We start from the raw sequence: 56,980 nt of genomic DNA, 5'->3' as shown, positions 1-56,980 counted from the left end.
ATGGATTGGTTGATGAAAACCAGCACAACCGCGTGATCGCTGCTTGCCGACACCGATGATGCTGCTGCGACGGTTGCCACCGCCGAGATGTGCTTCTCTTTCGAACCGGGAATCACCACGTCATTGGTGAGCTGCGTATAGGAATCACGGAATGCGCCGGTCAGCTGATCTCGCGCAGCGGCAATGTCGTTCTCAACGGTGTCGGGACGGTACGACAGCATCTTGACAGTGGTTTCGGTTGCCGCCTTCACGGATTCCATCTGCGCGGATTGGGCCTCGCGGATGGACTCGTCGTACCACTTCAGATACCCGGCCGCGGCCGCCAGCAACATCGCCGAGCCTGACAGGAGCGCGAATGCGGTTCTCAACGGCCGCGATGGAATTCCTGGTGTCGACGGACAATTCGCCGGTTGGTCAGCTGCGGGTTCTGCCTGATCGGTCGCCGAGTCCGTGGGCTGCTGCTCTTGGCGGCCGCACCCATTCTCCTCAACAGCCCCATCGAGTTCTGTGTCCAGCTCAGTGGCGTTCTCATCGTCGACGTCAGTCGCAGTTCCCATGGTTGACCGTTCTTTGGAACGTTTCGTGCCCATCACGCGACGAACCCCACGTTGGAGACCTTCACGTTGCCGGCGTCCTCGCGCAGGTCTATTCGCATTCGCCACAGACGGAGTGGTTGGTCTGGGGCTTCATGGTCTGAAGCCTTTACCGACACTGCGACCAACACTGTCGCTGAATCTCCGTCGATGGATTCGATCCCGGCTTCAGTGACGTTGCCCTCGGTCTTGGACTGCGCTTTCCGAACGAAATCGGCGAGTTGCGGTGAGCGCTGTTCGAAATCCTGGCGAAAAGCACCGGTTGCCGAGTCCACCACGCGCTGAATGTCCGCATCGACATCTGCGAAGTCGATCGTGGTCAGGTTCAGTGCACTTTGGCGGCCGACCTCCAAAAAGAGGCTGCGCCGCGCTTCTATCTGCTGAGTTTGATGAAGGCGGTAGGCGACCCATCCGCCGAGCCCGGCAGTTGTCAATGCCGCGATGAGGCCGGCCGCGATGATTGTCCGAAACGCAGGCACTCCTGGCCGTCGGGACGCGGGTTGCAGATCTTTCTTGCCGTCAGCCGGGTCGCCCTCGGCTCGGGCTGTTAGTTGCCGCTCGGCGGCAGCAGCATCGATTGCCACGACTTCTCCTTCGGGGTGCTTCTCGCCAGATCGGTTTGGGTATAGACGTTTCCGTCTGGGCCCAGGTATGTTCCGGTCGCCGGGTCGTACTGCGCCGCAGCAACTGCGGGAGCTGGTGGCGGGGCGAGACTGGGTGTGCGGGCTGATGGTGGGAGCACCGGGCGCGACTCACCCGGCGCCAGCTGGGGCACGTCTTGTCCCGACAATGTCGCGTTCGGGTCACCCTTCCAGTTGTCGCCTTCGTTGAGGGGAACGTAACTCTGCTTGCTTTCACACATTTTCACCGTCGGTGCACGTTTTCCCGGAACGGTCAGACATGGGAGATTCCGCGCTCCGCGCACGTTGCGGTAACGGGAGTCCTGCGGTATTCGGCAGTAGATATCGCCGGCCGGGCGGTCCGGGGCATCTTCGAAGGTTTGGGGCCTCCGCTGCTGTGCCGGAAGGTATCCGGTGGCGCACGGCGGAGGCATGTTCATGTTGAGGTTGAATGCCATGTTGAGGCCGCGCACATCCTGCTTTGTGTTCAGATTGGCTATGCCGAAGCCCTGTAATATGTTGACGCCCTGCGGGATCAAGACCAGCAACTGCTCGATGGCCGGCTGATATGCCATGGCCACCTCGTCGACACTGACCAAGTTCGCCAGCAGAATCGGCAATGTCGGCTTGACTCGCTCGAGGAGTTGTCGCGCCTCGTCTGCGGCGGGCCCACCATTGTCGAGTACGCGGGCGAGTGCGCCGTCCTGACCGTGTACCTGCTCGGTGATGTTGGACAGGTGCGCTGCCCACGCCTGGACCGCATCCGAGGTGTCACTTTGACTGTCCAGTACCGGCGTGGCGCCATCAATGAGGTTGGTGAGCTGGTCGAGATCCCTTCTGGCGTCGATGGCCAGCGCCGAGCCACCCCTCACAATGCGCGATATCTCGGGCCCGAGCCCACCGAATGCGGTGTAGCTCTCATCGATGACGGTCTTGAGGTCATCCTTGGGGATCGCCTGCACTCCCCTGTTGATGGCGTCGAGAAGGCCGCCGATGTCGGGGGGAACCGATGTTCGGCTGAGCGGAATGACTTGACCGTCTTTCAGGGCCGGAGATCCCGCGTTGCGTGGCAGTAACGCCAGGTATTGCTCCCCGATCGCAGTCTGGCTGTGTACCTCGGCGTCGAGATCTGACGGAACCGGCCGATCAGTTTCCAATGAAAGGTGGGCTTCGACACCGCTTCTGGTCAATCTGACGGCGTCAACCTGGCCCACTTTGGTGCCGCGGTAGGTGACGTTCGCACCTTCGTATAGCAACCCGGACTCGGGCAGTTCGACTGTGACGTCGTATCGTCCGATACCGAGCCATCGGCCGGGGACATCCATGAACCCGATGCCCAGACTCGCGATGGCGATGATTGCCACGGCGGCAAAAGCAATGAGCTGTATCTTCACTGTCCTGCTCAGCACGTTACGGTCCTTGGTCCCAGCGGTACGGTACGGTCAACGGGTTCCCAGCGGAGTAGGGACTTGGGAGTTGTCCGATGGTGCGGCCCCACTGCATCTCCAGTTCGGTTAAGTTGCCTTCCCATCGAGTGCCGGTGAAGATGCCCTGATCGAGGCGGCTGAGTGTGAGGTCGAATACGGCGGTGAGGTTGGCGTAGTCGCCTCGAACCCAGTTCTGCAGAGTTTCGTTTGGCCACGGGTAGGTGGCCAACAGGCTCAGCGAGCGAGTGAGGGCAGGGCCGGCATTTGCCAGGGACTCCAACACTGGTCCAAGTTGGTTGAGTTCGGCTATGACACTGCCTTTGGTTTGATTGATGGTCTCGGCGGTGAGCGCGCTGAATTCGCCAAGGCGGTCAACGGATTCCGTCAGTTGAGCGCGGTCGTCTTTTAACGTTGCGAGTGCCTCAGGGATGGTCTTCAGCGCCTCGTCTACGACTGGCTTTTGCGCGGCGAACTGACCGGCGAGGTTGTTGAGGCTCTCGGTGGCGGCGATGATATCGCCGGTCTGATCGTTGATGTCGGTGAAGAAGCGCTCCAACTGTTCGATCAGGCTGCGAATTTGTTGCTCACGTCCGGAGAATGCTGTAGTCAACGCGCGGCTGATGTCCTGGGCCTGTCCGATGCCTCCCCCGTTCAGTAGCAGCGCAACCGAGGCCAAAGTCTGTTCGGTTGAGGGATAGGCGCCCGACGATGCGATTGGGATGAGTGAGCCGGCGTGCAGGTGCCCGGCGGGCGGCTCGTTCGTCGGCGGTGCCAGTTCGACGTGCATCGAGCCCAACAGCGTTGTCTGGCCCAGCGTCGCCGTGGCGTTGGCGGGCAGCTCGACGTCACCGGAAAGCCGCATCGTGACCAGAGCGTGCCAATCCTGGGGCTCGATTCTGGTGATGGTGCCCACCATGGCGTCGCCGATCCGGACACGGGAGTTCTCCTTGAGGCTGCCCACATCGCGCATCTGCGCTTGAATCGTGAACGATCCGGGCCCGCCGCCCGCCGTGCCGGGAAGGGGCAGTGAGTTCACGCCTCGCCAGGTGCACCCTGCCAGCGTGGCGACTACCAGCGCAGCAAGGACGAGGACTGCGGTTGCCCGCGCAGGCAGATGGCTCACGATCCGACTCCGGCCGGGATCATCAGCCCCGGCAGTCCCGCCGCCGGGTCGATGGGGGTGGCTGCTTCGGCAGGACGGAGTTCGTCCGTGGGCTCCGATGGCAGTGGTGGGGCGGCCGGGGGCGGTCCTGCTGTTGTTTCTTGTCCGTGCAATGGGCCTTCGTAGGCGTCGCGGATTCGGCCGGCTTCGGTCAGGGGGCGTAGCCAGTCTTCGCTGAATGTCACTTCGTTGGGCCGGGCCTGCGCTCCGACGAAGAAGTTCTCGCCGAGCGGTGGAACATTCCATTGTCGGTTCTTGACGATCGGGGCGAGGTACTGCACACACAGCTTCGCTGACTGCTCGTTGTTCAGACGTGACGCCGCCTGCACTGCGCCGCAGAGGAACGTGATGGGGTCAGAGAAGTTGTTCAACGGGAGGTCTCCGGTCAACGAGGCGGTGGCCGGCTCGTAGATGTTGATGAAGTTGTTGAACGCGGTAGGCGCGACGTGGAGGGTCTGTTTGACGTCGTCGAGGCTTTCGACGACGGCCTGGGTGACCGAGGTGAGCTTGTCCGATGTGGTGCCGAGCGCGTCACGGTTGTCGGCCAGGAAAGACTTCACATCGGTGAGTGCCACGTCGAGACTCGCTATGGCGCCGCCGAGTTCGTTGGGATCGTTGGATAGCTGTTCGGTGACCGCTGCCAGATTTCCGTTCAGCTGCCGGAGCAACTCGGCACTGGATTGCAGTGCCGACACCAGGACGGACAGGTTCTTCACGGTGCCGAAGATATCTGTGCGGTGGTCGGACAGGATGGAGATCGCCTGGGCCAGTTGGGTTATCGCTTCTCGGATGTTCGGACCCTGGCCGCGGATGTTGTCGGCGGTGGTCCGGACGAATGCTCCCAACGTGCTCACGCCGCCTGGCTCGGTGGGCTGCAGTAGCTCAGTGAGCTTCTTCAGTTGCGCACGCAGGTCATCGAACTCGACCGGAACTGCGGTGCGCTCGAGCGGGATCACCGCACCATCCGCCAACACGGGACCACCGGTGTAGGCCGGTGTGAGTTGAATTGCGCGCGCTGTGACCAGCGTCGGGGAAATAATCGCCGCCTTTGCATCGGCGGGCACTTTGTACGTATCGTCGAAGGAGAAGCTGACCTTCACTTGTGATGCCTGGGGCTCGATCTTGTCGATCTTGCCGATGCGAACTCCCAGAATCATGATGTCATCGCCTTCGAAGATGCCGTTGCTGTTCTCGAAGTAGGCGACCACCCTGGTGGTGAGGACACCGGTTCTGGAACCCGCGACCAGTCCGACTCCCGCGGCCAGACACAGCACCTGGACCGTTGCCAACAACGCTTTGCTCGTGCGCGAGAACGTCATCGGCTGGGCTCCGGTTGGGCTGGTGCGGGCGGAAGGTCCGGCGATAGGGGTTTCGGAGTCGGAGGCTCATTCGGTGGGGTCTCGTACACGGGCGAGGGAGTCGGCTCGGGAACGTATCGCTCAGCCGGGGCTGGTGGACCGGGTGGTGGCCCGCCGGGTGGTGGCGCGGGTTGGGGCTCGCGATACGGGTAGCGAGGATCCTGTGGGTTGCCCGTGATCGCGTCCGGCAGCGTCAGGTGCGGTTCGCCACCCTGTCCGGTACGGGGGAAGGGAACGGGTAGGGGCGGTGTCGCCGGCTGCCCGACCGGTGGATCGATCCGTTCGGATGGCAACAGGACATGCGGATCGAGGCCGAGGTCGGAGAATGCCGCGTCGATGAACGGTTGCAGGAACTGGCCTGGGATCAGATTCGAAAGGTAGGCATGAAAGAACGGGCCCGAGGAGACCGACTCCCCCAGCGACATCGCATAGCTATTGAGCAGCTTGATCGACTTCTGGACCTCTTGTTTGTGATTGTCGACGATTGCCAGAACGCCGTTGAGCCGTTCCAGCGCGGGTCGAAGCTGTGCTTTGTTTTCTGCGACGAGTCCCGAAACCTGACTGCCCAGTGAGGTCAGATTGTTCGAGATCCGGTCCAGTGCAACGCTTTGCGTGCGAAGTTCCGCCAACATTGCGTTGGTGTCGGCAACCAAGCTGACAACTTGATCGCTACGTTCCGCGAGAACGCCTGTGACCTTGTTAGCGTTGGTAAGCAGATTCCTGAGCTGCTCGTCGCGGTTGTTGAGAGTCTTGGAAAGGCGTGCAACGCCTTGAACAGCGATTCGGAGACTGTCAGGGGTGTCCTGGAAGGTTTGGGCCAGGGTATCCAGCGAGCCAGACAGTTGTGGAGTGTCTAGTCCACTGATCGTGGCGGTCAGGTCACCCAGTGCATCCGGCAATTGATACGGTGAGATAGTCCGATCTATCGGAATTGTCTGTGTCAGTCGACCGGTTCCCTTCGGCGTCACCTGTACGACTTTGGTTCCAAGCAGCGTCTCGTTCTTGATGGCTGCCTCGCTGCGCTCTCCGAGCCGTATGCTGTCGGAGACCCTGAACTGCACCAGCACTTTGTCGCCCTCAAGTCTGACGCCCACGACCTGACCTGCTTTGACCCCCGAAACCTGGACCAGTGCGTCGTCTTTCAATCCCGCTGCATCAGAGAAGTAGGCGCTGTAGGTGTTGTCCGTAGAAACGAACGGGAGCTGGTCGTAGTTCAGCGCAGCCGCGAGGACAGCAGCAGTCACAGCGATACCGATACCGCCGACGGTGATGGGATTGCGTTCGGAGAAGCTCTTCACTTCGGCGTACACCTCCCATTGCTTTGGCCCGCGAGCTTGACGTAAACGGGTTGGCCGCCCTTGCCGTTGAGCTTGAGAAACAGGTCGCAGAGATAGAAGCTGAAGAAGTCACCGTGAAGACCCTGCCGCGCCAACAGCTGGTACTTGTCCGGCAGCGTTTTCAAGAGGTTGTTCATGTAGTCGTGGTCTGCGACCACGATGCTGGCCGTTCTGTCGATCTGGCGCACGGTGTTCTGCAATGGCCCTCGCGCTTGCGTCAGGAGGTCGGCAATCGACGCGGCAGCCGAGTCGAGATGCGCTATGCCGTTGGCGATGTCAGTCCTGCGCTGCGCGAGACCTTTCGTCAGCTCCGCCAGAGATTCGACTCCCTTGTCGAATTGCCTGCTCTGATCACCTAGGGAGCCCAACACGGTGCTGAGGTTGGTGATGACTTCACCGATCAGTCGATCGCGGTCTGCGAGCGTGCTGGTGGCCGCCGCGGTCTGAGCAAGGAACGACCCGATCAACTCGCCTTGGCCCTGCAGGACTTGAATCAGTTGGCCGGTCAACGCATTGACCTGGTTGGGATCGAGAGCGCGAAACAACGGGCGCAGACCGCCAATGACCGCTTCCACGTCGAGCGCCGGTTGGGTACGTGTCACGGGAATGGGTTCGCCGGGACGAAGTGGTTTGAGATCGCCGGGTCCCCGCTCCAGCGCCAAATACCGATCACCCACGAGGTTTTCGTAGCGAATAACGGCCCGTGTCCCCTCCGTGATGGTCACAGGCGTGTCGGCGGTGAATTTGACTTCGACCGTCGCGTCGTCCCTGACGGCGACGTGGGTGACCTTGCCGACCTCGACGCCTGCGATACGGACGAAGTTCCCACTCTCGAGTCCGCTACCGTTGATGAAATCTGCTGTGTAGCTGGGCTCTTTCTCGAATCGAAGCTCGCCGAACACCGCGACGAGCCCGAATAGCAGAGCCAGACAAATACTCCAGACCAAGGCCAATCGCCAAAGTGTGCCTGACAAATGGGCTTTCATCACTTTTGCTCCTTCATCGCAGGTCGTTGGTCCGCTCAGGGTGGCGGCGCCCCTGGAGGGGTCTCAGGGAGCGGGGGTGGTGATAGGCCCGCCTGTGCGTTCAGAGGGTTGGGTGGCGGAACGGGCGGGAGTGGTAGCGGACCCGGTGGCGGAATCGCCAAACCCGGGGAGGGCGGTCCTGCGCACCGCACCGCCGGCGGTTCGGGAACGGCTCGGGTAACCGGGAAGAAGTTGTTCCAACAAGGGTGCCCCAGCCCCGGGTTGGGACGAATATCCATGCCGGTTCCCCATCCGGTATTCACGACCAGGGCACGTACCGGAAAGTTCTTGGTCACATCTGGCAGGGAACCGCAGCCGGGTTTCCCACCAGGACCACCTTTCGCGGCCACGATGGGCAGATTGTCCGGATAAACGTACGGGTCGTTGCCCAGAAGCAGTCCGGTGTCCAGGATTACGGAGTATCCGTTGCCGCCCACCGCGTCGTAGGCCATGTTGTCGAGATACCACTTGGAGCCCACCAGAAGGCAGGTGTACTCCGGGTTGTACTTCAGCAACAGATTTGTTGTTGGCTCCAGCATGTTGATCGCCTTGACGAGGTTGTCCTTGCTCGGGCCGATTACATCGTTCCCGGTTTGCGCGAGTCCGGTCACGTTCAGCAGCAGGTTGTCCAACGCTGTTGCATGGTCGGTGATGGTTGTACCGGTGGCGCTGAACGACTTCAGCGTGGTGAGTAGATTCCCAGCGGCATTGCCGTAGGTGTCGCTGAACGCGGCCAATGACCGCCAATCCTGACGAATGGTGTCGGTGCGCGAATTCAGTGCCAGCAAGACCTCGTTGGCAGAGGTTATGGCTTCGCCCATGGTTTCACCCTGACCTCGCAGGCCCTCGGCCAGCGCCGTGAGAACGGCATTCAGTTTGGCCGGGTCAACTTGTCGCACAAGGTCGACGAGATTCTCGAATACGGTGTTGACCTCGGTGGAGACATTGCGCGAGCGCAGCACCTCACCGGCAGACAGTCGCCTGGGACTGGCATCGGCTGGGTAGATCAAATCGACGTACTTGTTGCCGAACGCAGTAGTGGCTTTTATCTGTGCATCGACATTGGCCGGAATGTACTCGACTTGATCGGGGTCGATCTGGAGTTCGAGGCTGACGTGGTCCGTATCTGTCTTGACCGCGCCAACCAGGCCCACCTCGATACCGCGCATTCGTACCTTGCCACCGGGCTCCATCATCAGGCCAGTTCGCTCTGATGTCAGGGTGACTGGGATATAGCTGCGGAATGATCTGTTGAACGACAAGGAGCACACGACGACGAAAACTACGACCGCCAGCACTAGAATCGCCGTCCACCAGGCGGGCTGAATCCGGGGTTTCTGCTGTCCCATGGTCTCAGTCCGAAAGGTGAAAGTTGCCCGTGTGGCCGTATATGGCCAGCGAGATGAACAAGATGACGAACATGACAACGATCAGGGACGTGCGTACGGCGCGACCGACCGCCTCACCGACGCCCACCGGTCCGCCCGAGGCGTTGTAGCCGTAGTAGGTGTGTACGAGCATTACAACGGTGCCGGTGCAGACCACTATCAAGAAGGAATAGACGAGGTCGATCGGATCAAGGAACGTCTCGAAGTAGTGGTTGTAGACGCCTTCAGATTGGCCATACATTTCGGTGGTCACCTTTGCACCCATGAACAGTGTCAGCGCGGCCAGACAGTACAGCGGGACGATCACGATCACTCCGGCGATCACTCGTGTGGAGGCGAGATATGCGATCGACCGCACGCCCATTACCTCCAGCGCATCGATCTCTTCGTTGATCCGCATCGCGCCTATTTGCGCGGTGGCGCCGGCACCGATGGTCGCCGTCAGACCCACGCTGGAAATGAAGGGCGCGCCCAGCCGAGGATTGGCGAAAGCCGAGACGAATCCAGTCAACGCTTCCACTCCGATACCCGACAGCGAGTGGTAGCCCTGGACGGCCACGAGAGAACCGGTGAATGTCGTCAGGAAGCTGATGATGACGACGGTTCCGCCGACGAGGATCAGTGCGCCTGTGCCGAAGCTCATTTGGGCGATGATTCGTAACAGCTCAAGGCGGTAACGCATGAGTGCGTCGCCGGTGGATCTCAACGTAGTGACGAAAAACTGCGCCTGAAGCCCAACTGCGTTCCAGGCATCGCGAACCCTCTTGGTGCGGTGAATAATTCGATCATGATGCGTGGCCACACGCGCGCTGTGGCTCATTGTGGAACCACCTTGAACGCCACGGCAGTGACGATCACGTTGAAGACGAAGAGCGCCATAAACGTGTACACGACGGTTTCATTTACCGCATTACCCACGCCGGCGGGACCGCCTCCGACGTTGATACCCAGGTAACAAGCAATCAGGCTGCCGGCGAGACCGAACAGGGCGGCCTTGACCACTCCGATGACAACGTCGGACAGACCGACGATCAGGGTAAGGCTGCTAGCCCATGCACCGGGGGTGACGTTCTGGACGTATACGGAGAAGAAGTAAGCGACCGTGAGACCGGTCGTCGATACGACCGCTGAGAGAAATGTCGCTGCCACCGTGGCCGCGAGCACCCTGGGCACCACCAGCGATTGGATCGGGTCCACTCCCATTACGCGTAACGCGTCCAGCTCTTCTCGGATTGTGCGGGCGCCCAGGTCTGCACACATGGCGGTGGCCGCGGCCCCGCCTACGACAAGTGCAGTGATGAGCGGACCGAGTTGTGCCACCACGGCGATCGCGGCGCTTGTGCCCGACAAGTCGGCAGCCCCGATGGACTGCAGCAACAGGTTGAGCATGAAGTTTGTCTCGGCAATGAACGGGACAGCGAGCATGATCGCCGGGACGGTCGAGACCCGCATCACGAACCAGGATTGGATGAAGAACTCACGCCAGGCGAATGGCGAACGCGGAATGGCCATCAAGGTGTCAAGCGTCATCGCGAAGAACCCGCCCACGCCCTTCACCGGCTTGAGTGCACCCGCCGTGATGGGCTGCCGAACGACAGCGTCGGTCGCGGTCACGGCCGACTTCTGTTCGCTGAGTCGACTACGAGCAAAACGCTCAGGGAAGTCGTCACGCCGGGGCCGATGCACTCACGCGCGCAACCAATTCCGAAATCCAGGTTGGTCGCGGCTCGCCGATCCTTCCGGCTGGCACAGCGCCTGAACTTTCACGTGTCAGACATTCGTCGAACATTGCAACCTCTCGTTCGAATCCACCGCAGCCCAAATGGACATACATGTCGCAGAAGTGGCTAATCGGAGGGCTTCAGCCGGAGCCTTCCGACTTGAACAAGAGTGATGTTAACCACACTCCGGTTACGTTTGCAACAGTGTTCTACTTTTAGCCCGTCGTGGCAAAGCAGCCCCGCCGCGGGGACCGCGACAGGGGTTGGAAGTTCCCGACAGGTACACCCGACTGCGCAGCGAAGCCGAGGTGCGAGACCTGGCTGCAGCGCCGCAATTTGGCTCCGGCGCCAGCGTGAGCCGCACGCGGAGACGCACTTCGAGTGGTAGCCGAAGGGGATGACATCGCGCCACCGCCGGCCTTGACCGGCTGTCGCACCTGCTCGAAACATGCTCAACACAAGCTGATTTCGGATCATGCCCGAGGGGAGTCAGCGAGGACTTCAGTCATCACAAGAGCCGTGCCACCGCTCTGGGCACGGTCGCACCCACGAGCTCTTGGCGTAGATCTGCACCCAACTGCACTCGATGTCCGAGTGGTCTGATGCTGAATTCGTTGGCTGCTCGCGAAAGCTACGGACGTTCGCTCGCCATCACATCGACATCTACTCGTTTAATCTCATTGCGTCTGAACGAGATAGACGACAGTCGGTCCGGATTGCTCGCACCGCCTGACGGACTGACGGCACATCTGGACGAGGGCTGCTCACCAACCCGCGGCCTGACCGCCATCGACGAAATGGTCCCCACCGGAGATATACGATGCCGCGTCGGAGGCGAGAAAGGCGACCATATTCGACACTTCCCGCGGCCGCCCGCATCGCTTCATCACCACGGAGTCTTCGACCGCCTTCAGCGCCGCCGCTGTGGCTGATCCACGGGCCAGCATGGGGGTTGCTATCGGACCCGGCAAAACGCAGTTCACCCGAACTCCTCGGCCGCTATATTCGACTGCTGCCGCCCGAGTGAGCCCGCGCACGGCGAACTTTGCGGCGGTGTATGCGGCGTTCGGGACATGGCGAACGTGGGCAAACCCCGCCACCGAAGCGATATTGATGATCGAACCTCCGCCCGCATCAACCATTCCAGGTAGCACCGCCCTCATCCCGAAGAACACACCATGTTGATCCACAGAGACAGTCTTCAAGTAGTCGTCAACGTCGAGGTCCGCCGTCGATACAACGGGTCCCGGCACTCCAGCATTGTTGACGAGCACGTTCGCCGGCCCCCATCTGTCTGCAACGCCGCCGACCACCTGAGCCCATTGGTCTGGGCTCGTAACGTCCAGATTGAAGAATGCCGCACTGCCGCCAAGCTCGTCTGCCAGGGCAACTCCCAATTGCTGATCTACATCAGCAATTGCGACGTGGGCGCCGAGTTCGACAAAAGTTCGTGCATGCTCGGCGCCCATCCCTTGTGCTCCACCAGTGACGATGGCGACTTTTCCGGTTAATGTCAGCACCGCGTGACCTCCCGCCGCTTCCGCGATTTGCTCGCTCGACATTCACACGTACTGTCGCAACGCGATGAAACTCCTCATGGTCTCATCGTCTTCCAGTTGAATACCGAGCGCTCTGGTGAGCATCGCCATAGTGGTGTAGGAGGCGACCAGCGCGACAACTTCCATCAGTTGGGTCGCAGAGTATCGGTCCGCCAAGGCAATCCACGTTTCGTCGCTGACGACGAAGTCGTTGACGAGTTCTTCTGCGGCACCAGCAAGCACCTGGTGAAACGGTGACAGGCCCACACCCGTGCTGGCAGCCGCGATGTCATCGTCCGAGAGCCCGGCAGCGTGCGAGATCAACACATGGTGCGTGGCCTCATACACCTCGCCGGTGAGCGCGCATGTCCGCAAGATCAGCACCTGTCGATCATGTGACGGAAGTTCGGAATTGGCTACCACTTTGGTGATCAGCGGCAGGATGACATCAAATAGCTCCGGGCTGCGCATCATGACGCGGTTGAAGTGCAGCGCATCCCAGCCTCCCATCTTCGATCTCTGCTCGTCGGTAAGGGCTTCTACGCCGACGGGCGCTATGCGGGACAGCGACGGAGCGGGACTCGGCGGCATCGTTCTCCTTCGGATCATTTGACGGACACAGGGCAACGCATTTAGGCGCAGAAACCGCCGTCTACGGCGATCGTCTCCCCGGTAAGAAATCCCGGCGCCTCGTCGCACAGCCAGACCGCGACAGCCGCGATCTCGCTTGGCTGGGCTACCCGGCCGACTGGGCTGGCCGAGACGAGCTGCTCGATGATCTCGGCTGACATTGACCGCCGGAACATAGGTGTGTCAACGGTGCCAGGACATACGGCGTTGATCCGCAAGCCTTGTCGGCCGTATTCGGCCGCAGCCACTCGGGTCAGCCCGATGACGCCGTGTTTCGCCGCCGTATACGCGGACACTGTGGGAGCGGCACGCAGTCCCGCGACCGACGCGCAGTTCACGATCGAGCCACCGCCAGATTCGATGATCGCGGGGATCTCGTAGCGCATCGAGGACCACGTGCCCGTCAAATCTACAGCGATCACCCGGTTCCAGTTCTCCAGACTGCCCTCCGCCGTGTTTTTGCCGTGATCGCCGTCTATACCGGCCGCGTTGAACGCGGCATTGAGGCGCCCGTAACGTTGCAGGATGAGCGAGACGGTCTCCTTCACGGCCGCGTCGTCGGTGACATCGCAATGGAAGAAGGCGCATTCGCCGGACTCACGAAGCTCGGCCTCGGCCTCAGGACCAGCTTCCTTGTCCACGTCCACGAGCGCCGTCGTGTAGCCGCGTCGGAGGAATTCGCGTGCCGCAGCGAGCCCGATACCAGAGCTCGCACCAGTCACCAGTGCGACACCACGTTGCGCCTTGATTGTCATCGCTCCTCATCTGTTGTAATTGCCGCAGCTGTGTCCGCTATCGCAGAACAAGCTCACGATGCATCACACTGCGTTCTGAATCCGCCTCGGTTGTAATGGCTTCCATCCGGTCGATGACGAATTCGCCGTCTCGGATCACGGCCTTGAGCGACTCGGTGGGGCGCGAAAGTAGCGAGAGATCGGCCAGAGGATCCCCTTCGACGATGATCAGATCTGCCGCCGCGCCGGGATCGATGACACCGACCTGTTCCGGTTCATCGGCCAGGAACTCGCCGGCGTTGCGGGTGCCCCAACTGAGCACATCGGCGGGTGAAAGCCCCTCGATAGCACCGTAGTAGGCGAATTCCCGACCATAGTTTCCGACCTGGTGGTCCAATGGATCGTCATCGATCAGATCGCGGAATATGCCGCTGTAGTCGTCGCCTATCAATATCCGGACCCCTGCCGCTTGCGCGACCGGCAATATCGCTCGCGTATGGTCGTATTGCTCTCGCGTCACACCGAATTCGGCGGCGTAACCGAGTTCGAGCAGACTCCACGGATAGATGAGGCTCGGGACCCAGAACGTTCCGGCCTCCGCCATCGCCCCGATGACTTCGTCATCGATTTCATCACCGTGGTCGATCAGATCTAGACCGAGCTCGATGCATTCCATCATCATCGCCTTGTCAGAGACGTGGGCACGCACCTTCGCGCCCCGCTCATGTGCGGTGTTGATGATCGCCGCGATCTCGTCACGAGACATGTTGCGTGTCGTGCGGTGGAGCTGGCCATGGCCGGCGCTGGCGAAGATTTTGATCGTCTGGACACCGCGGTTGATCTCTTCACGGACCAAAGCGCGCATGGCATCCGGACCGTCAGCGCAGACATCAGTTCCTGGCGTCTCGTAGCGCTTCCACCAACGTCCGCTGTTGTTCATATCGCCGGTGGTACCGAGATGGTGTCCGCAGGCACGAATCCGGGGGCCCGGGATGATGCCGTCGGCGATCGCCATCTTGAGTTGCGCATCGATATCGTGCGCACACGACGCGCCCGAGTAACCGGTGAACCCGCTTTCCAGCAACACGCGGCAGGTCCGCACTCCGATCGCCATCATGACCCCGGGCGGAAGCTCCTTGCCCGGTCGCTCGGTGGCGGCGATCGCGATGCTGAACTTGTAGAAGTCCGGATGTAGGTGAGACGTGATCAGACCCGGCATCAGCGTCATTCCTGCGACATCAACGGCACCAACAGGCACAGTTCCCGAATCCGGATTGATGGCGACGATCTGAGTCCCCTCAACGGTCACCGTGTGAGTGCCGGGAAGCATCGTGCGGCCATCAAAAACCTTGGCGTTGGCCAGAACCAGCATTGGTCATCCCTTCGTTGGTATTGCGACGGGCTAGCCGCCCGCCCGACCCCGCCGGCTCAGACGCCAGTCGGGCGGAAACTGTTCATCGTTGTCACGAACCGCATTCGTCAAGCCGCGATCACGCGTCTTCTCGTCGAGCTCAAACGAGGTGGGATCGGGCTGCAACTGGTCGAGGGTCGACTCCAACAGCCCCGAGAGGATGCTGCCCATGTACTCGCCCTGGTGTTGCTTGAAGATCTCGAAGAACGTCTTCTGAACGAAGACAGTGTCTGTGGGCCTCGTCCGCGAGCACGCTAACGCGTACTTGTCCGTCATTGCTTCCAACTCGTCGAATGGCACCACCGCATTGACGAAGTCGCAGTCGTACATTTCCTTGGCGGTGAAAGGACGACCAGTGAACACCATCTCCATAAACTTGCGTACGCCCATTGTCGTGCACCACTGCCATTGTCTGGCAGCGAATCCGGCGTAGCGCCATGCGGCATGGCCGAACAGCGAGTCCTCGGACGCAACCACGATGTCGGCATCCGCCGCCTGATAGAAGTGCCAGCCGTAGCAGTACCCGCGAACCTCGAGAATGCTGATCTTCTTGAAGTCCTGAAGACAACGCATACCTGCCGAAGGATCGGTATAGAACTGCACATGCGTTGCACGATGACGGTAGGAACCCTGCGGCGGATACACCACGTCAGCGTCGTCGGGAACGCGGACAGTGTGGTTCATCGTGACGTCACCCCGGTCGGCCATGATGTCCAACAACTCTGGAAGGTCTGCTCCGCTGCCCAGATCTGGTCCGTTGGCCCGGATGACCAGTACCTTCACATCGTCGTCGACGCTGGCGCGATGGACCAGGTCGGCGAAGCGTTGTTGGGCGTCGGTCGTCATCGCATTGAGTTCATCGGCGCGGTCGAGAGTGATCGTCGCGATCTTGGTCTTCGGATCCTTTTCGTAGAGCACGATCTCCTCGGCCTTGGGCCGAGTCTCGTTCGCTGCCATGTCTACTCGCTCTCCTGAAAGTTCGAATGGGGCCGAGACGTCGAAGGTTCACTTCCCGTCGACGATGTCGCGTACTCGCAGGGCGGCAACCCCCCGATTCGCGACGCGATCAGCTCGCCGAGGTCAAACAGCCTCACCTTTCCCGTTGGTGTCCTTGGCACCGCATCCTGCGGGACGAACACGATGTGGCGAGGCACCTTGAACGCCGAGAGGGTTTCGCGAAGAGCCGCTTTGACATCGTCCTCGGTTGGAACGGTTCCCTGTCTTGGAACTACTGCGGCGGCGACGATCTCACCGAGTTCCGGGTCCGGCAGTCCAGCGACAAACGCCTGCTCGATGTCAGGCAGCTGGTTCAACGCGGCTTCCACCTCCAGGCGAGACACGTTGGCCGAGTTCGTCTTGATCATGTCGCCCGTGCGGCCGACGAAGTAGAGGTAGCCGTCGGCATCGATCCGCACGAGATCCTTCGTCGGATAGAAGCCGTCTGGTGTGAACACCCGGCGGCGGTCAGCCTTGTAGAACCCAGCCATCAACGCACCCCCTCGCAGCTGGAGCTCTCCCACCTCGCCTGCCGCGACTTCTGCTCCCGTTTCAAGGTCCACCACACGTCGTTCAATGCCGTTTACCGCGCGTCCAGCCGCGCCCGCTTTCGCCGCGGGCAGAGGATGCTTGACCGGCTCGGCGCTGTGTGGGCCGAAGGTTTCGGACATTCCGAGCATGTCTGCTTGCAGGTGTGGCGGAATGAACTCTCCATCGGCGCCCCGTAGCGGCGCCCCGGTTACCCGAACGCCGTCGAGGTTGATGCCGCGCGTGCGCGCCGCGGCACGCAATTTCACTGACAGGTGCCACACCACGACATTCGTCACCTGGCAACGCACGATGGTGTCGAGCACCTCGTCCATATCGGGCGTGGTCGGATACACCAGCGTTCCACCTGTGCTGAGGACCTGCAGGGCGGTCATGATGCCGCCCATCCAGAATGCCGGCAGCAAGCACATGGTGCGGTGCTCGCTCGTGAGATCGAAGTAGGTGGCCAGCACCGGTGGCTGGCGTGCCACCGCCCATTGGCTGTGCACGACGGCTTTCGGAGTGGCTGTGCTACCGGAGGTGTAGACGACGAATGCGTCGTCGTCGGGAACAACTTGTTGTTCAACTGCCGCCAGCAACGCCGCGTCCGGCGCGTCGGTCGCATCAGCCCGGGCAAGGAGATCATCGACTGACCGGGCCCACGACAACCCGTCGACATCGTCGAACCAGATTGACCGCAAATGCGGTGCGCTGAGCACCCGAAGCAACCCTGCCCGTCCATCGCTTAGCCCTGGCAGCGCTGCGATGAGTTTTTCGGCGTAGTCATTCCGTAGGAAGCGCCGCGACCCGATCAGGATCTGTGCGTCACTCGTACGAACAATGTGTGACAGCTCGCTGGGCGTCGTCAGGGTACTGATCGGAGTCACGAGCGCGCCAATTCGCAACGCGGCGTAGAAAACTGTCAGCCACAAGGAACCGTCGGGAGCCATCAGGCAGATCCGGCTTCCTTTGCCCGCCCCGATCGCCAACAGCGCGGTCGCCATCCGTGCACTACGTGCATCGAGCTGACGGTAAGTCAGCGCCTCTCCAGGCACGACCAGCGCTTCGTGGTCGGCCCGGGCGGCGACAACCTGCGCGAGCAGGGACGGGAACGTCGATGGGGATTCGATCTCGGCCATTTCAGAACGTGACGACGGGGTCACTGCCATCCCAACTTTGGGCCGCGGCGTGCATAGCCGCGAACCCGTCGGCCCGCCCCGCGCTTGGCTCGAGCAGTTCCACCATGAAGCCGAGCGTCGGTGACGTGTCGACCCAGCAAGTGCGGATGCCGTCGAGCTTGCCCTCGAATGCAAGCTGGGCGCCCGCCTCAATATAGGCGTCGCGTTCGGCTTCGTAGTCCCGGCAATACAACGCCATGTGGTGCAAGCCGAATTTGTCGCGAGGGAATACGTCTCGGAAAACACCTGGGTCGTCGTTGTCTTGGCAGACGAGTTCGATCTGCACGTCGCCTGCGTAGGCGATGGCCGCCTGAACTTTCGGGAAGGGTGTTGGACTTCCGCGGTAACTCCCGTCGACGAAATCCACGCCGTCGAACCAGAAGAACGGCCCGACACCGGCGTTGCCGGCCCAGGAATCGATCGCCGCCTGGAGGTCTGGGACCAACCAACACATCTGCATGAAGTTCCGGTTGGGGAACGGCTTCGGAAAGGAGTTAGACGCCATCACTTCGGTCTCCTCGTGCTCTGCCTCAGCCGATGACCGGGAAGCGTTCGTCATCGAGAGGCTGCCATTGGCTCATGCGACTCGAATCGAAATTCGGGGTTATCGATCCGTTCCAGCACACGTCAGCAGGCTGCGTGACCAGGAGGTAGGCCCAACGGGGCCGATCCATCGTGTTCGCACCTGCACCGTGGATGGTGAGGTGAGTGTGGACCGAGATGTCGCCCAGCTCGTAGGTGAGCTGTTGACTCATCTTCAGATCGCGCAGCTCTGGAAAAGCGCCCAGAGCATCGCCGTCGCCATAGGTGGTGTAGTCGCCCAGCACCCCGGCTCGGTGCGATGTGTTGACAAATGACATCGTTCCGGCCTCAGGTCCGTAGGCCTCCAACGGAAACCAGAAAGTCATCCCTCCCGAGCGGTCGACTGAGAACGTGATGAAATCCTGGTGGAATGCGGTCGGGCCGTTCCCACCATGACGAGCAGCCTTGGTGCTGGGAAGTTTGGGCGCAAAGAAGTCCGTGTAGTACCGGGTACCCACGGCCGAACCGTCGGATGCGCGCCTGCGCAGCAACACACTGGCGTTCTTGCCCACTTCGTCGATCAACGGTCGCATGACCGGGTCAGTCAGGCCGGCGCTTTGCTCAACGTTAAAATAGGCCAGACCGCCTTGCTCTTCTTCGTCGGTCTCGGAAGCTGCTGTAGCGCCCAGTGGATTGCTGTCCGCATCGTCGCCCATTTTGTCCCGCGCGATCGCAAGCATCTTCCGCACCACGTCAGGGTCCACGAAGCGCTTCAGCTGAACCCAGCCGAATTCATGCAGATGGTCGACTTCCTCGGTCGTCACCGTCCGGCATGGTGGCGCAATCGCCGTTGGCTCTCCCACGATTCCAGTGTCTCCTTGTCGCTGATGGTGATTGGTCAGATGAAGCGGCCGGGGCCGGTACGGAACGCGTATAGACCCAGGACCGCATCCTCGGGAACCGTGTAGGGAGTTGCCACCTCGTCGACCGTCGGGCCGATCTTGTCCGCCACCGCAGCCAACTTCGCACGGTCCAGCCCATACACGTCGATTGCGTTGCCGCCGATGTACTTTCGGGTGGACGCGGTATCGATATCGTTGAACGTGAACCGGATGGCCTCCCTGGTGTCCGGCCAGGTGCCTTCAGCGTGCGGATAGTCGTCGCCCCACATGACCTTGTCGGTGAGTCCCTTCTCGACCCCCAGCTTCGCCTCCCAGTTGGACATGAAGCTCGCACCGATAAAACAGTTGCGTTTGAAGTACTCCGATGGCGGCATTGACAACGCCGCGCGCACCCATTCGCCGGTCCGCGAGTGGTAGAGCCCATCCATGTCGTCCATGACGCCTGGGGCCCAGTCCATCCACTGTTCAGTAAGGACCATCTTCAGCTTGGGATGCCGCTCGAAGACCCCACCGAGGATCATCACCCAAACACCGCGGCGGGTCCGGAACAGCGTCTCCATCATGTACATGGCTTGCGCGCCCTCGCCCTCATACGGGTAGTGCTCACCGCCGCCCCCGTGGGTGTTGAGCGACATCCCAGTTTCCTCGCAGATCGACCAAAGTGGCTCCCACACAGGGTCGTTCAGCATCGGGATATCATTTCGGGGAGCGGGCAGGTTGATGCCTCGCAACCCGGCCTCCGCTGCCCACTTGACTTCGCGCACACAGGCCGCCGGGTCGGAGATCGGAATGTGGGCGATTCCGGCGCTGCGCTCCGGTGCCGACGAGACAAAATCGGCCAGCCATCGGTTGTAGATTCGCACCCCGAGATCCTCGAGGCGATCGTATTTGGAGTCGCCCCAGCTAATGAGGCCGGTGGTCGAGAACGGAATCGACTCACCGTTTAGACCGCCGTGGTAGATCACAGACGCGGCGACACCTTGTTCGTCCATATCGGCCAGCCGAGCTGCCGGGTCTTGAAGCCCGGGAACGAAGCTGTGCTCATAGCTCCTGTTCAGAAATCCCAGATCCATTTGGTCCGGGTTCCGGATGCCTGCGGTTTTCGCGAACTCCTCGGCCTGGGACTGATCCAGCGACCAGTTCTCGTCGTATCCCTTGTCGCCCGCTTTGGACGACCGCAACGAGAACATCCCGTGCTGTTCCATCTCAGCGACGAATTCATCGAACGCATCAAGGTGTTTCGGTTCACAGTACTGACGCAGCTGGTTCTTGAGCGACGGTCCGACATGGCTGTCGGTCGAGACCACGATGTAGGGCTCCTCCGCCACAGCGTTCGCACCGGGTTCGGACTGTTGCAGCACCATGCTTACCCCTCGCAAGTTTCGAGATCGTCTGATGTGGACGTTGTGATGCTAAGCACAAAGAGCCATAAAGTGCAACACTGTTATAAATATGAATCGCCGTGGCAAATATCGCTCACCGTGGCATAGCTGGGTACAGTGACATCCATGGCCTCACGCGCCCTACAGCGAACCCGCGCGCACGTGCTCGATGCTGCCCGGGATTTCGTCGATCAACACGGAGTCGAGCAGCTGTCCATGCGTCGCCTCGCCGACGAAGCCGGCGTCAGCGTTCGAACTCTCTACAACCACTTCGGCGACAAAGAAGGCCTGCTGGCTGCCCTCGTCCAACGGTCTCTGGATTCCATGGATGTTGCCGTACACCAACTCTCGGCAACAGACCCGATCGAACGGATTTGGGAGGCGATCACCCTGTCCATCGACAAAGTGGTCGCTGACATCCCCAAGGCTGTCGTCCGCGCCGTCCTGATGGACGACCGACTTCTCGATCAGGTCAACCTCCGTTGGAGCGGCTGGGATCTCATCGTCACCGAAATCAAAGCCGCCACCCGGCGCGGCGCCCTACGCGACGACATCGACCCCGACGTCCTTGCCGATCATGCCGCCATGGTCATGTTCCACCTCCAACGCCGATGGACTGCGGGTGACATCACCGCCGAGCAGTTACGCGCCAGCGCGTTGCACGCCTTCGACATCTGTCTACTGGCCATCGCCCGACCACGCGCACGCACCCACATCCTCAATCACGCCAACGCGATGATTTCTGCCGATCAGACCGTTGCAGAAGCCTGATCCTGCCGAGTCTGATGTTCAATCGCGGTGACGGCTGGCTCCAGGCGATCACGGACGCCGATGTCTGACGACCTTCCCCCGCACGGCCGGGCAATCAGCGCCGACGAGGCCGACCGCCTTTGGGCGCCCTGGACACCTGCCGAAGTGGCCGAGCGACTCACCGACGTCGACGCCCCCTGGTGCGTGGCCGCAGGGTGGGCCATCGACCTGTATCTGGGAGGCCCGCCTCGGTCACACGCCGACATCGAGATCGCGGTCCCCCGCCGCGACTTCGGGCACATCGCCGACGCGCTAGCCGGATTCGAGTGGGACGTGGCCGGCGACGGCCGGCTGTGGTCTTTCAGCGACGTCGGCGATGTGCCCGACCTGCACCAGACTTGGTGCCGCGACCCGGCCACCGGCCGGTATCACCTCGATGTATTCCGCGAACCCCACGACAGCGATCGGTGGGTCTTCCGGCGCGACCCATCGATCACACTGCCCTACGACGAACTCATCCAGGTTCGCGACGGGATACCGTACGTGATCCCCGAGGTGACACTGCTCTTCAAGGCGCATCGCACGGCGACCAAGGACGAGGACGATTTCTCTCGCGTAGCACCGCGACTCGCACACGACGCACGGACGCGCCTCTCAGATTGGCTCACCCGCCTCTACCCGGCCCACCCCTGGCTGAACCGGCTACACGCCTGAGCGCCTAGGAGTCTGCTGAATTAGTGGGGTTTTCGGGGGCGGGGCGTCTCAAGCGCTCCTTGGCGCGTGTGTGAAGTCAGACCCGGAGGTCGACAGTTACGAGATCGCCCCGCCGTGTTGAGCGTGGCATCCGGTGATCGGGCGGGCAAGACCGTGATATCCGGGCTCAGGCGATGGCCCAGGTGGTGCCGGTGTGAGTGAGGCCCAATGTGAGCAGCCGGCGCAGGTTCAAGGCAGCGGCGCGGTGGTGCAGCCAACGATCGTTTTTGAGGGTGCCGCGGTAGCGGACTTTGCGGTTGCCGCGGGTCAGCCAGGCGATCGAGCGTTCCACCATCGGTCGATGTTGTCGGTATTCGGCTTGCCAGTCGGGTTGGCGGGCTTGGTGGCGGGCAGCGCGCAGTAGCGGTTCATGCTCGGAAAGGGTGAGGTGGCGTCCCCGTTGGGCCGTCGTGCACTGTGTCACTAAAGAGCAAGCACCACAGTATTTTTCAAACTTCACGCTACCGCTCGCAGTGAGATTGGCGGTGTGGCCAGCAGGACAGGTCACCGTGCGGGCATCGAAGTCGATGCTGAAGTCGTCGCTGGTGAACCCTGCGGGCACCGGGGTGCGCAACGGGATCGGTTTGATCACCGCGACATGCTTTCTGTCGGCCAGGGCGGCTCGGGCGGCGCCGGTGCCGTAGGCCGAATCACCCAACACCCGCACCGGGGCGTCTTCGCCTTCGAGTAGTGCCAGTCCGATGACGGCTTCGTGGTTATCGGTGCCGGTGGCCTTGGTCAGGACACAGTCGGTGATGATGCCGGTGTCGGGCTCGATGGCGATGTGGGCTTTGAAGCCGTCCTGGCGGCGCGCCACGGTCTTGTGAGCGTGACGGGCCTCAGGATCGACGGTGGAGATCACCCGATCACCGGCGACCTTCTGGGCGATGCGCCAGTGCCCGTCGGTGCCATCAGAGCCCTCAACAGGTTCCACATCTTGGCCGGCGACCAGCGCCAACAGCGCCACCGCCTCAGCGGCGCGCGGCCCGAGCTCGGCCTCGGGTAGATGCCCCAGCAGTCGGTGGGCATCGCTGACCAGCCCATCGACGAGCTGTTCGCGGGCGGTCTTGTCGTTCCAGGCGATCGCCGGTTTGCCCGGATCGGTGTAGTCGTGGGCGTGGCAATGCGCCTCGATGACCTCGTCGGCGGCGGGGACCTCGCGGCTGACCCGGCGGATCGCGGCGATCAGCTGGGTGACGGTGTCCTGGGTGGCCACCGCGTCGTCGAGGACGGTGGAATCCAGGGCGCGGCGTGTCTTCTTGGCGAGCACCCCGGTTTCGGCGACGACGGCTTTGACCGCCTCAAAGATGCGGTCCGGGTGATCCGAGACGGCCAGTCGGCGCCGCCAATAGGTCAACGTCGTCGAATGAAACGCCGCCGCGGTGATCGGCAACCCGCATGCGGCTTTCCAGCGCAGATCGAAGGTGACCGCATCCACGGTCTCGTTGTCAGACAGCCCGTGCAGCGCCTGCAAGGTGATCACCGAGGCCATCACCTCCGCGGGCACACTCGGGCGCCCCCGCCGCGAGGGGAAAAGATCGGCGAACATCTGCTCGGGAAACAACTCGCGCCGATGAGCCGCAAGGAACGCAAACATGCTGTCGGACTTGAGAAGATGCCCGGCAACCGACTCCGCGTCCAACAACTCACGCTGATCCTCAGAATGCCCCTGCACCCACTCATCATCTCGAGCAAGCAAGCACAAACCCCGCCAACACGCCCGATTAATTCAGCAGGCTCCTAGGGATTTGGATCGGTCAGGTATCGCTGCACCGTCGGCCCCATCCACGCGACCAGGTCGTCGATGCTCGCCGAGGCCATCGGTTCGATCTTGAGCTGATACCGCGCGAAGGCCAGACCAACCAGGTGCACGGTGACCAACTCGACGCGCAGCTCGGCGTTGTCGACACCGAATTCCGTCGAGACCCGTTGGGCCACGGGACCGGCAAGGGTGTCGTGTAAAAGCTTGCGCGCCAAGGGGTGGATATCCGCTGACCGGAACACCGTCAGCAAGAGATCGAAGGACGCTCCCCCGTCCCACCGCTGAACGACATCGCGCACCAGCCGTGAGCCGATCTCATCGGGCCCCTCGTCGAGCAGATTCGCCAGCTGATGCAACGGATGCTGCGGGGTGTCGAGCACCGATGCATTGAACAAGCCCTCTTTGTTGCCGAAGTGGTAGTAGACCATCGCGACGTCCACGCCGGCCTCTGCGGCGATCCTGCGCACCGTCGCCTTCTCGTACCCGTCACGCATGAAGTGCTCGCGAGCCGCGTCGACGATCCGCTGCTTGTTCTGTTGGCCCGTGCGCCACCGGCCGCTACGCCCGGTCTCCGACATGGCGCAGAGTTTAGTTCAACAACCGTTGACCTATACGGAAGCCGAGGCGTAGCGTTTTCTTCAACAGCAGTTGAAGAAAGGAGCTCGACATGTCAGAACGGCGACTCTGGTGGCGGCACACCATCTCGGTGCTGATCGCCCCAGCGACGATGACGATCTTCATTCCGGCCTTGATCATCTGGACCACCGGTGCGAAAGCACCTGATCTGACCACCACTTCGGGCCTTCTGCTCGCCATCGCGGGCGCAGCATTGATCGCGTTCGGCCTGTGGTTTCTGGTGTGGACGGTGATCCTGTTCGACCGCATCGGCAAGGGCGCCCTGGCCATCGGATCCCCGGTCAACCTGGTGGTGGAAGGTCCGTATCGACACGTCCGTAACCCGATGATGACCGCGGTGTTCTGCATCCAACTCGGTACCGCGGTGGCCATGGCCTCACCATGGCTCTTCGGCTGGTTCGCACTGTTCTGCACTCTGACCGTGATCGCGATCCCGGTCTTCGAGGAACCTCACCTCCGCCGGCGGTTCGGCGCTCAGTACGACGAGTTCCGGCGCAACGTTCCGCGGTGGATTCCGCGCCCGACCGCGTGGGTTCCGGTCTCAGTCTGATCGATCGGCATCGCGGTGCGCCTCCAGCAGGCGCAGCCACACCTCACTGATGGTCGGGAAGCACGGCACCGCATGCCAGAGGCGGTCGATGGGGACCTCGCCGGCGACCGCGATCGTGGCCGAGTGCAGCAATTCGACCACCCCGGGGCCGACAAAGCTGGCCCCGACCAGGATTCTGCGTTCGAGGTCTACGACAAGCCGGGCCTGTCCGGTATAGCCGTCCGCGTAGAAGTTCGCTCCGGGAACGGTTTGACCGATGTTGACATCGACGGCCTTGACGCGATGTAACTGCCGGGCGGCCTGCGCGTAGGTCAGTCCTACCGAGCCGGCTTCGGGATCGCTGAAGAATGCCTGCGGCACGGCGAGGGTGTCTGCCGTGGCGAGATGCGGACCCCACGGCGAGTCGTCCAGCGGAAGCCCTTGTGCCCGCGTGCCGATGACGTTGCCGACGATGCGCGCCTGATATTTGCCCTGGTGGGTCAGCAACGCGCGATGGTTCGCATCACCCAGTGCGTACAACCAGTCGCCTTCGGCCTCACGGACAGTGCAGGTGTCGTCGACATCGAGCCATGATCCGGGCGACAGCCCGATCGTCTCCAGTCCGATATCGGTCGTATTCGGCGTGCGCCCGGTGGCGAAGAGGATTTCGTCGACAACGAGACTGTCCCCGTCGTCCAGGATCACTTCCACCGGTTCGGCCGGCGACGTGCGCCGCAACTCGGTGACCGTCACCTCGGTACGCACCTCGACTCCGGAAGCCGAAAGACCCTGACGGACATGGTCACCGACGAAAGTCTCCATCTTGGGAAGGAGACCGGGGGTTCGCACCAACAATGTTACTTCGGAACCGAGTCCCCGCCAGGCCGTCGCCATCTCCACTCCGACTCCCCCGCCACCGACCACCGCCAACCGTGGAGGAACATCACTGCTGTCGGTGGCCTTGCGATTCGTCCAGGGCATCGCGTCGGCCACACCGGGTATGTCGGGTAGCGCCGCCGTGCTGCCGGTACACACCGCAACCGCCTGGCGGGCCGTCAATACTCGTGAATCGCGGCCGACCGTGGTCACCGTGACACGGCGCGGGCCGTCGAGACGTCCATGGGCCCGAATCAGGTCGGCACCCATGGCGGCAACCGTTTCGGCCTGGCCGTCGTCATTCCACTCGGTCACGTATCGGTCCCGACGGCCGAACACGCCCTTCACGTCGATGGGATCCGAAACTGCCTCGCGCGCACCGTCTATGCGTTGGGCGTCGGCGATCGCGAGCACCGGACGCAAGAGCGCCTTGCTCGGAACGCACCCCCAATAAGAACATTCACCGCCGACGAGTTCGCGCTCGATAACCGCAACGGTCAGGCCGGCGGCATGGGACCGCGCGGCGACGTTCTGCCCCACCGGGCCGGCGCCCAGAACGATGACGTCGTAGATACCGGTGTCGGAGCCCTCGGCCGGTGTTGATTCCAAGTTCTGGATGGTCAATGGTCAATCCGTTCCGTGAGTAGTCGTTGGGAGGTAGTCACGTTCCTGTAGGACCCACGAGTTGCCGTCGGGATCAATGACATCCGCGAAGCTTGCGTAATCCGACCGGTTCGGGTCGGACACCGGCACGGTGACGACTTCGAGCCGGGCTTGGATCGTCACCGTTCGTCTTCTGACCGGCCGAGAATCTCTGCGGGGTCCAACCCGCGGTCGACGCCGTGCGGCATGACGATCTGTCCGGGCTCCAGTTCCAGCTACCGTCCGTCGAGCTGGACATCGACCTTGTCCGGCTCGAACGAGATGAGGTTGCGCACTCTGGCAACCTCTGTCCAGGCCTGCGTATACGACCATGCCGCCCGGCGCCGGTCGCCGATGTCGTAGTAGCTGGCCAATCCCTTGTACGGGCAGAATGTCTGCCCCTCAACAGGTTTCAGGACGGATTCGTCGACGTCCACACGGGGTACGTACCAGCGGACCGCAAATCCCGATTCATACAGCGCCAGGGGCTGGCTCGTCTCGGCGATCACCCGGTCACCGTGACGCACGATCAGGTTCCGCGACGTCGCGCGGATGTCGATGCGGTGGTACGCATCTGCCGCGTGACCGACGACGCGCTCATCCTCTTCGAAGAACGCATCCATGGCCCGCCAGGCAAACGCGAACCGGTTCTCGAGTACACCGGCGTACGAAGGAAGAGAACTGAATCGCCAGGCGGCCCGTTTGATCGTGCGCTCTGCCGACTGGGCACTGAACCATTGCACCGGTCCCAGTTCGGGGTGCTCGGTGACCACCTCTTCAACATCAAGAACCTGTGGACTGAGGTCCTCAGCAGGAAAATAAGCGACCGGATAGCGCCCCGGCTCGTGCAGCAGGACGACGTCCTGACTGTCGGCAATCCACTTGTCGCCCAACTTCACCCGCATTCGACGCCGTAGCGGTTCAGCGAACAGTAGTCGTTCCGGCAACGGTTGCGGAGTCAGGAACTGGCCAACGGATCCGGAGGCCAGTGGGCCCTGCTGCCAAGCCAGTCCCATCGAGTCATCCTCGCTCTTCGAGTTGGGAGTCCACATCGATTGATCGCAGTACGCAGACACCCAACTTCGATCATTGGGTCTTATAACCCAATATTCTGGGTCACGTCACCCACTTTTGTCCAGGGGTATCCACAATCCGGCCGGAACGCCGGGTCCGGTTAAGACTTGGCGGGGCGCCGCGAGGTCGCTCGCGTTGAACGCTTCTCAGGGGTCACCGCAAAGGACGCGACATAGTCGACCGCCGCTCCGACCACCGCACGGAACGGCCCTGGGTGACCTGTGGCGAAAGCCAGCATGGTGCCGCCCTGATGCGCAGCGACGAGCGCCACCGCCAGGTGATGCGGATCGGCCTGATCGACGAGTTCGCCCTTGCCGCGCATGGCACTCAGTCCCGAGCAGAAAAGTTCGATCCACTTTTCGTAGCCGGCGGCCAGGTCATCAAGGACTTCGGTGTCTTCGAGAAGCTCGCCGGTCAACGAGCCGTAGATGCATCCACCGAGGAGGTAAACCGTCTCCAGTTGGCGCTCACAAGCTTTGGCCCAGGAACGAATCGCGGCGAGGCTGCCGAGCTCCGAGAACTCCGGCTGCTTGTGAAATTCAAGGACATCGTCGGCGCGTGCCGCGATCACCTGCCGGGTCAGGTCCCGCTTGTCGGTGAAGTAGTGGGCGATCTGCGACCCGCTCACGCCGACGGCCCGCCGCACATCATCGAGGCTGGTGCCGCCGACCCCGTCGCGGAACATCAGTTCAGCGGCACCGTCGATGATTCGAGCCCTGGTCGCCAGCCCCTTGCGCGTGAATCGCTGCGATGCGTCGTCAATCACCACTACCGGCGTGCGCCGGCCCCGCTGCCGACGCGGAGGACGTGCGACCCGCTCGGCGGGATCAGCGGCGAATAGGCGGAGGTAATTGACCACAAACCGGAGCGTGTCATTCAGCGGCCACTCCTGGCGGTAGGCGAATGTGAGCGTGCCCGCGCCCTGATGGCCGGCGACGACCACCATCGCCAGCGCCTTGGGGTCCGCCGATGTCACAAGTATGCCGCGATCCAGCATGCGCTGAAACGACTGCTCCAGCAGGGAAATCCACTGTTCGTACCCGGCCGCCAGTGTATGCCGGGTTTGCTCGTCAGATTTCATCAGCTGACCCGCTAGCGCGTGGTAGGTCGGCGTCCCGGTGTAGCCGATCTTGCGCAGGTAGCGCATGTTGAGATCGAGCCAGCGCTCGAAGTCGTCGAAGGTGTCCAGGCCACCGAGCGCCGGCTGGCGGTGGAAACCGAGCACGACCTCCATCTGCCGTTCCATCACCGCCCGGATCAACGCCTGCTTGTCCGCGTAGTAGTGACTGAGTTGCGAACCGCTCACCGCGGCGGCTTGCCGGACCTTGTCGAGGCTCAATCCGGACAGCCCATCATCGAGGATGACCCGCGCTGCGGACTGCAGGATGCGTTCGCGGGTGGCACGGCCCTTGGCCGTAAATCCTGTGGAAGGGCCTGCGGTGTACATTTGCCAATCAGTCTACCGTCCTCCCACATCATGAGATTCACGATTGAGGCAGCACGCCGTGGCGCCCCGCGCCCGCCGATCAACGAGCGATTGACGCCACCCTCCCACGATGCGATATTGGGGGTAGGAAACCCAAAATTGCCCACCTCCGTCCTGGCCCTCTGGCGACTCGTCAAGCGCGCGGCACGGCATCTGAAGGAGCGGCATGGCACGGCTGCTTTCGGTGAATGTCGGAATGCCCAAAGATATTTCGTGGCAGGGCAAGACGATCCATACCGCGATCTACAAAGAGCCCGTCGAGGGACCCGTTCTGGTTCGCCGCCTCAATGTCGACGGCGATGGGCAGGGCGATCTCAACGGTCACGGCGGCGAGAATCGTGCAGTCATGGTCTATCAGGCCGAGTCGTATGACTACTGGCGACGCGAGTTGGGGCGCGATGACCTGTCGCCCGGGCAATTCGGCGAAAACTTCACGGTGTCCGGACTGCCGGACGACGCCGTGTGCATCGGAGATCGCTACCGGATAGGCGACGCGGAATTCGAGGTCACCCAACCCCGCGTCACCTGTTTCAGGGTGGGCATGCGCCTCGGAATAGCGGACATGCCGAGACTTCTGGTCGCGCATCACCGCCCAGGGTTCTACTTCCGGGTTGTCACCGAAGGACAGGTCTGCGCCGGCGATCAGATCGTCCAAACCCGGCAAGGCCGGCACCGGCTGTCCGTCGCGGCGGTCGACGCAATGCTCTACCTGCCAGATCCCGACAAACACGGCATGCGCCTGGCCGCCGACATCCCTGCATTGAGCCCTGGATGGGCACAGTCGTTCCATGAGCTGCTGTCGGCTGATCCGCCCGCCGAGCCCCAATCGGCTTGGCAGGGCTTTCGTCCGATGCGCATCGGCGCCATCCGCCGCGAGACCAGCGACGTAGCGTCATTCGAGCTGCGAGCGGACGGCTCCCTCCCCGCTCCGCTGCCGGGCCAGTACGTGACTATCCGCATCGCGGAACCCGGGCAACCCCCGGCCCTACGCAGCTATTCACTATCGGGAGCCCCAGCGGGTGGCAGGTACCGAATCAGCGTGAAGCGAGAGCCTCACGGCTTGGTCAGCCAGTGGTTCCATCACACGGCCACCGTCGGCACCGCTGTGGACGTCGGGGCCCCGCGTGGGGATTTCCGCCTTGTCGATTCCCCGGGCCCGCTCATCCTGATGTCGGCAGGCATCGGTGTCACGCCGGTGCTGGCGATGCTGCATCACCTGGCGACCACGTCCAGCTCCCGACGCGTCATCTGGGTCCACACCACGCATGACGAGTCCTCGCACGCGTTCCGCGACGAGATCACCATGCTGTTGATGGCACTGCCGAATGCCGAACGGCACGACTTCTACACTGCGGCGCCCGGCAGGCGCCTGGATGACGCGCAGGTCGCCGCACTCGCCTTGCCGGCCGATGCCACCGCTTTCCTCTGTGGACCGTCGAAGTTCATGGAAGATATGACCTCTACTCTGACCGCTGTTGGGATCACGCGCATCCACTCGGAGTTATTCGGTGCTCGGCCGGCGGTGAACCCGGGATCACTACCCACGGCGCAGGTACGTCGTCCGCACCCTCCGGGCGGCGAACCCGGAACCGGCGCTGCGGTGACATTCGCCCGCGCAGGACTGACCGTGCCCTGGTCGCCTCGGCACCGCACCGTGCTGGAACTGGCCGAGGCCTGCGATGTCCCCACGCAGTACTCCTGCCGCAGCGGCGTATGCCATCTATGTGTGACCGAGGTGATCAGTGGCGGCTTCGATTACGTGACCGATCCACTTGACCCACCCGGACCCGGGTCGGCCCTCATCTGCTGCGCTGCGCCGGCCAGCGACCTGGTCTTGGACCTGTAGAACCGCTAGGACATTCCCAGCGACCCGCGAAGATCGCTCTCACACTCGGTCGACTGCCTGCCACCCGACTTAACACCTTGACTGGGTCATACACCCCAATACTGCTCTTAGAAGCACGGCTGCACGCCGAGAATTGGACGCATTTCCCCACATCGATTGCACGAAAGACCGCCGCGCGTCCGGTCCCGATCCCCAAATTGGGTTGCATAACCCATTTTTTGGGCTACATTGATCTACATCACCACGCAGCACTACCTATTCGCAGAGGATCACCATGACGACATCGTCAAGCCGAACGAAACTACTTGACACAATCAATATTTCGACGATCGACACAATCGCGGCCATCCTTGGGCGCTACGGCCTCGTAGTGGTCATCGGGTGGATCGGCGCCCTCAAATTCGCGGACTTCGAAGCTCAACAGATCCAGCCCCTGGTTGCCCACAGCCCGTTCATGGGTTGGCTGTACAACTTTCTTCCGGTTTACCCGTTCTCTGCGCTGCTCGGCGTGTTCGAGCTGACCGCGGCCGCACTCATCGCGATCAAGCCACTCGCGCCGAAGCTGTCGATAGCCGGCAGCTTGCTGGCGATACTGCTCTTCCTCGCCACTGTCAGCTTTCTGTTCACCACTCCCGGAGTCACCGAACCCAAGGGCGGCGGGTTTCCCGCGTTGTCCATGACAGGCGAGTTCCTGCTGAAAGACATCCCCCTACTCGGACTCTCCTTCTGGACGCTGTCAGACTCCATCAAATCTGCACGCCGGCGGGCAACCACAGCTCAGCAGTAGTCCGTTGTGTCCGAACGGGGGGCTGACACATCGTCCGCCCGGCCGTTCGCCGCCCGAGGTCCCTGAAAAGCGACCGCACGCACTTTCGCATCACCCTGCGTCGATCTCTTCAGGCAGGTCAGACTGGGTTGGACACTCGCGACAGCTCCCGCCCGGGATTACCCGGGTGTGAGCTCGCGTTGACGCCAGAGACCGCGACTGAAAGTGAGAACCGTCGATGGGCACTCCACTGCACCTCGCCGTCGCACTCGATGGCACCGGCTGGCACCCGGCTTCCTGGCGCGAGCCGCTGGCCCGCCCTGCCGAAACACTCACCCCGCGGTACTGGACGGACCTCGTCAGCCAGGCCGAACGCGGCCTGCTCGATTTCGTCACGATCGAAGACGGACTCACCCTCCAGTCCGACCATCCCTTCCGCCCCGATGACCGCACCGACCGGATACGCGGACGCCTCGACGCCGTACTGATCGCGTCCCGCGTCGCACCCCGCACCCGCCACATCGGTCTGGTGCCCACCGTCATCACCACCCATACCGAGCCGTTCCACGCGTCCAAGGCGATCGCCACCCTCGACTACGTCAGCACCGGCCGCGCCGGGGTGCGGGTCCAGGTGGCCTCCCGTCGGGATGCCGCAGCGCATTTCGGCCGACGCCGCCTGCCCGAGGAGCGTTCGGTGCTGAGTGCAGAGTTGTTCGACGAGGCGGGCGACTACGTGGAGGTGTTGCGTCGGCTGTGGGACAGCTGGGAGGACGACGCCGAGATACGCGACGTGGCCACCGGACGATTCATCGATCGGAACAAGCTGCACTACATCGATTTCCAGGGCGCCTCGTTCTCCGTCAAAGGCCCCTCGATCACCCCGCGGCCGCCGCAGGGGCAGCCTGTCGTCGCCGCGCTCGGCCACGTCGACCCCGCCTACCGACTCATCGCCGGCAGCGCCGATGTCGCCTTCGTCACCCCGCACAGCACCGATGAGGTCACCGCTCTCATCGATACCATCGCCGCATCGCGACCTGCCGATGCCGCTGCGGTGCGGGTGTTCGCCGACCTGGTGGTATTCCTTGACGACACGCCTGGCGCGGCACGCGCACGACGCGAACGCCTCGACGAACTCGCCGGAGTCGAATACCGCAGTGACGCTGAGATTTTCGTCGGAACGCCAGCGCAGCTCGCCGACCTGCTGGAAGGCTGGCATACCGCCGGTGCCACGGGTTTCCGGTTGCGTCCGGCCGCACTCCCGCACGACCTGCAGCAGATCACCGAAGTGTTGGTCCCCGAGCTGCAGCGCCGCGGCATGTTCCGCCAGTCTTACGAAGCATCCACCCTTCGCGGCCTGCTGGGCCTACCCCGCCCCGCCAACCGCTACAGCACCGTCTGACGTCGACAGGACACGCGCATGAGCAAGCCCGTCAAGCAGATTCATCTGGCCGCGCACTTCCCCGGGGTCAACAACACCACGGTGTGGAGCGACCCCGAATCCGGCAGCCACATCGAGTTCGATTCGTTCGTGAAGTTCGCGCAGGCCGCCGAGCGCGGCAAGTTCGACTTCATGTTCCTGGCCGAGGGGCTGCGTCTACGTGAACAGGGCGGCCAGATCTACGACCTCGACGTGGTGGGACGCCCCGACACCTTCACGGTGCTGGCCGCGCTGGCCGCGGTAACCGACCGGCTCGGCCTGACCGGCACCATCAACTCGACCTTCAACGAACCATACGAGGTGGCAAGGCAATTCGCCTCGCTCGACCACCTCTCCGACGGCCGGGCCGCATGGAACGTCGTCACCTCGTGGGATGCGTTCACCGGGGAGAACTTCCGCCGCGGCGGCTTCCTGCCGGAGAGCCAGCGCTACGAGCGGGCCGAGAGCTTCCTGGCCGCCGCCAACACCCTGTTCGATTCCTGGCGGGGCGACGAGATCGTCGCCGACAAGGACAGCGGTATCTTTCTGTCCGATTCCACCGCCGGCGAGTTCGCCTACCACAATGATCATTTCGACATCAGCGGTCGATTCAACGTCCCGCGAAGCCCACAGGGACGCCCGGTGATCTTCCAGGCCGGGGACTCCGACCGCGGACGCGAGTTCGCCGCCGCGGCCGCCGACGCCATCTTCTCGCGGTACGGGACGCTGGAAGACGGCCAGAAGTTCTATGCCGACGTCAAGGGTCGCCTGGCCAAATACGGCCGTCGCCACGACCAGTTGGTGATCCTGCCCGCGGCCACCTTCGTGCTCGGCGACACCGACGCCGAAGCTGCTGAGTTGGCCCACGAGGTCCGTCTGGCCCAGGTCTCCCCCGCCACCGCGATCAAGTTCCTCGAACAGCTGTGGAACCGTGACCTCACCGATCACGACCCCGACGGCCCGTTACCCACCGTCGACCCACTGGTCGGCGAGAACACCATCGCCAAGGGCCGCGCCAGCGTGCGTATCCACCGCGACCCGATCGCCGTCGCCAACGAGTGGCGCGCCAAGGCCGAAGCCGAGAACCTGACCACCCGCGAGCTCATCATCGAGGTCACCGGGCGACAGAACTTCGTCGGCTCGGCCGCCACCATTGCCGAATCCATCAACCATCTCGTGCAATCCGATGCCAGCGACGGCTTCATCCTGGTCCCCCACGTCACGCCGGGCGGGCTCGACCCGTTCGTCGATCACGTCGTACCGCTACTGCAGGAGCACGGTGTGTTCCGCACCGACTACGAGGGGACGACGCTGCGAGAACATCTGGGCCTGGAGCTGCCCCAGCCGCGCCAGGAACGCACAGCCGCAACAGGTTAGGCCTCTACTCGGGTGCGTCGGGCTCGGTGCGGTCCTTGTACTCCCAGCTCGCCCCCGCAGTGAGTGTGCCGGGTACGAGCTCAGTGCGCCCGGCATCGCGCACATGCACCGTCTGCGCGAGGATCTCGTCGGGCTTGCCGCCGATCACGATGACCGGGTGCTCGTATTCGATGCCGTAGAGCTTGAGCGCGGCATGCACGGCGTGTGCGGCGGCCTTACCGCGCGACATCTTCGCGTTCGAGTTGACTCTGATCACCAGCCGGCGTTCCGGCGCTTCGGTACCCTCGGCGTCTTCGGCATCCATGGCCATCAGCCTAAAGCCACCATGTTGTACGACCCGAACTTGTCGTACCCCTCTGCTTTGATGGTGTCATGTCTTCGGGCGCAGCTTCTTTCACTGGTGGGGTGAGCCCAGTGCAGCGGCTGGAGATGTTGTTCGACGAGGTCGCCGAGCTGACCGGCCAACGCAACGCGATCGACGCACGCATCGTGGAGATCGTCGCCGAGATGGATCGCGACGAACTGTGCGGCGCCACCGGCGCTCGCTCCATCCAAGCGTTGGTGGCCTGGAAAACCGGCATCGCTCCACGCAACGCCGAATCCGTCGTGGCCGTCGCACGTCGACTCGAAGAATTCCCCCGCTGTGCGCAAGGGATGCGTGAAGGCAGGCTGTCGCTGGATCAGGTCGGGGTGATCGCCGAAAAAGCCGCCGACGGCTCCGATGAGCACTACGCCGAGTTGGCCGCCGTCGCCACCGTCCGCCAGTTGCGTACTGCGGTCAAGCTGGAACCACGCCCCGAACCCGAAACCCGGCCCGAACCGGAGCGTTCGATCACCAAGAACGTCGAGGACGAGTACACCACCTGGCGAATCCGGTTGCCGCGGTTGGACGCGGCGAAATTCGACACCGCACTGCAGTCGCACCACGATGCGGTGATCGCCGACTGGAAACGCGACCACGACACCGACGGTGAACCGGCGTCAGATCAGGCACCGCCGTTCCCCAAGCTGGTGGATGCGTTCATGAGCCTGATCGATGCAGGGTGGGACGTCGAGACGGCACGCCGCCCGCACGGACAGCACACCGCCGTGGCCGTACATGTCGACCTGGACAAGCACGGCGACAAACCCGTCGCCGCACTGCATCTGGGGCCGCTGCTCACCGACGACGAACGAAGCTACCTACTGTGCGATGCCACCTGTGAGGCCTGGTTCGAACGCCGCGGCCAGGTGATCGGCGCAGGCCGCACCACCCGCACCATCAGCCGCCGCCTCCGCCGGGCACTCGAACACCGCGACCGGTGCTGTGTGGTCCCGGGCTGCGGATCCACCCGTGGATTGCACGCCCATCACATCGTGCATTGGGAAGACGGTGGGCCGACCGAACTGAACAACCTGGTGCTGGTGTGCCCGTTTCACCACCGGTTGCACCACCGGGGCGGCATCACGATCACCGGCCCCGCCGACCGGCTCGTGGTCGCCGACAGCGCCGGCAAACGGTTGCCGGGCGGGTCGTTGGCCCGCCCGTCCACGACACCCCCACCTGTCGTCCCGCCGTGCCCCGGACCTACCGGTGAGCGCGCCGACTGGTGGTGGTACCAACCGTTCCAACCCAAACCACCGCCTAAAGTCGCTTAGCCCAGGGCCACCTCGAGGCCAGTCACGGCTCGTCAGACACCACTTCCCGCAGGAACTCCCCGCCATGGATCGCAGCGAGCAGTGAGTTCTCCGAGGTGCGGTTGGCGGTGAAGAGCAACTCGTCGCCGGCTTCGAACACATCGTCAAGCTTGGGCAACCTGACCTTGTTTCCGCGGACGATGGTGACCAGCGCGGTATCCACCGGCAGGTCCAGCCGGTCCACCCGCTGACCGACCACCGGGTTGTCTTCTGGCAGCGTGAGTTTGGTCAACTCGACACGACCGCCGCGCAACATCATCAACCGCACCAGGTGCCCGACATCGATGGCACCCTCGATGCCGGCGACCAACGAGCCCGGCGTCGACACCGCGACATCGATACCCCAATCCTGTCCGAACAGCCACTGGTTGCGGATGTCGTTGATCCGGGCCACCACCCGCGGCACCCCGAACTCGGACTTGGCCAGCAACCCGACCACGAGATTGGACTTGTCGTCACCGGTCGCGGCGATCAGCACGTCGGCGGTTTCGATCCCGGCACCCTCCATCGCCGAGAGCTCACACGCGTCGGCCAGCAGCCAATCCGCACCCGGCACCGTGTGCGGTTCGTAGCGCCGGTACAGCTGCTCGATCAGCAGGACCTTGTGGCCGTTGTCGAGCAATTCACGGGCCACGGAGCGACCCACATTGCCCGCACCGGCAACCACGACTCGCATCTTCCGTTCGCCCACTCCGCCATTTTCCCCTATCGGCACGGCACACTCGCGGCCCTTCTGCCTGATTAACTAATTCTCGATGAGCCTGAACCAGCTGTACCTGACCTTGCTGACCGGCGGCATCGTGCTGCTGGCGAGCATCATCGGCACGCGCGTGGCGACCCGCATCGGCTTCCCCAGCCTGCTGTTTTTCCTGGCAGTCGGCATGGTGCTGGGCGTCGACGGGATCGGGCTGGACTTCCACAACGTCGAGCTGGCCCGCAACGTGTGCACCACGGCGTTGGCGATCGTGCTCGTCGAGGGCGGCTTGACGACCCGGTTCTCCGATATCCGAGGGGTGCTGGCGCCCGCGGGCGTGCTGGCCACCCTCGGCGTGGTGATCAGCACCGCCATCACCGCCGTCGGCGCGCATCTGCTTCTGGGAGTGGACTGGCAACTCGCGCTGCTGCTCGGGGCGATCGTGTCCTCCACAGATGCGGCCGCGGTGTTCTCGGTGCTGCGGATCCTGCCGTTGCCCCGACGCCTGGCCGGTCTGCTGGAAGCAGAGTCCGGCTTCAACGATGCCCCCGCGGTCATCCTGGTGCTGACGTTCAGCGTGGTGCCGTTCGTATTCCACCCCGAGGGCGCCATCACCGACCTGCTCTACGAACTGGTCACCGGCTCTCTGCTCGGCTTGGGTGTGGGGTTCGCCGGAGCGTTCGCCTTGCGCCGCATCGCACTGCCGGCCTCGGGGCTCTACCCGATCGCCACCTTCGGGTTGGGCTTCATCGCATTCGCCGCCGCGGGCAGCGCCCATGCGAGCGGCTTCATCGCCGCCTACCTGTCCGCAGTGGTGCTGGCCAACTCCGGCCTGCCACACAAATCAGCCACCCGATCGTTCGCCGAGGGAGTCGGCTGGCTGGCCCAGATCGGACTGTTTGTCCTCCTCGGGTTGCTGGTGAACCCGCACGATCTGGCCGGCGACATCATCCCGGCGATCGTCATCGGGCTGGTGCTGTTGCTGATCGCGCGGCCGGTGTCGGTGATCCTGTCACTGGCCGGATTCCGCATCCCGCTGCGCGAACAGCTCTTCCTGTCATGGGCGGGCTTACGCGGTGCGGTGCCGATCGTGCTCGCCACGTTTCCGATCGTCGCGGGCGTGCCCGACAGCTACCGACTACTCAACATCGTGTTCGTGCTCGTGGTGATCTTCACCCTGATACAGGCGCCCAGCATCCGATTCGTGGCCAACGCGCTCGGGCTGATCACCCGCGACATCACCCGCGAGATCCAAGTCGAAGCCGCACCGCTGGACGTGCTCGACGCCGAGCTGTTGACCATGACAGTGCAGCCCCATTCCCGGCTGCACAACGTCACCATCCTCGAACTGCGGCTGCCCGACCCGGCAGTCATCACGCTGATCATCCGCAACGGCCGCACCTTCGTTCCGCTGCCGGACACCCGCATCGCCGTCGGCGACGAACTGCTCATCGTCACCACCAGCAAGACACGGACGGCGGCCGAAGCCCGGCTGCGCGCGGTGAGCCGGCGCGGCAAGCTCGCCTACTGGTTCGACGAATACGGGCTTGAGGACTGACGTCCGATCAGGCGGGACCGGATACGCATTGTCGCCACGTGGCCGGCCCGACGACGCCGTCGACGTCGATGGCGCGGCTCTTCTGGAACTTGCGCACCGCCGCGTCGGTGATCGGGCCGAAGTCGCCGTCGACATCGATGGGGGTGGCCTGACTCAGGTTCACCCTTACCTGCACTGCCTTCACGGCCTCACCGGTGCTACCCGGGCGGACCGTGACGAACAGCCGAGTCCAGGTGACCGGTCCCACGATGCCGTCGACCTTGACGCCCTGACTGCCTTGGAACACCCGCACCGCCGCGTCGGTGAGCGGACCGAAGTCGCCGTCGACTTTCAGACCGAAACCCCTCGCGCGCAACAGATGCTGCAGGATCTTGACGAAGGCACTGTCGGTGCCCAAGCGCAGTTCGATCATCGTGTCCTGTTGCGCGGGGTCGTCGGTGAGCGGGTTGAGCAACTCGGCTCGCCCGTCGAAAGCGAACAGCAGCAAGTCCGTCATGCGGAAGGTGAGCCGATCGGGCCCCAGGTTGGGACGCCAATGTGGCTCACGCACAATGGAATACTTGCTTCCTTCCATCGCCTGGTGGAACACCTCGGCCACAATGCGCCCACCTACGCCGGTGAGCCGCCCTCCACCGAACACCTCGGCTTCCCGCAGGATGTAGAACCACAATGGAGTGTTGGCGACCAGTTCGTTGCCCAACGCGGCAGAAAGACCGTTCAACTGGGCACCCCCGTTGCCCTTGAGGATCTGCTCGGCGTTGAGCGCGGTGACGTTGGCGAGTGCTGCCATCTGCTGGCCGCTGGCGAGCTTGACCATGTTGGCCCGCATGAGGTTCCGGAACGCCAGGTAGGCCTGAAGCGGCGGTACCGGGACATTGGGGTCGCCGCCGAATGAACCCGGCGGGAGGGTCGCGAGCGGATCCGTCAGTCTGGTGTCGATCCTGAGCGCCCGGTTGAACTTGGCCTTCGGCACCACCAGGTCGGGACGCCCCGCCTCGGCGAAGTCGTACAACCGGCGGAAGTCGGCGATCCACGTGGACGGCAAGGGACTGTTGCCCGATAGTCCACCGCTGGTTCCCGAGAAAGCGAACAGCGCCGACAGAGTTCCTTGCCCGTTGTCGAAGATCTTGTTCCAGTTGTAGGCCGAGCGAACCATACTGTGGCCCATGCGAAATGCTGCGACGGAGAACTCGATCGGCATGGTGGGGCTATCGCCTGGAATCGGTGATTTCTCGAAGAGCTTGCGACCGTGGGTGAAGACGTCGTGCACGATTCCGGGGTCGACGATCTTCGGTAGATAATCGTGTAGCAACATCCACTGGTAATGCTTGACGACGCGCGCCCGCGCCGTCTCGAACACTGCCGGAGCGGGAACCGGGCCGAGGGTGTCGAGCACCCGGTTGTGGAACCTGATGAAGGCAAGGTGGGTCTGGGCCACCACCAGGTTCTCATCGTTGCGATGGTCAGGTATCACCGCCGTCTTCCGCGCCGGGTCGCGCGGCAGGTCGAAGCCGTCGAACCCAGGCAGGATCGGGCCCTGCCCGATGGTGCTGCCCATCTTCAGGTGCAGCCCGTCGGTGTAGAACTGCGGGTCTTTGACCGGACCGCGCTCGTAGAGCGAATCGAGATCGAGTGTGGGCGAACGGCCCTGGACAAGCTCGTCGACCGTGAGGTCCGATCCGAGCGGAGCGACAGTGTCGTCCCTCGTCAGGTCGTGATCGGCGAACTGACCCAGATACGTGTATCCGGCCGGAATCTCACCGTCCTGATCCGACGGCGGTTCGGTCATCGCCTTGGCCAATTCAGTGATCAACCCGACGCTGGCCGGCGTGCCTTTCGGCCCGATGCGCGAGAAGCGGAACTTGCCGAGCAAAGCTGTATCGGATATCCGTGTCACCGCCTCCGCCGCCAGGGTGCGGGTTTCGTCAGCCGTTTCCGGCGTCACCAAACCCTCACCGACGATGTAGAAGCTGTCTCGACCGTGACGCGTCATGATGCCCCCCGCAATGCGATGACTGTTGGTGATCGCCAGTCAACTCCGGGCACCGCGGCGTTGGCGTGAGTAGTGCGCTACCCGAATTCAGCCCACGCCGGCCGTCCGCCGCCCCAATCCACTTCGCTGTGGCGTCGAGCACATCCACGTTTCTCGATTTGAAACACAACCCTCCCCCAAGGGTAGAGTTCCGCTACGACGCCGAACGTGGCGGCCGCACGTCCGCGCCTGCAGGCCCTGCGGCCGTGATCGATTGCATGTTCCGGCAATAGCTTTCACGCAACGACGCGTGTCTCGACTGTGCTCACATCTGCCCTCCGTGTTGGACCGAGGGCGCCGAAACGGAGTTGTGTTGAAACGATCGACCGATGCGGTGACGCCGCACGAACAGCAATCGGTGCTCGCTGCGCTCCGTTCGCCGCGCCGGTTACGCACCGAGGTGCTCGCCGGCCTCGTGGTGGCGTTGGCCCTGATCCCCGAAGCGATCTCATTCTCGATCATCGCCGGGGTAGATCCGCGCATCGGCCTGTTCGCCTCGTTCACGATGGCGGTAACCATCGCGATCGTCGGTGGACGGCCGGCGATGATCTCCGCGGCGACGGGTGCCGTCGCCCTGGTGGTGGCCCCGCTGGTGCGCAGTCACGGCCTGGACTACTTGATAGCCACGGTTATCCTCGCCGGAGTGCTGCAGCTGGTCCTCGGCGGTCTGGGGGTCGCGAAGCTGATGCGCTTCGTGCCGCGCAGCGTGATGGTCGGCTTCGTGAACGCGTTGGCGATCCTGATCTTCCTGGCCCAGTTGCCCCATCTGCTCGGGGTGCCGTGGCTGGTCTACCCGATGGTCGCGGTCGCCATCGCCGTCATCGTGGCGCTACCGAAACTGAGCACCGCGATCCCCGCATCGCTGGTAGCCATCGTGGTGCTCACCGCCGCCACCGTCGGATTCGGCTGGTCGATTCCCAACGTCGGTGACGAGGGGCAGTTGCCTTCGAGCCTGCCGTCTCTGCTGGTTCCCAACGTCCCCTTCACCCTGCACACGCTCGGGGTCATCGCGCCCTACGCACTCGCCATGGCGGTGGTGGGCCTGCTGGAATCGCTGATGACGGCCAAGCTGGTAGACGACGTCACCGACACCCACTCCGACAAGTCCCGTGAGGCTCTCGGCCAAGGCGTGGCCAACATCGTCACCGGATTCTTCGGCGGTATGGGCGGCTGCGCCATGATCGGGCAGACCATGATCAACGTGAAGGCATGCGGAGCGCGGACTCGGATCTCGACGTTCCTGGCCGGCGCGTTCCTGCTCGGTCTGGTCGTCGGCCTCGGCGATATCGTGGCCCAAATCCCCATGGCCGCATTGGTCGCGGTGATGATCATGGTGTCGGTCGGGACCTTCGACTGGCACAGCATCAACCCGAAAACGTTGCGGCGCATGCCCAAGAGCGAAACCGCCGTCATGCTGGCCACCGTCGCGGTCACGGTGGCGACCAGCAACCTGGCCTACGGCGTCGCCGTGGGCACCCTGACGGCCATGGTGCTGTTCGCCCGCCGGGTCGCCCATTTCACCGAGGTGGTGGACATCGACCATCCCGACGAGAACACCCGGGTGTACGCGGTCCGCGGCGAGCTGTTCTTCGCCTCCAGCAATGACCTGGTCTACCAGTTCGATTACGCCGGCGACCCCGACAACGTGATCATCGACATGAGCCAGGCTCACATCTGGGACGCGTCCACCGTGTCCACCCTGGACGCCATTACCACCAAATACGCTGCCAAGGGCAAGACCGCCACCATCGTGGGCATGAACGAGAACAGCAAAGAACGGCACGCGCGACTCAGCGGCCAACTCGCCGCGGCACACTGACCGTCACAGGGGGAAGCGTTGAGCAGCCAGGATCACCTGCAGATCGGCGAGGTCGCCGCACGAACCGAGTTGTCCATCAAGACAATCCGACACTACGACGAGGTCGGTCTGGTTGTCCCCTCGGCACGGTCCGCGGGCGGCTTCCGTCTCTACACCGCCGACGACGTCAACAGGCTGCTGGCGGTCCGCCGCATGAAACCGTTGGGCTTCACCCTCGACGAAATGCGAGAACTGCTCGACGCCCTCGATACCCTCAACTCCCCTACCTCGACCGCCGCGCAGCGCACCGATGCCACAACCTATGTGGCCGAATGCCATACCCGCGCGCAGGAAGCCTGCGCCAAACTCACCCGGCAACTGGCATACGCGCAGGAACTGACCGAGCAACTGGCGCATTACCGCTGATCCGTTTGATCTGCGGGCACGCGGGTATACCGCGCGCATGCCGATGTCGAGCCCTTTTGCGGTCCTGTTCGACGTCGACGGGACGCTCGTCGACACGAACTACCTGCACGTGCATGCCTGGGCGCGCGCGTTCCGCGAGGAGAACATCGATGTGGAGTCCTGGCGGATCCACCGCAGCATCGGCATGGATGGCAGCACCCTCGTGGCAAACCTGTCCGGGGACGCGAGTGACGATGTGCAGCAACGCCTCAAGGACCGGCACAGCAGTCTCTACAAAGACAGCGCGGACCTGATCGTCCGGCTTCCGGGCGCCCGCGAATTGCTGCACCATCTCGCCAAGCACGGGGTGGGGGTCGTGCTCGCCAGCTCCGCACCGGAAGACGAACTCGCGATCACCCGAAAGATTCTCGACAGCGACGACGCCATCGCGGCAGCGACGTCATCGAAAGATGTCGACACGGCCAAGCCCGACCCGGACATCGTCAAGGTGGCGTTGAAGCGCGCCGGCGTGTCCGCCGAGCAGGCGGTCTTTGTCGGCGACGCGGTGTGGGACGGTGAAGCCGCCACCCGAGTCGGCGTACCGTTCGTCGGCGTACGGTGCGGCGGAGTGGCCGACTCTGAGCTCGAAAAAGCGGGTGCACAAGCTGTTTTCGATGATCCGCTCGAGCTTCTGCGGCGCCTGGACACCACCGTCATCGGCGCACATCTGCACGGAGACGTCCACCCGACGAAGTGAGGGTGACGGGCGCGTCGACTTGACCACAAAGGTCGAACATGTGTTCTAATGTTCCTCGCCGCCCATCCCGCTCAGTGCGGGCGATGTCCGAAAAGGAGTTCGCCGTGACGATGACTGTAGACGCTCAGGCCCCAGAAACCTCACCTGCCGATTTCGACACTCCCGACGACCTGACCACTCCACCCGAGAGCGCCACGCCCGTCGTAGAGGCTCCTGCCGACGAGAAGCCGCGGAAGGCCCCGGCCAAGAAAGCGCCGGCCAAGAAAGCCAAGACCATCGAGCTGACGCTCACCGTCACCGGCACCGCCGACGGTGAATGGCACGCCGAGCTCAAGCAGGGCACCACCTACCTGGCCCGCAATGTCGCGGTCGCGGCTGCTGCGGTCTCGCGCGCGGCCAAGGAGCTGCACGAGGACCTCTCCACGCCCATCGACGAGGTGATCGAGGAGGCCCGCTCACAGCAGGCCGCCAAGGTCGCCGCGCTCGAAGCCGAACTCGAAGCTGCGCGAAAGGTCTTGTCCGACTTGGAGTGAGGTCGGCATTGCCGTAGTGCACGTTCGGAACCGGCCCGTTCCGGCCTTGACGAGGCGTTACCGCTGTCTGGCAGATCGTCAAATTTCTTGACGATCTGCCATGGATATTGTGCGGAGAAGCCTCCGCTCGAATCGCTGCACCCGAACCGTCGCAGTCCTTGGCTGGCAGTGGCGGCCGAACACGAAGCCGCGCGAAAGATCTTGTCCGACTTGGATTGAGGCACTTCAAGTCGGCCAGAACCGCCTTTCGTCAGGGCGCGGGCGCGAGCGTGTCCGGGCACAACTCATGCTGTGCGGCATCCACCATCGGAGGGTTTGCCCAGCCGATCAACTCCCATGACATGAGGACATTTTCGGGCGTTGAACCGCCGTAGCGAAGCTTGTCGCAGATGGTACGACCAAGCGTCAGTAAGGATGTCGTGGGCAAGAGTTGGGGCCCCAGCGCGGCTAGGTAACTCCCCTCATCGGCCTGAGCGCTTCCTGGTGCCACCATTGCAACGGACGCGAAACTTGCTGCGATAGCGATCGATAGCTTGATGCGGCGGCTGACCGCTTGGCTTTTCACGAGCGGAACGGTACCGGTCGAAGCGGGTTTCCCTGAGGCTTTTCAAAAGTTCTTTTGACTGTTTCGTTAATTTTGACAAACCGACCGGTACTGCCCGACGGGCGTGGCCCCGTGTCGTTGCATCGGTGTGGAACTCAGCCGTCGACAGCAGCGATGGGCGGGCCAGTCGGGGCGATCCGTAATCGCAGGCGTCATGTTCTGAGATACGGTCACCGGCATGGGTGAAGGTCAAGAGCTGCCCCCGATTCCAGCCGAGTTCGAGCAATTCACCCCCCGCACCGCTCGCGCGCTGGTTCGCGGGGGCTACCTCCGCATCCACGACGTACAGGCGACAACCGACACCGAACTCCTGGCGCTGCGCAACTTTGGGTTCCTCAGCCTCGCCGAAGTGCGGGCCGTGGACTGATGGCGGCCACCGGTCCGACTTCGGTCCGGAGTCTCATCGCGGAAACGAGGCAGCAGCCAGCAAACCAAAAGCCGCCCCGACCGAATTCAGAGCGGGTCTTCCAACGTGGAGCCACGGAGATTCGAACCCCTGCCCCTCCAGCTGACCTGACTCCCATCACCGCCTCCATCGTCCGAAGCCGTAAGGGATCATTCTCGCCGCTACGGAACTATCGGTCGCGGCGTGCGGGCGGACGGGTTTTGCCTGCGCGGACTGCATAATCCTCCATCCTTGCCCATCAAGTACGCATTTCGTACTCTAAAAGAGTACGATCTGCCTACTTAGAAGGAGGCGTCGTGGCACACGACCACAGCACTCCCCTTCCCCCTGCGCTGGCTCGGATCCCGCTGCGGACGATCCGGCCGCGCGACGCCACGGCCGTGTATTCACACCCCCGAGCCCAGCTCGCGCGTCTCGCCGAGCGCGGATTGCTGCACCGCCTCGCAGACGGCTACTACGCCGTGGTGCCCCAAGACATGGTGGGACACGATTGGATGCCTGGCCTGGAAGCTGCCGCCGCCGGAATCGGCGCAGCGGTTTACGGGGCGGACGACGTCGTTGTCATGGGTGTCAGCGCCGCGCGTCTACACGGGGCGATTCCGCGGGCACTGGCGACCGCGATCATTGCAGTGCCACAACAACATCGGCCGATTACCCTCGCGGACCGGCCGGCGATCGTGCGATTCGTCAAACGCCAGACCAGCAAGCTGGACGCCGAGCTCATTCGCACTGAGCTGGGGCCGACATTGGTGACCACGCCCGAGCAGACCGTGCTCGATCTAGCGCATCGCCCAGGTCTCGGCGCTGCGGAAACCGACGTTCCTGCAGCGGTTACCGCGCTGTATGCACGCAGCGATGAGACCCGACTTCGGGCATTGGCGGCCGAGCAGCGTCGGCTAGCGTCCCTGCGCCGGGCCGAAGGCTGGGCACTAGCAAGATGATGAACCTCGACGAACGCGACGCGGTGGCAAGACAATTCGGTGTCGCCGCCGACCAAGTCGAACGCGATCACTTGATCTCGCATCTGCTGGCGTTCCTGAGTCGACAGTTCGGTGACCGGATCCAATTCATTGGCGGGACGGCGCTGGCCCGCACACATCTCCCGGATGGACGGCTTAGCGAGGACATCGACCTCATCGCCCTGGGCGACCGCAAGCAGGTTGCGCTGGACCTGGACGTCGCGCTCCCCCGCGCGGTGGCCCGTAGTCACGGCCGGCTCACCGTCGAACCTGAGCTGAGCTGGACCGCCGATACTCTGCCAGTGCTGCTGCGCCCCGCGGACGGCCGGCCGGTACGACTCCAACTGCTCTCGTCCCGGGATCGAATTCTGTGGCCGACTGAATGCCGCGCCCTGGTCCAGCGCTACGCCGACGCGCCACCCGCCGAGCTCTTAGTACCCACCCTGCCCGCGTTCGCCGCATCGAAGACCGCGACATGGGCCGATCGACACGCCGCCCGCGACCTCTGGGACCTATGGGCGCTCAGCGAGATCGGGGCTATCGACCCCGTCGCGGCCGCGTTGTTCAGGCGCTACGGCCCCACCACCAAGAACCCGGGGGCATATCTATTTCGCACCGCGCCATCGGACGCGGACTGGCACGCCCAGCTGGCGGGACAGACCCATCTGACGGTCGCGGCGAAGGAAGCCCTCGACGCAGTGCGCACCGCCTGGCGTAAAGCCACCGAGGTTTCCTAGATGTACCGGCCGCGGCATCGGACCACTACCCGGAGGTGTCATCGAGCACGACGGCATGCTCTGGAAGCCCAAGTCGGGCGCCTCCTGCTCTGCCGAGGAGTTCATCACTGCCCGAATACTTCTCATTGACGTCAATCGAGAAAGCCGCGATCTGAAGCGTCACCGCCTCAATCAACTCCTCGGCGTCCCACCGCGAACCCCCGACATTTGGCCAAAACGTGAACGTTGCCGACAAACCAAAAAGCCCGCCCTGACCGAAGTCAGAGCGGGTTTTTCAAATGTGGAGCTAAGGGGATTCGAACCCCTGACCCCCACACTGCCAGTGTGGTGCGCTACCAACTGCGCCATAGCCCCGTTTGTCGTGCCCCACGAAGTTACACCACGGCTACCCCAGGTTCAAAATCGCTGGTCAGGGAACCTCTCCACCGGCCTCCGGACCCAGCGCGCGGGCCGGCGTGTGCTCGGCTGACGGCCTTCCGCGGGTCTCTGGAGCGAAGACCCAGCCCAGCGCAGCCACCAGGAGAATCACCCCGCTGATCACGAACGCCCAGGAGAACGACAGGTACTGCGCGATCAGCCCGACCAGCAGCGAGCCCCCGACCGATCCGACGTCGGCCATCATCTGGAAGGTCGCCACTGCGGTGCCGCCGCGGGCCTTGTTGCCGATGATGTCGGCCACTGCGGCCTGCTGTGGCGCAGTGAAGATTCCGGTCGAGAAACCCGCGATGTAGGCGCTCACCAGAAACAGCGTCAGCCCGTCGGTGAATCCGACCATCACGGTCGAGATGCCGGCCGCGGTGAGCCCCACGATCAACAGCAGCCGCCGCCCCACCCGGTCGGACAGGTAGCCGCTGGGGATCACCGCCGATACATTGCCGACCGCGAAGGTGGCCAGCGCGAGCCCGGCCATCCCGGGCCCTCGGTGCAACACGTCGACGATGAACAACGGCACCAAGGCGATTCGGAGCCCGAAGGCCGACCAGCCGGTGGCGAAGTTCGACAACAGCGCCGCCCGGTAGGCGCGGTTGCGCAGCGCCGTGCGGACGGTCACCTTCGGGCCTTCGTCCGGCGCGGGCGCGGCCAGCGAGGAGTGCCGCAGACTGATGAACACCACCGCGGCGGCCACCAACAGGGCCGCGCCATAGATGACGAACGGTGCGTTCAGGCCGAGGCCCGCGGTGAGGCTGCCGAGCACAGGCCCGCCGACCGAGCCGACCAGGAACGCCGAGGAGAACATGCCGGCGACACGGCCACGGGCGTCCTCCGGGCTCACCCGGATCATCAGGCCCAGCGCCGAGACGAAGAACATCGTCGAGCCGACACCGCCCAACGACCGGAACAACAGGAGCTGCCAGTATGTCTGCGCGAACGCGCAGGCGCCGGTGGTCACGGCGACGATCAGCAGCCCCCACACGTAGATGCGGCGCTCCCCCAGCCGCTGGATCAGGACCCCGGTGGCGGGTGCGAAACACAGCCTCATCAGGGCGAACGCGGTGATGACGAAGGTCGCGGCGCTGATGCTGACCCCGAAGTGGCGGGCGTAGGCCGGCAGCACCGGAGCCACCACGCCGTAGCCGAGCGCGATGACGGCGTTGGCGACGATCAGGACCCAGACTTCACCTGGCAGCTTGGCCTTGGTGTCGGGCTGACAGTCGCCCTCCTTAACGCTCACCCAATGACTGTATTAACCACATCCTTGGCGGCCTCCTGCACCTCCGCCAGATGGTCAGGACCGAGGAAGGACTCGGCGTAGATCTTGTAGACGTCCTCGGTGCCCGATGGCCGGGCAGCGAACCAGGCGTTCTCCGTCGTGACCTTCAGCCCACCCAACGCCGCCCCGTTGCCCGGCGCGGCAGTCAGCTTCGCAGTGATGGGTTCACCGGCCAGCTCGGTGGCGCTGACCTGCTCGGGCGACAACTTGGCCAACCGCGCCTTCTGGTCCCGGTCGGCCGGTGCGTCGATCCGCGCATACGTGGGCGACCCGTATCGTTCGGCCAGCTCGGCATACCGCTGTGACGGCGTCGACCCGGTGACCGCCAGGATCTCCGAGGCCAGCAGCGCCAGGATGATGCCGTCCTTGTCGGTAGTCCAGGTCGACCCGTCCATGCGGAGGAACGAGGCCCCCGCGCTCTCCTCGCCGCCGAACCCGATGCCGCCGCCGATCAGCCCGTCGACGAACCACTTGAACCCGACCGGTACCTCGACCAGCTTGCGGTCCAGGCCGGCCACCACCCGGTCGATGATCGAACTGCTCACCGCGGTCTTGCCCACCGCGGTGGCCGCCGGCCAGTTGGGCCGGCGGGTGTAGAGGTAGTCGATGGCGACCGCCAGATAGTGGTTGGGGTTCATCAGGCCGCCGTCCGGGGTGACGATGCCGTGCCGGTCGGAGTCGGCGTCGTTGCCGGTGGCGATCTGATAGGTGTCGGGGTGGCCGATGACTTTCGAAACAAGCCCAGCCATGGCATTCGGTGAACTGCAGTCCATCCGGATCTTGCCGTCGGTGTCCAGGGTCATGAACCGCCACGTCGCGTCCACCAGCGGGTTCACCACGGTCAGGTCGAGGTTGTACCGCTCGGCGATCGCGCCCCAGTAATCGACGCTGGCCCCGCCGAGCGGGTCGGCACCGATGCGGATGCCCTCGGCCCGGATCGCGTGCAGATCCACCACATTGGCCAGATCCGCGACGTAGGCGTCGAGGTAATCGTGACGCTGGGCCATCTGCAACGCCCGCGACAGTGGCATGCGCTTCACCGGCTTGAAGCCTTCGCGCAGGATATCGTTGGCGCGCTTGGCAATCCACGACGTGGCGTCGGTATCGGCGGGCCCGCCGTTGGGTGGGTTGTACTTGAAACCGCCGTCACGGGGCGGGTTGTGGGAAGGGGTGACGACGATTCCGTCGGCCAGGTCGGCGTCGCGGCCCCGGTTGAAGGTCAGGATGGCATGGCTGACGGCGGGCGTCGGCGTGTAGCGGTCCGCCGAATCGACCATCGCCACAACGTCGTTGGCCGCCAGCACCTCCAGCGCCGACGCCCAGGCCGGTTCCGACAGCGCGTGGGTGTCGCGGCCGAGGAACAACGGGCCGGTGGTGCCCTGCGCGGCGCGATACTCGACGATGGCCTGCGTGGTGGCCAGGATGTGGCCTTCGTTGAACGCGGTGTCCAGACTGGAGCCGCGGTGCCCGGAGGTGCCGAACACCACCTGCTGGGCGATGTCGTCGGGATCGGGCCGCCTGGTGTAGTACGCGGTCACCACCTCGGCGATGTCGATCAGATCCTCGGGTTGAGCCGGTTGCCCGGCGCGGGGATTGGCAGCCATGGTTCCCGATTTCCCTCCGACAACTGGCGTTCGACGGTCAGAGCAAGCCTTACACAAGTCGGTTACAAGTGTGGCCCGGCAACGTGGCTGCCGTGAACACTCCGATGCAACCCACACGACTCGTCAACGTCACCGCACGGCGTCCCGGCGATCCCGAGCCCGACCTCCTCGGTATCAGCCTTGCGCACCGCGCCATGGTCACCGACGTCGGCCGCGCCGCAACTTTGACCTCGGCTTTCGCAGATGGAGGGATGACGTGCACGCCCCGACGCGCTCGCGCCGTCGCCCGGTACGTGAACCTGCTGTGCGACTCGGTTCATCACCACCACACGACGGAGGACCAGATCCTGTGGCCGGTGATCGAAGCCTCCGCGGGCGGGAGTGTCGACCTGACCGAGCTGACCGAGGACCACGCGGCGCTCGACCCGCGGTTGGACCGGTTGCGCGCGCTGGCGGCCGGGTTCCGGCTGAATGTCGGCGATAAGGGGTCAGCGGCGCCGCTGGCCGCCGGCCTCACCGAGTTACACGGACTGCTGCACGAACACATTGCCGACGAAGAACGGGAGATCTTCCCGGTGATCCGGCAGTATGTGTCGGTCGACGACTGGGCCGCCGTCGAAAAGGCTGCCCAACGGAGCGGGCGGATGTCGTTCGACGGACCACGCACCGTGGCGGTGATGACCGAGCAAGAGCGCGTCGCACTGTCCGAAACCGTAAGTCCGATGCTGCTCGCGCTGATCACCGTGTTGTCGGTGCGCCACCGGCGATTCGACCGTCGGGTGTTCGGCTGAGCACGCGTGCGGCGTCCGCCCCGAGACGCTGACGGAGCGCAGCGGCATCGGCGCGGTAACGGCGCGCCTGCTCAGCGTCGCCGGTCAGTTCGGCGACGGCGGCCAGCGCCTCGTCGACGGGTCCGGTGAGCAGGGTGCCGTTGTCGAGCCCAGCCATCCGACCGGAGTAAGGCAGCAGCTCCTCGGCAGTCGCCTTGGCGACCGCCTCGTCACCGATCGCCGCCGACGCGTGTGCGCGCAGGGTGGTCATCGCCAGCCAGTAGTAGGACCGCTCCACCGGCTCGCGCTGGGCCCAGACCTGTTGTGCTTCATCGGCTCTTCCTGAGGCCAGCAACGCCAGGACCACCGCGTCGGTGACCGCCTTCGACACCATGTTGTGAATGGCGAGCAACTCGTCCGCCAGCGGGGCGAGGTCGTTACGGAACAGAGCCCCCGTCAACCGTCCGACGACTGCCATCAATGCGCCGTTGGGCGCTCCGTGTTCTGACAACTGAGCGGCCGCCGCAGCGTAGCGCCGCTCCCCCTCGTCGGGCCGGCCGGCCAGCACCGTCAACTGCGCCTCGAACACGTCGAGCACGCCCAGTAGGTAACCCAACTGGCCTGTACCTGCCCGCGCCACAGCGAGATCGACGCGATCCAACGCGGCAGCCAGGTCCGAGCGGCCCGCCGCGGATAGGAACAGCAGCCACTGTGCGACCGCCTCGTAGTCGACCGCGCCGCACTCCTGCGCCACCGTGAGCAGTTCAGCGGCCATTGTTTCCCGTTCGGCGGCCAGGTCCGGGCCGAGCGCGGCGAAGGCACGGGCATTGAGCGCCGCGCACAGCAACCTGCCGTAGGCGTCGGGAGTCTCGGCGTGCGCCGCACGTGCCAACGCCAACGCCTCCGAACTCGCCTGCAATGCGGCGGGCGTATCCGCACCCTCCAACTCGGCGAACAACGTCGACAACAGTCGCGCCCGCACCGGCACCGGATGATCGCGGGCCAGTACCCGCCGAAGCGGCACCACGATGTCCGCATCGGCTGCGTCGGTGGCCCGGAGCCGCCACACCAGCGGGGCATCCCACAGGGTGAGCGCGTCCACGGTCAACACGTCGTTGCCCACTGTCAGTGCCAACGTCCGCTTCTGTTCGTCGCGTGCCGAAACGACATCGCCGGCCCGCGCCAGCGCCGCGACCAGTCCACAGCGCGCGAGAACCGCCCGCTCCAGCATGTTCGGCTGCGGGCCTGCGGGCCGGACTCCGGCGAGATCCAGCATCCGAACGGTGGCCCGCCACTGCCGCACCGATTCCGCCGGTGCGCCGACCGAATCGGCCTCACGGGCAGCGGACATCGCGAAATCAGCTGCTGCACTTGCTGTGTCGGGTGTCGCTGCGGCCACGGCGTGATAGGCGAGCGAGGAGGAATCCGCTGAACTTCCCGGCCGGCGCAGCAGACCGAGGGCCGCAGCGTGCAGCCGGGTCCGGCGCAGGATGGACATGTCGTCGTAGATCGTGTCGCGGATCAAGGCATGGGCAAACCTGGCCCGGCCCGGCGCCGGTTCGTCGAGAAGCCCGGCCAGCACAGCCGGTTCGAGAGCGTCGAGCAGATCCTCTGAGTTGCCTTGCGCGAGATCGCCGAGAAGGTCGAGGTCCACGTCGCGACCGAGCACCGCAGCCTGACGCAGTGCCGTGGCTGTCGGTGCGGGTAACCGGGCAAGTCTGCGCCGCAACACATCACGTACCCCGACCGGCACGCCGCCCTTGCCGGCTTCCACGCCCTCGGCAACCATCAACCGGGCCAGTTCCCGGATGAACAGCGGATTGCCGCCGGTCCGCTCACGCAGGAGTCGCAGCATCTCGCCCGATAGCGCCGAAAGGCCGTACTCGGCAGCCAGTTCCGCAGTGGCCGCCTCGTCCAGGCCCGCCAGTTCCAGGTGGACGGCGGCGTGGTTGGCCAGCGCCGCGCGGGCCGCCTCCAGCTCCGGCCCCAATTCGGAGGACCGGTACGTACCGACGATCAGCACGCGATGACCACCGAGTCGATCGGTCACGAAGCGCAGCAATTCCAGCGTCAGGCCATCGGTACGGTGCAGGTCATCCAGCACGACGACCAGCGGTCGGCGGGCCGATACCTGCCCGAGGAGGCCGGCGAGCGCCTGGGCCAACCAGAACGTGCCGCCGCTGTCGGCACTCGCGGTCCCGCCGTCGTGCAACAACGGGCCCAACGCCGCGACCTGATCGGGTTCGCACGCGGCCACGAATTCACGGATGACCTCCGTCCACGCCCAACCCGGCGGTGCACCATCCACCTCCGGGCAGCGTCCCGAGGCCACCGCCCAGCCGGTCGCGCGTAGCCGCTCGGCGGCGGTATCGACAAGTGTGGTCTTGCCGGAGCCCACCTCGCCACCGACCCACAACACGCGACCACCTTCGCGCTCAACCGTTTCCGCGGTCCGTGCGATCGCCGCCAGTTCAGTGCTCCGCCCACACGACCGTGGCGGCTTTCGCCCGACCCGCGGAATAGCGACCGTCCTCTCTGCCAGCGGGATCGGCTCAAGATGATCGGCCTGCTGCAGGATGTCGCGTTCCAGATCCCGCAGCGGACGCGCCGGTTCGAGCCCGAGGTCATCGACGAGGTGTTCACGGGTACGGCGTAAGACGTCCAGTGCTGCCGACTGATGACCGGTCCGGTACAACGCGGTCGCGAGCAACCCGGCGGCAACCTCCCGACCCGGGTGATCGCGGGCGAGGCGCTCCAGAACCCGCACGACGACTGCGTCGCGACCCAGCACGGACTGCGTCTGTGCATACGATTCGGTGGTGGCCAACCGCAATTCGGTCAGACGGGCCACTTCAGGGGCGGCCCACAGCGCATCGGCCGCCTCCGCATAGGGCTCACCCGACCAGCCCGCGAGCGCATCTTCGAGCAGTCGCGCCCGCTCGGCGGGTTCGGCTTCCTGCTCTGCCGCAGAGACTTTCGACTCGAAACGCCACACGTCGACGGCCTCGGCCGGCAGCCGCAGACAGTATCCCGGCGCCGCGCTGACGATGACGCCCGCCACGGTGCGCGGCTCGCGCCACGGCTCGAGCACGCGACGGAGATGCGAGATGTAGGCCTGTAGCGATGACAACACTTTCGGTGGGGGTTCCCCCTCCCACAGGTCGTCGATGAGCCTGTCGACCGACACCACCTCGCCGTGTGCGGATACCAACCGCGCCAACACCGATCGCTGCCTGCGGCCGCCGAGTTCCACCGGCTCGCCGGCCACCCACGCCCGGATCGGCCCCAGCGCAGCCACCCGCACCGCGGAAAGTGCGGAATGATCCGGGGCCGTCATAGTGAGCCGACGATAGCGCTCGGGCCGGCGACCGACATACTTTGCATCATGACCCGTCACGACGGCCGCGAACTCGCCGCAGTTTTCGTCGGCGGCGCGCTGGGCACCCTCGCCCGCGCAGGACTGGCGGTGCTCGCGGCACCCGAACCCGGGCACTGGCCGTGGCCGACGTTCATCGTGAACATTCTCGGCGCGTTTCTGCTCGGCTACTTCACCACGCGACTGCTGGAACGGCTGCCCGTGTCCAGTTACCGCAGGCCACTGTTGGGTACCGGCGTGTGCGGCGGGCTGACCACCTTTTCCACGATGCAGGTCGAGACGGTCACGATGCTCGAACACGGCAACTGGGCATTGGCCGCGGGATACACCGCCGCCAGCATCGCCGCCGGTCTGCTGGCAGTGGCGATCGCGACCGCGATGGTGCGTCGGGCGGCAGTGCGCCGATGACAACCGTGATGGTGTGGACCGGCGTGCTGCTCCTTGGCGGCGCCGGAGCGGTCTGCCGCTTCCTGTTGGACCGTGCGGTGTCCGCGCGCCACACCCGCGGTTTCCCGTTCGGCACCTTGGCGGTCAACCTCAGCGGCGCCTTTCTGCTCGGCTTCCTCGGCGGACTGGCCCTGGACCGGCACGCCGCGCTGTTGGCCGGCACCGCATTCGTCGGCTCCTACACAACGTTCTCCACCTGGATGCTGGAAACCCAACGGCTGGGTGAGGAGCGCCGGATCTGGCCCGCAGTCGGCAACATCGCTGTCAGCGTGGCGCTCGGCCTGACCGCGGCATGGCTGGGCATGTCGCTCGGGAGCCACCTGTGACCACCACCGACTACCTCAAGCTGACCGCGTACTTCGCCGAACGGTCGCGTCACGAGCACCGCTTCGTCGCCGACGCGCTCTTGGATCTGTACGGCGGCAGCGACATCGCGATCAGCGTGATGCTGCGCGGGATCTCCAGCTTCGGTCCGCACCATCACCTGCGTACCGACGAGACGTTGACGGCCTCGGAAGATCCGCCGATCACCATCGCGGCGGTCGATGCCGCCGACAAGATCTCCGCACTTGCCGAGCAGACCGTCGATCTCATTCCCCGCGGTCTGATCACCCTCGAACGGGCCCAGCTGATCCGGCGCGATTCGCCCGCGCCGACCGTGACCGATACCTGCAAGCTGACGGTGTACGTCGGCCGCCACCACCGGGTCGGCGGAGTTCCGGCCTACCGTGCGGTGTGCGACCTGCTGCACCGGCGCGGCTTCGCGGGGGCCACCGTGTTCCTCGGAGTCGACGGCACCGCACACGGCCAGCGTCGACGCGCGGCGTTCTTTGGCCGAAACACCGACGTGCCGCTGATGATCATCGGACTCGGAACCGGGGTGCAGGTGAACACCGCACTCGGTGAGCTCACCGAACTTCTGGCGAACAATCCGCTGCTCACGGTCGAACGGGCGCAACTGTGCAAGCGGGGCGGGCAGTTGCTGACCCGCCCAGCCGAACTTCCTGCCACCGACGCGCAAGGCCGACAGCTGTGGCAGAAGTTGATGGTGCACACCTCGGAGACCGCACACCACGACGGGGTGCCCATCCACCGCGCGATCGTCCGCAGGCTGATGCAGACCGGTGCCGCCGGCGGGGCCACCGTCCTGCGCGCGGTGTGGGGATTCAGCGGCGACGACAAGCCACACGGCGACCGGGTGTTTCAGTTCGGGCGTCAGGTGCCGGTGACGACGATTGTGGTGGACACCCCGGAACGGATCGCCGGCGCCTTCGAGATCATCGACGAACTCACCCGCGAGCATGGTGTGATCAGCGCCGAGATGGTGCCCTCGGCGACTGTCGTCGATGCCGGCCGGCGCTTCGGTGGCACCGATCTGGCGCACTTCAGTTACTAATCCCACAGCGGGCTTGGTAAGGCTAGCCTAGCTTTCCTTCGCCGTGTACCGTGCGACCCCATGCAGTCGACAACACCCGAAGCGGTCAGCGCCGCCCTCACCGAGATCCTTCGCGACGACATGAACGTCGATGTCCGCCGGGTGACCAGGGAATCCCGGCTCGTCGACGACGCCGGTCTGGATTCGGTGGCGTTCGCCGTCGGCATGGTGGCGATCGAGGACAAGCTCGGGGTCGTCCTGTCCGAAGAAGACCTGCTCAGCTGCGACACCGTCGGAGACCTCGAGGCGGCCATCCTGGCGAAAGTGCCTGCCGCGCAGAGCAGCCAGTGAGCGTGTTGGCCACGGCGCTCGCCGCGTCTCTGAGCGCGAGCGACGCCGATCTGGTGATGTACGACCAGGAGACCCGCACCTGGACCCGCCACCCGTGGGCGCAGATGTATGCCCGTGCCGAGAACGTCGCCGAGCAGATCGGTCACGACGGTTCGCCGGCGGTCGGCGTGGTGGGTGAACCCACCGCCGAAGGCATCGCGACGGTGCTCGGCGCCCTCCTTTCCGGCGCCGCCCTTTCGGTCCTGCCCGGTCCCGTCCGGGGAGCAGACGCCGCGCAGTGGGCGCAATCCACGCTCAAGCGGTTCACCGACATCGGCGTGGGCACCGTGTTCAGCCACGGTGACTACCTGAATCTGCTGGAGAAGGCCGAGCCTTCCGTGGCCATCCATGACGACACCGCGGTGGCGCACGATCGACGCTCCACAACGCTGCCGCTGGGAACCGGCCCGTGCGCGGTCCTGCAAGGCACGGCGGGTTCCACCGGAACCCCACGCACCGCTCAGATGTCCCCCTCAGCGGTACTGGCCAATCTGAACGGGCTGGCCGAGCGGATCATCCTGTCGCCCAGCGATATCGGTTGCTCCTGGCTGCCGCTGTACCACGACATGGGCCTGACCTTCCTGCTCACCGGGGCGATCCGCGGCATCGAGGTATGGCAGGCGCCGACCGCAGCGTTCGCGGCCTCACCGTTCAGCTGGGTGCGGTGGCTCACCGAGAGCCGCGCCACGCTGACCGCCGCACCGAACATGGCCTACGGGCTGATCGGCAAATACTCCAGGCGGCTGACCGATCTCGACCTGTCAGCCCTGCGATTCGCCCT

53 protein-coding genes and 1 tRNA gene (2 of these 54 only partly in view) are annotated in these 56,980 nt (G+C 64.1%); 22 read left to right on the top strand and 32 right to left on the bottom strand.

Annotated elements, in window-relative coordinates; all coding sequences use genetic code 11:
* From AC4ELS_RS01970 to AC4ELS_RS01880, 19 genes are all read right to left on the bottom strand, one after another.
* Window positions 1-368, bottom strand: partial view of an Rv1363c family protein gene (locus AC4ELS_RS01970; protein ID WP_499045534.1) — the 5' portion only. Its footprint begins 103 nt before the window's first position; the window shows 368 of its 471 coding nt (coding positions 1-368); the start codon lies at window positions 366-368; its stop codon lies off the left edge, out of view.
* A gap of 221 nt (window positions 369-589) precedes the next feature.
* Complete coding sequence (locus tag AC4ELS_RS01965; protein WP_499045532.1) at window positions 590-1,177, bottom strand: Rv1363c family protein; 588 nt, start codon at window positions 1,175-1,177, stop codon at window positions 590-592.
* On the bottom strand, window positions 1,141-2,622 hold the full coding sequence (locus AC4ELS_RS01960) for an MCE family protein (protein WP_499045530.1): 1,482 nt from the start codon (window positions 2,620-2,622) through the stop codon (window positions 1,141-1,143). The genes AC4ELS_RS01965 and AC4ELS_RS01960 overlap by 37 nt, the downstream gene beginning before the upstream one ends.
* A 1-nt stretch (window position 2,623) precedes the next feature.
* A complete protein-coding gene (locus tag AC4ELS_RS01955; RefSeq protein WP_499045528.1) occupies window positions 2,624-3,763 on the bottom strand; it encodes an MCE family protein in 1,140 nt (379 codons plus the stop codon).
* Window positions 3,760-5,121 (bottom strand): MCE family protein, encoded by a 1,362-nt coding sequence (locus AC4ELS_RS01950; protein WP_499045525.1) that lies wholly within the window; start codon window positions 5,119-5,121, stop codon window positions 3,760-3,762. The genes AC4ELS_RS01955 and AC4ELS_RS01950 overlap by 4 nt, the downstream gene beginning before the upstream one ends.
* Window positions 5,118-6,458, bottom strand: a complete 1,341-nt coding sequence (locus tag AC4ELS_RS01945; RefSeq protein ID WP_499045581.1) for an MCE family protein — start codon at window positions 6,456-6,458, stop codon at window positions 5,118-5,120. The genes AC4ELS_RS01950 and AC4ELS_RS01945 overlap by 4 nt, the downstream gene beginning before the upstream one ends.
* Complete coding sequence (locus tag AC4ELS_RS01940) at window positions 6,455-7,483, bottom strand: virulence factor Mce family protein (RefSeq protein WP_499045523.1); 1,029 nt, start codon at window positions 7,481-7,483, stop codon at window positions 6,455-6,457. Before AC4ELS_RS01940 ends, AC4ELS_RS01945 begins: the two co-directional genes overlap by 4 nt.
* 35 nt (window positions 7,484-7,518) lie before the next feature.
* On the bottom strand, window positions 7,519-8,871 hold the full coding sequence (locus AC4ELS_RS01935) for an MCE family protein (RefSeq protein WP_499045521.1): 1,353 nt from the start codon (window positions 8,869-8,871) through the stop codon (window positions 7,519-7,521).
* Window positions 8,872-8,875: 4 nt separating this feature from the next.
* Window positions 8,876-9,730, bottom strand: coding sequence for an ABC transporter permease (locus AC4ELS_RS01930; protein WP_499045518.1), 855 nt, complete (start codon window positions 9,728-9,730; stop codon window positions 8,876-8,878).
* The gene (locus tag AC4ELS_RS01925) at window positions 9,727-10,440 is read right to left on the bottom strand and encodes an MlaE family ABC transporter permease (RefSeq protein WP_499045578.1); all 714 of its coding nucleotides are present in this window, start codon (window positions 10,438-10,440) and stop codon (window positions 9,727-9,729) included. Before AC4ELS_RS01925 ends, AC4ELS_RS01930 begins: the two co-directional genes overlap by 4 nt.
* 955 nt (window positions 10,441-11,395) lie before the next feature.
* Window positions 11,396-12,193 (bottom strand): SDR family NAD(P)-dependent oxidoreductase, encoded by a 798-nt coding sequence (locus AC4ELS_RS01920; RefSeq protein WP_499045515.1) that lies wholly within the window; start codon window positions 12,191-12,193, stop codon window positions 11,396-11,398.
* Entirely contained in the window at window positions 12,194-12,760 is a 567-nt protein-coding gene (locus AC4ELS_RS01915; protein ID WP_499045513.1) for a carboxymuconolactone decarboxylase family protein, read from the bottom strand.
* Window positions 12,761-12,801: 41 nt separating this feature from the next.
* Window positions 12,802-13,554: an SDR family oxidoreductase gene (locus tag AC4ELS_RS01910; RefSeq protein ID WP_499045510.1), complete on the bottom strand. Its 753-nt coding sequence runs from the start codon at window positions 13,552-13,554 to the stop codon at window positions 12,802-12,804.
* Window positions 13,555-13,591: 37 nt separating this feature from the next.
* On the bottom strand, window positions 13,592-14,905 hold the full coding sequence (locus AC4ELS_RS01905; RefSeq protein WP_499045508.1) for an amidohydrolase family protein: 1,314 nt from the start codon (window positions 14,903-14,905) through the stop codon (window positions 13,592-13,594).
* A 30-nt stretch (window positions 14,906-14,935) separates the two neighbouring features.
* Complete coding sequence (locus AC4ELS_RS01900; protein ID WP_499045506.1) at window positions 14,936-15,901, bottom strand: enoyl-CoA hydratase/isomerase family protein; 966 nt, start codon at window positions 15,899-15,901, stop codon at window positions 14,936-14,938.
* 2 nt (window positions 15,902-15,903) lie between these two features.
* The gene (locus AC4ELS_RS01895; RefSeq protein WP_499045504.1) at window positions 15,904-17,607 is read right to left on the bottom strand and encodes a class I adenylate-forming enzyme family protein; all 1,704 of its coding nucleotides are present in this window, start codon (window positions 17,605-17,607) and stop codon (window positions 15,904-15,906) included.
* A gap of 1 nt (window position 17,608) precedes the next feature.
* Window positions 17,609-18,151, bottom strand: a complete 543-nt coding sequence (locus AC4ELS_RS01890) for a VOC family protein (RefSeq protein WP_499045502.1) — start codon at window positions 18,149-18,151, stop codon at window positions 17,609-17,611.
* A gap of 25 nt (window positions 18,152-18,176) precedes the next feature.
* Window positions 18,177-18,992: a phytanoyl-CoA dioxygenase family protein gene (locus AC4ELS_RS01885; RefSeq protein ID WP_499045500.1), complete on the bottom strand. Its 816-nt coding sequence runs from the start codon at window positions 18,990-18,992 to the stop codon at window positions 18,177-18,179.
* A 74-nt stretch (window positions 18,993-19,066) separates the two neighbouring features.
* The gene (locus AC4ELS_RS01880) at window positions 19,067-20,434 is read right to left on the bottom strand and encodes an amidohydrolase family protein (protein WP_499045497.1); all 1,368 of its coding nucleotides are present in this window, start codon (window positions 20,432-20,434) and stop codon (window positions 19,067-19,069) included.
* Window positions 20,435-20,578: 144 nt separating this feature from the next.
* On the opposite strand from AC4ELS_RS01880, the gene AC4ELS_RS01875 reads away from it, so the two are divergent.
* On the top strand, window positions 20,579-21,223 hold the full coding sequence (locus AC4ELS_RS01875; RefSeq protein ID WP_499045494.1) for a TetR/AcrR family transcriptional regulator: 645 nt from the start codon (window positions 20,579-20,581) through the stop codon (window positions 21,221-21,223).
* A gap of 60 nt (window positions 21,224-21,283) precedes the next feature.
* A complete protein-coding gene (locus AC4ELS_RS01870; RefSeq protein ID WP_499045491.1) occupies window positions 21,284-21,916 on the top strand; it encodes a nucleotidyltransferase domain-containing protein in 633 nt (210 codons plus the stop codon).
* 166 nt (window positions 21,917-22,082) lie between these two features.
* On the opposite strand, the gene AC4ELS_RS01865 is transcribed toward AC4ELS_RS01870, so the two are convergent.
* Together AC4ELS_RS01865 and AC4ELS_RS01860 are read right to left on the bottom strand one after the other, a co-directional pair.
* A complete protein-coding gene (locus AC4ELS_RS01865) occupies window positions 22,083-23,630 on the bottom strand; it encodes an IS1182 family transposase (protein WP_499045488.1) in 1,548 nt (515 codons plus the stop codon).
* Between the two features lie 65 nt (window positions 23,631-23,695).
* Window positions 23,696-24,295, bottom strand: coding sequence for a TetR/AcrR family transcriptional regulator (locus AC4ELS_RS01860; RefSeq protein ID WP_064879090.1), 600 nt, complete (start codon window positions 24,293-24,295; stop codon window positions 23,696-23,698).
* 89 nt (window positions 24,296-24,384) lie between these two features.
* Here AC4ELS_RS01860 and AC4ELS_RS01855 point away from each other — a divergent pair, with 89 nt between their 5' ends.
* A complete protein-coding gene (locus AC4ELS_RS01855) occupies window positions 24,385-24,903 on the top strand; it encodes a methyltransferase family protein (protein WP_499045485.1) in 519 nt (172 codons plus the stop codon).
* Here the strand turns inward: AC4ELS_RS01855 and AC4ELS_RS01850 are convergent.
* The 3 genes from AC4ELS_RS01850 to AC4ELS_RS01840 form a co-directional block, all read right to left on the bottom strand.
* Entirely contained in the window at window positions 24,895-26,382 is a 1,488-nt protein-coding gene (locus tag AC4ELS_RS01850; protein WP_499045481.1) for a dihydrolipoyl dehydrogenase family protein, read from the bottom strand. The genes AC4ELS_RS01855 and AC4ELS_RS01850 overlap by 9 nt on opposite strands.
* 254 nt (window positions 26,383-26,636) lie before the next feature.
* Complete coding sequence (locus AC4ELS_RS01845; protein ID WP_499045478.1) at window positions 26,637-27,452, bottom strand: DUF427 domain-containing protein; 816 nt, start codon at window positions 27,450-27,452, stop codon at window positions 26,637-26,639.
* A 122-nt stretch (window positions 27,453-27,574) separates the two neighbouring features.
* Window positions 27,575-28,921, bottom strand: coding sequence for a TetR/AcrR family transcriptional regulator (locus AC4ELS_RS01840; protein WP_499045477.1), 1,347 nt, complete (start codon window positions 28,919-28,921; stop codon window positions 27,575-27,577).
* A 205-nt stretch (window positions 28,922-29,126) separates the two neighbouring features.
* Here AC4ELS_RS01840 and AC4ELS_RS01835 point away from each other — a divergent pair, with 205 nt between their 5' ends.
* The 4 genes from AC4ELS_RS01835 to AC4ELS_RS01820 all read left to right on the top strand — a co-directional run bounded on the left by AC4ELS_RS01835 (window position 29,127) and on the right by AC4ELS_RS01820 (window position 34,366).
* Entirely contained in the window at window positions 29,127-30,806 is a 1,680-nt protein-coding gene (locus AC4ELS_RS01835) for an MOSC domain-containing protein (RefSeq protein ID WP_499045474.1), read from the top strand.
* Between the two features lie 274 nt (window positions 30,807-31,080).
* Window positions 31,081-31,593, top strand: a complete 513-nt coding sequence (locus AC4ELS_RS01830) for a YkgB family protein (RefSeq protein ID WP_463790098.1) — start codon at window positions 31,081-31,083, stop codon at window positions 31,591-31,593.
* A gap of 217 nt (window positions 31,594-31,810) precedes the next feature.
* Window positions 31,811-32,971, top strand: coding sequence for an LLM class flavin-dependent oxidoreductase (locus AC4ELS_RS01825; RefSeq protein ID WP_499045471.1), 1,161 nt, complete (start codon window positions 31,811-31,813; stop codon window positions 32,969-32,971).
* Between the two features lie 18 nt (window positions 32,972-32,989).
* Window positions 32,990-34,366 carry an NtaA/DmoA family FMN-dependent monooxygenase gene (locus AC4ELS_RS01820; RefSeq protein WP_499045468.1) on the top strand — a complete coding sequence of 459 codons (1,377 nt, stop codon included), beginning with the start codon at window positions 32,990-32,992 and terminating at the stop codon, window positions 34,364-34,366.
* A gap of 4 nt (window positions 34,367-34,370) precedes the next feature.
* Here the strand turns inward: AC4ELS_RS01820 and AC4ELS_RS01815 are convergent, their stop codons facing one another.
* Window positions 34,371-34,670 (bottom strand): hypothetical protein, encoded by a 300-nt coding sequence (locus AC4ELS_RS01815; protein ID WP_498883483.1) that lies wholly within the window; start codon window positions 34,668-34,670, stop codon window positions 34,371-34,373.
* 68 nt (window positions 34,671-34,738) lie between these two features.
* Between AC4ELS_RS01815 and AC4ELS_RS01810 the strand changes: the two genes are divergently transcribed.
* Window positions 34,739-36,004 (top strand): HNH endonuclease signature motif containing protein, encoded by a 1,266-nt coding sequence (locus AC4ELS_RS01810; protein ID WP_448442842.1) that lies wholly within the window; start codon window positions 34,739-34,741, stop codon window positions 36,002-36,004.
* Between the two features lie 22 nt (window positions 36,005-36,026).
* On the opposite strand, the gene AC4ELS_RS01805 is transcribed toward AC4ELS_RS01810, so the two are convergent.
* Window positions 36,027-36,719, bottom strand: coding sequence for a potassium channel family protein (locus AC4ELS_RS01805; RefSeq protein WP_448442997.1), 693 nt, complete (start codon window positions 36,717-36,719; stop codon window positions 36,027-36,029).
* A gap of 79 nt (window positions 36,720-36,798) precedes the next feature.
* Between AC4ELS_RS01805 and AC4ELS_RS01800 the strand changes: the two genes are divergently transcribed.
* Complete coding sequence (locus AC4ELS_RS01800) at window positions 36,799-38,295, top strand: potassium/proton antiporter (RefSeq protein ID WP_064961162.1); 1,497 nt, start codon at window positions 36,799-36,801, stop codon at window positions 38,293-38,295.
* A 7-nt stretch (window positions 38,296-38,302) separates the two neighbouring features.
* Here the strand turns inward: AC4ELS_RS01800 and AC4ELS_RS01795 are convergent, their stop codons facing one another.
* Window positions 38,303-40,288 carry a peptidoglycan-binding protein gene (locus AC4ELS_RS01795; RefSeq protein WP_499045466.1) on the bottom strand — a complete coding sequence of 662 codons (1,986 nt, stop codon included), beginning with the start codon at window positions 40,286-40,288 and terminating at the stop codon, window positions 38,303-38,305.
* A gap of 349 nt (window positions 40,289-40,637) precedes the next feature.
* On the opposite strand from AC4ELS_RS01795, the gene AC4ELS_RS01790 reads away from it, so the two are divergent.
* The 4 genes from AC4ELS_RS01790 to AC4ELS_RS01775 all read left to right on the top strand — a co-directional run bounded on the left by AC4ELS_RS01790 (window position 40,638) and on the right by AC4ELS_RS01775 (window position 43,820).
* Entirely contained in the window at window positions 40,638-42,146 is a 1,509-nt protein-coding gene (locus AC4ELS_RS01790; RefSeq protein WP_499045464.1) for a SulP family inorganic anion transporter, read from the top strand.
* An 18-nt stretch (window positions 42,147-42,164) separates the two neighbouring features.
* A complete protein-coding gene (locus tag AC4ELS_RS01785; RefSeq protein ID WP_499045462.1) occupies window positions 42,165-42,551 on the top strand; it encodes a MerR family transcriptional regulator in 387 nt (128 codons plus the stop codon).
* A gap of 43 nt (window positions 42,552-42,594) precedes the next feature.
* Window positions 42,595-43,287 carry an HAD family hydrolase gene (locus tag AC4ELS_RS01780; RefSeq protein WP_499045576.1) on the top strand — a complete coding sequence of 231 codons (693 nt, stop codon included), beginning with the start codon at window positions 42,595-42,597 and terminating at the stop codon, window positions 43,285-43,287.
* Window positions 43,288-43,397: 110 nt separating this feature from the next.
* Window positions 43,398-43,820 (top strand): DUF6319 family protein, encoded by a 423-nt coding sequence (locus AC4ELS_RS01775; protein ID WP_499045574.1) that lies wholly within the window; start codon window positions 43,398-43,400, stop codon window positions 43,818-43,820.
* Window positions 43,821-44,070: 250 nt separating this feature from the next.
* On the opposite strand, the gene AC4ELS_RS01770 is transcribed toward AC4ELS_RS01775, so the two are convergent.
* On the bottom strand, window positions 44,071-44,385 hold the full coding sequence (locus AC4ELS_RS01770; protein ID WP_448442832.1) for a hypothetical protein: 315 nt from the start codon (window positions 44,383-44,385) through the stop codon (window positions 44,071-44,073).
* 217 nt (window positions 44,386-44,602) lie between these two features.
* Here AC4ELS_RS01770 and AC4ELS_RS01765 point away from each other — a divergent pair, with 217 nt between their 5' ends.
* The 3 genes from AC4ELS_RS01765 to AC4ELS_RS01755 all read left to right on the top strand — a co-directional run bounded on the left by AC4ELS_RS01765 (window position 44,603) and on the right by AC4ELS_RS01755 (window position 46,526).
* Complete coding sequence (locus AC4ELS_RS01765; protein ID WP_448442830.1) at window positions 44,603-44,791, top strand: hypothetical protein; 189 nt, start codon at window positions 44,603-44,605, stop codon at window positions 44,789-44,791.
* Window positions 44,792-45,126: 335 nt separating this feature from the next.
* Window positions 45,127-45,771 (top strand): type IV toxin-antitoxin system AbiEi family antitoxin domain-containing protein, encoded by a 645-nt coding sequence (locus AC4ELS_RS01760; RefSeq protein ID WP_499045459.1) that lies wholly within the window; start codon window positions 45,127-45,129, stop codon window positions 45,769-45,771.
* Entirely contained in the window at window positions 45,771-46,526 is a 756-nt protein-coding gene (locus AC4ELS_RS01755; RefSeq protein ID WP_499045571.1) for a nucleotidyl transferase AbiEii/AbiGii toxin family protein, read from the top strand. Before AC4ELS_RS01760 ends, AC4ELS_RS01755 begins: the two co-directional genes overlap by 1 nt.
* Before the next feature lie 281 nt (window positions 46,527-46,807).
* Here the strand turns inward: AC4ELS_RS01755 and AC4ELS_RS01750 are convergent.
* The 3 genes from AC4ELS_RS01750 to pgm form a co-directional block, all read right to left on the bottom strand.
* Window positions 46,808-46,880 (bottom strand) — tRNA-Ala (locus tag AC4ELS_RS01750).
* 55 nt (window positions 46,881-46,935) lie between these two features.
* Window positions 46,936-48,198: an MFS transporter gene (locus AC4ELS_RS01745; RefSeq protein WP_064879067.1), complete on the bottom strand. Its 1,263-nt coding sequence runs from the start codon at window positions 48,196-48,198 to the stop codon at window positions 46,936-46,938.
* On the bottom strand, window positions 48,195-49,841 hold the full coding sequence (gene pgm / locus AC4ELS_RS01740; protein WP_499045456.1) for a phosphoglucomutase (alpha-D-glucose-1,6-bisphosphate-dependent): 1,647 nt from the start codon (window positions 49,839-49,841) through the stop codon (window positions 48,195-48,197). Before pgm ends, AC4ELS_RS01745 begins: the two co-directional genes overlap by 4 nt.
* Before the next feature lie 92 nt (window positions 49,842-49,933).
* Here pgm and AC4ELS_RS01735 point away from each other — a divergent pair, with 92 nt between their 5' ends.
* The gene (locus AC4ELS_RS01735) at window positions 49,934-50,632 is read left to right on the top strand and encodes a hemerythrin domain-containing protein (protein ID WP_499045454.1); all 699 of its coding nucleotides are present in this window, start codon (window positions 49,934-49,936) and stop codon (window positions 50,630-50,632) included.
* On the opposite strand, the gene AC4ELS_RS01730 is transcribed toward AC4ELS_RS01735, so the two are convergent.
* Window positions 50,580-53,948: an ATP-binding protein gene (locus tag AC4ELS_RS01730; protein WP_448442821.1), complete on the bottom strand. Its 3,369-nt coding sequence runs from the start codon at window positions 53,946-53,948 to the stop codon at window positions 50,580-50,582. The genes AC4ELS_RS01735 and AC4ELS_RS01730 overlap by 53 nt on opposite strands.
* 48 nt (window positions 53,949-53,996) lie before the next feature.
* On the opposite strand from AC4ELS_RS01730, the gene crcB (AC4ELS_RS01725) reads away from it, so the two are divergent.
* The 5 genes in view from crcB (AC4ELS_RS01725) to mbtM are tightly spaced (at most 60 nt apart) and all read left to right on the top strand, a layout consistent with a single transcriptional unit that may run on beyond the window.
* Window positions 53,997-54,395, top strand: coding sequence for a fluoride efflux transporter CrcB (gene crcB, locus AC4ELS_RS01725; protein ID WP_055112339.1), 399 nt, complete (start codon window positions 53,997-53,999; stop codon window positions 54,393-54,395).
* The gene (gene crcB / locus AC4ELS_RS01720; protein WP_064879061.1) at window positions 54,392-54,760 is read left to right on the top strand and encodes a fluoride efflux transporter CrcB; all 369 of its coding nucleotides are present in this window, start codon (window positions 54,392-54,394) and stop codon (window positions 54,758-54,760) included. Before crcB (AC4ELS_RS01725) ends, crcB (AC4ELS_RS01720) begins: the two co-directional genes overlap by 4 nt.
* Entirely contained in the window at window positions 54,757-55,830 is a 1,074-nt protein-coding gene (locus AC4ELS_RS01715; RefSeq protein WP_448442819.1) for a putative PII-like signaling protein, read from the top strand. The genes crcB (AC4ELS_RS01720) and AC4ELS_RS01715 overlap by 4 nt, the downstream gene beginning before the upstream one ends.
* A 60-nt stretch (window positions 55,831-55,890) precedes the next feature.
* Window positions 55,891-56,160 carry a mycobactin biosynthesis acyl carrier protein MbtL gene (gene mbtL, locus AC4ELS_RS01710; protein WP_055112333.1) on the top strand — a complete coding sequence of 90 codons (270 nt, stop codon included), beginning with the start codon at window positions 55,891-55,893 and terminating at the stop codon, window positions 56,158-56,160.
* 5 nt (window positions 56,161-56,165) lie between these two features.
* Window positions 56,166-56,980 carry the 5' portion of a long-chain-fatty acid--ACP ligase MbtM gene (gene mbtM, locus AC4ELS_RS01705; protein WP_448442991.1) on the top strand. It continues 751 nt past the right edge of the window, so 815 of the gene's 1,566 nt are visible here — the first part of the coding sequence; the start codon lies at window positions 56,166-56,168; its stop codon lies beyond the right edge, outside the window.

The sequence above is a fragment of the Mycobacterium shunyiense genome, assembly GCF_058270035.1.
This window is presented reverse-complemented; position numbering and strand designations above follow the sequence as displayed.

What these genes read in the sequence shown, in the direction of transcription:
- AC4ELS_RS01920 (WP_499045515.1), bottom strand. Translation starts at nt 12,193, where the DNA reads ATGTCGAGCGAGCAAATCGCGGAAGCGGCGGGAGGTCACGCGGTGCTG.
- AC4ELS_RS01860 (WP_064879090.1), bottom strand. Translation starts at nt 24,295, where the DNA reads ATGTCGGAGACCGGGCGTAGCGGCCGGTGGCGCACGGGCCAACAGAAC.
- AC4ELS_RS01775 (WP_499045574.1), top strand. Translation starts at nt 43,398, where the DNA reads ATGACTGTAGACGCTCAGGCCCCAGAAACCTCACCTGCCGATTTCGAC.
- AC4ELS_RS01880 (WP_499045497.1), bottom strand. Translation starts at nt 20,434, where the DNA reads ATGGTGCTGCAACAGTCCGAACCCGGTGCGAACGCTGTGGCGGAGGAG.
- AC4ELS_RS01875 (WP_499045494.1), top strand. Translation starts at nt 20,579, where the DNA reads ATGGCCTCACGCGCCCTACAGCGAACCCGCGCGCACGTGCTCGATGCT.
- AC4ELS_RS01815 (WP_498883483.1), bottom strand. Translation starts at nt 34,670, where the DNA reads ATGGATGCCGAAGACGCCGAGGGTACCGAAGCGCCGGAACGCCGGCTG.
- AC4ELS_RS01805 (WP_448442997.1), bottom strand. Translation starts at nt 36,719, where the DNA reads ATGCGAGTCGTGGTTGCCGGTGCGGGCAATGTGGGTCGCTCCGTGGCC.
- AC4ELS_RS01820 (WP_499045468.1), top strand. Translation starts at nt 32,990, where the DNA reads ATGAGCAAGCCCGTCAAGCAGATTCATCTGGCCGCGCACTTCCCCGGG.
- AC4ELS_RS01780 (WP_499045576.1), top strand. Translation starts at nt 42,595, where the DNA reads ATGTCGAGCCCTTTTGCGGTCCTGTTCGACGTCGACGGGACGCTCGTC.
- AC4ELS_RS01950 (WP_499045525.1), bottom strand. Translation starts at nt 5,121, where the DNA reads ATGACGTTCTCGCGCACGAGCAAAGCGTTGTTGGCAACGGTCCAGGTG.
- AC4ELS_RS01940 (WP_499045523.1), bottom strand. Translation starts at nt 7,483, where the DNA reads ATGAAAGCCCATTTGTCAGGCACACTTTGGCGATTGGCCTTGGTCTGG.
- AC4ELS_RS01765 (WP_448442830.1), top strand. Translation starts at nt 44,603, where the DNA reads ATGGGTGAAGGTCAAGAGCTGCCCCCGATTCCAGCCGAGTTCGAGCAA.
- AC4ELS_RS01890 (WP_499045502.1), bottom strand. Translation starts at nt 18,151, where the DNA reads ATGGCGTCTAACTCCTTTCCGAAGCCGTTCCCCAACCGGAACTTCATG.
- AC4ELS_RS01855 (WP_499045485.1), top strand. Translation starts at nt 24,385, where the DNA reads ATGTCAGAACGGCGACTCTGGTGGCGGCACACCATCTCGGTGCTGATC.
- AC4ELS_RS01840 (WP_499045477.1), bottom strand. Translation starts at nt 28,921, where the DNA reads ATGTACACCGCAGGCCCTTCCACAGGATTTACGGCCAAGGGCCGTGCC.
- AC4ELS_RS01845 (WP_499045478.1), bottom strand. Translation starts at nt 27,452, where the DNA reads ATGTGGACTCCCAACTCGAAGAGCGAGGATGACTCGATGGGACTGGCT.
- AC4ELS_RS01825 (WP_499045471.1), top strand. Translation starts at nt 31,811, where the DNA reads ATGGGCACTCCACTGCACCTCGCCGTCGCACTCGATGGCACCGGCTGG.
- mbtL (WP_055112333.1), top strand. Translation starts at nt 55,891, where the DNA reads ATGCAGTCGACAACACCCGAAGCGGTCAGCGCCGCCCTCACCGAGATC.
- AC4ELS_RS01835 (WP_499045474.1), top strand. Translation starts at nt 29,127, where the DNA reads ATGGCACGGCTGCTTTCGGTGAATGTCGGAATGCCCAAAGATATTTCG.
- AC4ELS_RS01935 (WP_499045521.1), bottom strand. Translation starts at nt 8,871, where the DNA reads ATGGGACAGCAGAAACCCCGGATTCAGCCCGCCTGGTGGACGGCGATT.
- AC4ELS_RS01755 (WP_499045571.1), top strand. Translation starts at nt 45,771, where the DNA reads ATGAACCTCGACGAACGCGACGCGGTGGCAAGACAATTCGGTGTCGCC.
- AC4ELS_RS01910 (WP_499045510.1), bottom strand. Translation starts at nt 13,554, where the DNA reads ATGACAATCAAGGCGCAACGTGGTGTCGCACTGGTGACTGGTGCGAGC.
- AC4ELS_RS01810 (WP_448442842.1), top strand. Translation starts at nt 34,739, where the DNA reads ATGTCTTCGGGCGCAGCTTCTTTCACTGGTGGGGTGAGCCCAGTGCAG.
- AC4ELS_RS01925 (WP_499045578.1), bottom strand. Translation starts at nt 10,440, where the DNA reads ATGACGCTTGACACCTTGATGGCCATTCCGCGTTCGCCATTCGCCTGG.
- AC4ELS_RS01900 (WP_499045506.1), bottom strand. Translation starts at nt 15,901, where the DNA reads ATGGCAGCGAACGAGACTCGGCCCAAGGCCGAGGAGATCGTGCTCTAC.
- AC4ELS_RS01905 (WP_499045508.1), bottom strand. Translation starts at nt 14,905, where the DNA reads ATGCTGGTTCTGGCCAACGCCAAGGTTTTTGATGGCCGCACGATGCTT.
- AC4ELS_RS01730 (WP_448442821.1), bottom strand. Translation starts at nt 53,948, where the DNA reads ATGACGGCCCCGGATCATTCCGCACTTTCCGCGGTGCGGGTGGCTGCG.
- crcB (WP_064879061.1), top strand. Translation starts at nt 54,392, where the DNA reads ATGACAACCGTGATGGTGTGGACCGGCGTGCTGCTCCTTGGCGGCGCC.
- AC4ELS_RS01800 (WP_064961162.1), top strand. Translation starts at nt 36,799, where the DNA reads ATGAGCCTGAACCAGCTGTACCTGACCTTGCTGACCGGCGGCATCGTG.
- AC4ELS_RS01795 (WP_499045466.1), bottom strand. Translation starts at nt 40,288, where the DNA reads ATGACGCGTCACGGTCGAGACAGCTTCTACATCGTCGGTGAGGGTTTG.
- AC4ELS_RS01870 (WP_499045491.1), top strand. Translation starts at nt 21,284, where the DNA reads ATGTCTGACGACCTTCCCCCGCACGGCCGGGCAATCAGCGCCGACGAG.
- AC4ELS_RS01915 (WP_499045513.1), bottom strand. Translation starts at nt 12,760, where the DNA reads ATGCCGCCGAGTCCCGCTCCGTCGCTGTCCCGCATAGCGCCCGTCGGC.
- crcB (WP_055112339.1), top strand. Translation starts at nt 53,997, where the DNA reads ATGACCCGTCACGACGGCCGCGAACTCGCCGCAGTTTTCGTCGGCGGC.
- AC4ELS_RS01830 (WP_463790098.1), top strand. Translation starts at nt 31,081, where the DNA reads ATGACGACATCGTCAAGCCGAACGAAACTACTTGACACAATCAATATT.
- AC4ELS_RS01930 (WP_499045518.1), bottom strand. Translation starts at nt 9,730, where the DNA reads ATGAGCCACAGCGCGCGTGTGGCCACGCATCATGATCGAATTATTCAC.
- AC4ELS_RS01895 (WP_499045504.1), bottom strand. Translation starts at nt 17,607, where the DNA reads ATGGCCGAGATCGAATCCCCATCGACGTTCCCGTCCCTGCTCGCGCAG.
- pgm (WP_499045456.1), bottom strand. Translation starts at nt 49,841, where the DNA reads ATGGCTGCCAATCCCCGCGCCGGGCAACCGGCTCAACCCGAGGATCTG.